The organism is Arthrobacter pigmenti (assembly GCF_011927905.1).
Classification (GTDB): Bacteria; Actinomycetota; Actinomycetes; order Actinomycetales; family Micrococcaceae; genus Arthrobacter_D; species Arthrobacter_D pigmenti.
This window is the reverse complement of the sequence record NZ_JAATJL010000001.1, coordinates 3,089,163-3,144,433: the sequence shown is the minus strand read 5'-3', so window position 1 is coordinate 3,144,433 and position 55,271 is coordinate 3,089,163. Positions and strand designations below refer to the sequence as shown.

The following is a 55,271-nucleotide window of genomic DNA, read 5'->3' as shown; positions in this document are numbered from 1 at the left end:
TGCTAAGGTCAGCCAGTGCGCCGCGGCCAGCGTACTCCTGCAGGTACTTTTCGTCCATGGTGATGACATCCGGGGCGTCGCGGCCTGCTGTGGTTGTCGCGAGTTTGTCCCAGTAGCCGCCGAAGTCCGAGTATTCACCCTCGATGGTGATGCCCTCGTTTCCGGCCTCGAACAGATCGATAATTTCCTGATTGGCCACGTGGCGGGGGTCTGAGCCCCACCAGGAGAAGCGCAGGCTTCCGTCGCCTGCCTCCGCGCTGCCGCCATTGCCGCAGGCGCCGAGCGAGAGGGTGAGTACGACGGCGGCCGTGGCGGCCGTGAGGGTACGGGTTGGGCGGGAGGATCTTTTCATCTCATGTTGTCCTGTCTTCCGGATCAATGGTGTCTGGTCAGCCCGCGCTGATCATGCCTTCGATTTCTGCTGTCAGCTGCTCGGCGGCCTCTTCCGGCGTGAGGTTGTCGAAGAGGACTTCCCCGACGTAGCGCACGATCGTTTCCTGGACCGTTCCCGCGCCGATGGGCGAGGGCTTGGGGGAGTCGGAGACCTCGGGTTCGATCTCTTCGAGGAAGGAGACGACGGTCTGCTGGGATTCATCGAGCAGCGGTTCAATCGCGGCTGCCATGTCCGGGTTGGCCGGCACGCCGCGGTCCACGAGCATCTTCTCCGCCGCGGCCGGGTCATTGGCGAGGAAGTCCACGAAGTCGGCTGCGGCGGCCTGGTCATCCGATTGGCTGGAGATGGACCAGTACATGGAGGCCTTGTAGTACATGCCGTTGTCCTCGGCGTTGCCGCTGGGGGAGGGCACCCGGAGGATGCGGATGTCGTCTCCGGTGGCGGTGCGCAGGGCGCCGAGCTGGTTGGACCAGTACCAACCCATGGCCGTCTTCTTCGTGGGGAAGTTCTCCGCCTCGAAGGTGCCGGCCGCGGCCTCGGTGAACTGTGCCGCGCTGATGCCGCCGCCGGTGTCGCGGACGTGGAGCAGGTGCTCGAACCAGGAGAGAAGGTTCTCCTGTGAGTAGCCCACCGTGCCCGGCTCATCCTCACTGTAGAGTTCCTCGCCGTTCTGGCGGAGCCAAATGCGCAGGTCACCATCGAGCGCACCGTAATCAGTGCCCGCGACCTCGCCCAGGTTTTCGCTGATCGTGGCCGAGATCTCGTAGTAGTCATCCCAGGTCCAGGTGCTGTCATCCGGGATTTCAACGCCGGCTTCGGCGAAGAGGTCAGCGTTGACCATAACGGAGTAGGCGTTCTGGCCGGTGCTCAACCCGTACACACCGTCCTCGTAGCGGCCGAGGTCCAGTGCGGATTCGGGGAACTTGGACAGGTCCAGGTTCTCGAGTTCCGTAAGGTCGGTCAGTGCGCCGCGGCCGGCGTATTCCATGATGTATTTCTCGTCCATGGTGATGACGTCGGGCGCGTCCCGGCCCGCCGTCGTCGTCGCTAGTCTGTCCCAGTAGCCCGAGAAGTCGGCGAATTCGCCGGAGATGGTGACGCCCTCGTTGTTGGTTTCGTAGATGTCGATGATTTTCTGGGTGGCCTCGTGCCGTGGGTCCGATCCCCACCAGGAGAAGCGGAGATTGCCGTCGCCGGCGGACTGGCTGCCGCCGTTACCGCAGGCGCCCAGTGCCAGGCCGAGCACGACGGCGAGGGAAGCGGCGGTAACAGGGCGTGAGAATTTCGTCATTGAATTTCCTTGTCATTGAGCTGTCGTTTGTGCGGTGCTTATTTGATGCCGGTGGTGGCGATGCCCTTGACCAGGTATTTCTGGCCGAACAGGAACACCAGGAAGACGGGTAGGAGGGAAACGATGGACATGGCGAACATCGAACCCCAGGAGGAGGTGGCGGTGCTGTCCACGAAGGAGCGCAGGGCAACGGGCACCGTGTACATTTCGGGGTCAGTCAGGTAGATCAGCTGGCTGAAGAAGTCGTTCCAGGTCCAGATGAAGGTGAAGATGGTGGTGGTTGCCAGCGCGGGCATCATCAGCGGAAGGATGATGCGGGTGAAAATCCGCACGTGCCCGCAGCCGTCAATGCGCGCAGCTTCGTCCAGTTCCTTCGGCAGTCCGCGGATGAACTGGACCATGAGGAAGACGAAGAACGCGTCCGTGGCCAGCAGTTTGGGGAGCACCAGCGGGATGAAGGTGTTCACCCAACCCATCTCGGAGAAGATGATGTATTGCGGCACGATGATCACGTGGATGGGCAGCATGATTGTCATCAGCATGATGGCGAACAGCAGGTTGCGACGGCGGAACTTCAGCCGGGCGAAAGCGTAGGCTGCCATCGAGCAGGAGACCAGGTTGCCGATGATCGAGCCGATCACCACGATCATCGAGTTGATCATGTAGTGCCCGAACGGTGATTGGAGGGCGTTCCAGCCTTCCGTGTAGTTGCTGATCTCGAAGGTGTCGAGCCAGAGGCCCGCCTCGCGGAAGATCACATCGTTGGGCCGAAGCGAGCTCACCAGCATCCACAGCAGCGGGTAGAGCATGATGATGCCGAAGACGGTGAGGAGCAGGTGCTTGAGCAGGCGGCGTCCGGTGCTTCCGCTCAGTTCCTCGGTGTTTTTCTTCCGGCTGGCCGGTGGTTCAGTTCGCTTGGGCTCAGTTGCGGGCGTGGTGCTTGTCTGGGGCGCGATATTAGTCGTCATAGAACACCCACCATTTCGAGGCGATGAAGTTGATGAAGGTGAAGGCCGCGATGATGAGCAGCAGCAGCCAGGCCATTGCTGAGGCGTAGCCCATGTTGAAGTTGCCGAAGCCCTGTTGGTAGAGGTACAGCGTGAAGAACATGGTCGAATCGGCGGGGCCGCCGGTGCCTCCTGAGACCACGAAGGCCTGGGTGAAGGACTGGAAGGCTCCGATGATCTGCAGGACGAGGTTGAAGAAGATGATCGGGGTGAGTAGCGGGGCGGTGATGGTGGTGAACTGCCGCACTTTTGAGGCGCCGTCCATGGCCGCGGCCTCGTAGTACATGGTCGGAATCTGGCGAAGGCCCGCCAGGAAGATCACCATCGGAGCGCCGAAGGTCCACACGTTGAGCACCATCAGGGTGCCCAGGGCGGTGGAGGGATCGGCAATCCATCCCATGCCTTCGATTCCGACGAGTGCCAGGAGCTGGTTGATCAGCCCGTCCGTGCCGAAGATCTGGCGCCACAGCACCGCGATGGCAACGGAGCCACCGAGCAGGGACGGCAGGTAGTAGATCGAACGGTAGAAGCTGAGGCCCCGCATTCCGCGGTCCAGGATCAGCGCGAGCGCCAGTGCCGCGATGAGCTGGAGGGGAACGGAGACGAAGACGTAGAGGAACGTCACCCCGAGGGAGTTCTGCAGCCGGGTGTCCTCGAACATCCGGAGGTAGTTCTCCAGCCCGGTCCATTCCGGTGGCTGAAGCAGGTTGTAGTCGGTGAAGGAGAGGTAGAGGGACGCCGCCATCGGGCCGATGGTGATGACCGCCAGGCCAACCAGCCAGGGTGCGAGGAACAGGTAGGAGACCCGCTCCTCCTTCTTCTCGGCGGCGGTCAACTTCCGCTTCTTTGCGCGCGGCTCCTTTTTCAGCCGCGACATCTCAGTCAAAGCTGACATTGCCGGTCCTTCCCGCACGTTGGCGGGCGCGTTGCGACGCCGCCGTTCGTGCGTCGTTCGGAAGCTTCATGGTGAACCTTCTGTCGGTTGTTGGGTTCTTCCGGTGATCTCGAGAAAACGCTTTCTCGAGGATTTCACTCGACCCTAGTGTGTGACGCGGCGCACGTCAAGGAAACGTTTTCTCAAGTGCTTTCGTGGTGTCACATAGCCGCACGTTTCGTGCCTTATCGCATGAGGGAAGTGCTGAGAAAATCCACCGATTCCCTCAGCATCTCAGCGGAGACTGCGTGGCCGCCGTCGTGCCAGGTTCCTGTGTACCGGCCCGGTGCATCGCGCCTGAGCTTGGTGTCGGCGTCGTGCATGCCTGTGTGGGTGAAAAGGTGATCCTGGCGCGCGTACTGCATGAGGTAGTGGCAACCGGGATTGATGCCGGCGAGATCCGGCCAGTTGAATGTCCTGCCGAGGCCGGGTGTTGCAAGCAGCCAGGAGTGGGAATCCATATGGGCGGGAAAGAGGCCCTCGAAAGTGGTCATCATGCAGGAGACGACGGCGGCGCGTACCTCGGGTGCAAGGGCGCTTAGTACCAGTGCCCTGCCGCCTCCGCCGGAGAAGCCGCCGACGGCGATCCTTGCGCTATCCACCTCAGGGAATGTGGTTAGCAGTTTGAGTGCCACGAGATCCTCGAAGGCGACAACGCCTGCGTAACTGGTCCCGAGCAGGCCGGCGGTCTTGGCTACGACGTTCTCGTGCAGCGCTGCGGCAGCGTTGTACTCCATGGCTTCGGTCGGGTGGATGCCCTCTGCACGCCACAGTGCGCGGCGCGCGGCCATGCCCTCGGCTACGCGCCCCGACGGTTCGTCCAGGTTGAAGCGTCTGCTTCCCCAGGTGAAGGAGTCGTGGACGAGGACGGCGAAGCCCGCCTTCGCCAACTCGTTTGCGATGGCCTGCCCCGAATACAGGTCCTGCTGCAGTGCTCTCACTTCGGGACTGTTGCCAAGGCCGGCGTCGATCAGCCGCTCGGCGCCGAGCCACTTGTTGCCGCCGTGGCAGTGCAGCCACAGCACTCCGGGGAGTTTTCCGGGTTTTCCGGGGTTTCCGGGCCTTCCCTCCGGGGTCAGGAGGTAGGCCTGCGTGGGCGGTCCGTACGGGAGTTGCCAGCTGAGCTGCCGTATCCGGACCTCGTCCACCACGGTTTCGGGTCCGCTCTGAACTCGAGTTTCGGGGGCCGGGCCCGGTACACCGAGCGCATCGATGAGTTGGGCGCTCGCCTTGCTGTGTGCTTCCAACCGACCCATGCGGCGGATTGCGTCGGGCCAGTCTTCGTATCCGGCGATCGGGCTTGGGAGCGAAGTCATGCCCGAGAGACTACCGTTTGCTTTGTGCTGGTTGCCTGGACGTGAACCGGGCCGTCGCCGGGACGGGTCAGCAAGCCGGCCGTCCCGGTGAACGGGCCTGTTCAGCGCGCCAGTCGTCCCAATGAACGGGCCTGTTCAGCGCGCCAGTCGTCCCGGTGAACGGGCCTGTTCAGCGCGCCGGTCGTCCCGGTGAACGGGCCTGTTCAGCGCGCCAGTCGTCCCAATGAACGGGCCGTTTCACTGGAATGTCTGAACATCCCAGTGAAACCTGTGTTTCGGTGGGAGGATCGGCGAGGATGTGAATCATCGGTGTAGCGCAATGAAGGAGTCGATACGATGACCAAGTACCTGATCTCGTTTCCGAGTGCCGCAATGGTTGTTCCCGACGAGGAAATGCGGGCAGTTTCGGATGCTTCGCACGCGGTTGTGCAGGAGGCCAAGGATGCCGGTGTGTGGGTGTTCGGCGGTGGAATCGATGAGAGCGTTCCGCCGGTCATGGTCGACGGCGATGGAACAGTGACTGAGGGCACCTATGCGCAGACGAAGCAGCTCGAAGGCGGTTACGCGGTGCTGGAAGTGCCCTCTCGCGAGGAGGCACTGGAGTGGGCTGCCAGGTTCGCGACGGCTTGCCGGTGTGCGCAGGAGGTGCGCGAGTTCGGGTACGACCCGGCGAGCTGACAAGGGGTGGAGCTCCTGTGCTCCGTCGGCGAGGAGAATGCGGTTTTCGCGTAGAATTGACGGTCTGCTCGACGCCGCATTGCTGCTAGGCAGACCCGACAAAGCCAAGTGCATGACTCGCGGCACGTGCTGCCGACGCCACGAGCGGGCCAAGCCGGTCGACATCCCCAAAAGTTACCCGCTGCGTCGGGAACCCGAGTCCAAGTACCGCCACAAGAATCCCGGAGACGTTGAACACGGGCGCGGCAATTGAGCCGACGTCGCTGTGCCGTTCGCCGAACGCCGCGAAATATCCCTGCTCTCTCGTTTGTTTTACCTGATGATCGAGCGTAGCCAGACTGTCCGGGGTGTCAGGGGTGAACTTCGAGAGTGGACTGCCTTCAAGGGTCGGGCGGGCTTCAGGATCGTAGGCGAGGAAAATTTTGCCGGGTGCGCCGGCATGGATCGGCATCACCATACCGACCGTGAACGGACGCATGACAACATGCCTGGTCTCCGCCACCGAAACGATCGTCCGGAAGGAGCCGTCGCGCACGTACAGGCACGCCGTTTCGCCTGTCTCATCACGCAGGTTCTGCAGGATCGGTTTGGTGAGTTGGACGATGTCCATTCCAGTGGTTCCCGTCGAAGCCCATCGAACCAGTCGGATGCCGATTCGGTACCGGTCGCCGTCGCGGTCCAGGTATCCCTCGTGAACCATGCTCTGCACCAATCGCTGGCAGGTACTTGAGGGCAGCCCCGTCTGCCGGGCGAGTTGCTGAAGGGTCGGCTCAGGCGACTCGGGTGTGAAGCAGTCGAGGATCTGACTGATCTTCTGCAACACCAGGATTGGTGCCGCGCCACGGGAACTTTCTGTTGCCACGGATAGGCCTTTCGAGCGGAGATTGACGCGTCCATCGTAGTAGCGGAGCGAGGAAGACTTTGACATATCGTGATGGAACCCACATTATGGGATAACAACCCACCAGACGGGTTTGCAGTCTGGGCTTACAAAACACAACGTCGTGAAGGACGCATATGAACACCGCTGCCGCATGCTGCGAAACAGAACCGGTCCAGGCGCCGGCCAACACCTCCCGGGTCGGGCTTATCGTCCCGAGCTCGAACACCACCATGGAAACCGAACTGCCGGAACTGTTCCGCCGCCAGTCGGAGGCCACCGGGCACCGTTACACCTTCCACTCGGCACGCGCCGGCATGAAGAAAGTGAACCGGGAAGAGCTTGCCGCCATGGTGGGCAAGGCCGCTGATTGCGCCGCTTCCGTTTCGGACGCCGACGTCGACGTCATCGCGTACGCATGCCTCGTCGCCGTGATGGCGCAGGGCACGAACGCCCACGTCGGATCGGAGGAAACAATCTCCAGGGCTGCCTCTGATAACGGCCACCCGGCCGAGGTGACCAGCAGTGCTGGCGCACTGGTGCGGACCCTCCAGGAAATCGGCGCGCGCCGGATCGCGATGATTACTCCATACGTTCCCGCGCTCACTCAGACGGTGTGCGAATACATCGAAGGCGCCGGCATCGAGGTGGTCGATTCGGTTTCCCTGTCTGTTGACAACAACCTTGCGGTGGGCCGGCTGGACCCGCAGCAGCTCCCCGGGATCGCCCAGAAACTCAATCGGGAAGGCGTCGACGCCGTCATTCTGTCTGCGTGTGTGCAGATGCCGTCGCTCGCCGCGGTTCAGACTGTCGAAGATCAGCTTGGGGTTCCGGTCATCACGGCCGCCGTCGCCACGACGTATGAGATCCTCAAAGCTCTAGGCCACACACCGGCAATTTCGGGTGCCGGACGTCTGCTCGCCGGTGACCTTGTTCCGGCGAAGAAGTAGGACAGCATCATGTCACTTGCCCTCATCGCCTTCCTCGTTCTTATCGCCGCCTTTGCGTGGGGATCGTTCACCCGCGTCAACGCCGGTCTGATTGCGCTCGTCGCCGCATTCATCGTCGGCCCGCTGGTCGCCGGGCTCGACATCAAGGAAGTGATCGGCGCCTTTCCCGCCGGGCTCTTCTTCATCCTCGTCGGTGCAACGCTGCTCTTCGCGATCGTTCGCGTGACCGGCACCATCGACCTCATGGCCTACTGGTGCGAGCGGCTTGCCGGAGACCGCAAGATTCTCGTGCCGATCCTGATGTTCCTGCTCACCGCCGCATTGGCGGCCGCCGGGGCCTTCACTCCGGCAGCCATCGCGATTGTGGCGCCTGTCGCGCTCGCGCTGGGCATGCGCTTTGGCATCAGCCCCCTCGCCATGGGCCTCGTCATTGTTCAGGGCGCCAACGCCGGAGCTTTTTCTCCGGTGAACCCGTTCGGTGTACTGGGGAACCAGATGCTGGACAGCGCTGGAGCCTCGGGCGATTCCGGGAAGCTCTTCCTCTACTGTTTCCTTTTCAACGCCTTGCTCGCCGTCATCGCCTATGTGCTCATTCAGGCCATCATGAAGCGCCGCGCCGCCAAGCGCGGCGAGAGCAACAGCAGCGCCGCATCCGTGAACGACGACGGCGGCGCGCCCGCCGGCGGCGGATCACCTGCCGGCGCTGGCACGCTCACGGCCACCCGCCTGGAGACCCGCACGATCACCAAGGTGCCGGTTACGCCGATGCGAATCCTCACCCTGGTTGCCCTGGTTTCGCTCCTGGTGCTGACAACCATGTTCGGCATTGACGTCGGCGTCGCATCGTTGATCATTTCGCTTGTTCTTATCGCCGTGAACCCGGGCGTGCAGAAGCCGGCCTTGGAGAACATGCCGTGGAGCGCGATCATCCTGGTCACCGGGATCGTCACCTATGTAGGAATGCTGGAAGCGATGGGTGCCCTCGATGAGCTCCAGGCAGGCATCGAAAGCCTGGGCAACGGTTCCATTGCCGCGCTGGTAACCAGCTACGTTGTCGGCATGGTTTCGGCCTTCGCGTCGACCACCGGAACGCTTGGCGTCATCAGCCCGGTGATCACGCCGATTGCCATGGACCCCATGCTGACGCCGATCGGCGTTATCACCGCCGTCGCCATCAGTTCCTCCGTGGTGGACGTCAGCCCGATGTCCACGAGTGGTGCGCTGCTGATGGCCAGCGCTCAGCCGAAGGACGAGCGGATGTTCTTCCGTGCGCTGCTGCTCTGGGCAATCGCGATGATCGCGGTCGTGCCGTTGCTGGTGTGGTTCATTTTCGTCCAGCTCGGCATCGGCTGATCCGATTCCACCCGCTCGGGAAGAAGGCCGGGGAACCTCCGCGATAATTGTTCAGTCGCGGAAGTGCCCCGGCCATTCCTCTGCCCGGATTCGGGAGATCCGGCGGATCTGGCCGGCCGTGCCCCACTCGTCCCGACCGAGACGCGAAAGCGGCTGGAGCTTTTCGATTAAGGGATGATTGTCCTCAAGGGCATCCTCGTCGACCGCGGCGTGCAACACCTCGCCTAGGACAATAAAGCAATCACCAACTGGGATTATCCGGTTCAGCAGACATTCAACAGAGACCGGCGATTCCTTCACGCGCGGGACCGCAATCGTGAGACTGGGCTCACGGGTGAGGTTCACGGCGTCGAACTCGCTTACTCTCCGGCCAAAAGCGGTGCCGGTGGCGTTCACCTTCTCGAACAATCGCTCAGTTGCGAGATTGACCGTGAACTCACCGGTTTCACGGATGTTGTTTAGGGTGTCCTTGCAACCGACCGACGTGAACTGTAGGACCGGCGGTTTCACCGAAGCAACTGTGTAGAAGGAATGGGGAGCAAGGTTGTCGACGCCCTCAGCGGAGCGTGAAGCGACCCATGCAATGGGGCGTGGAACCACTGTTGCAGTCAGTAGCCGATAGAACTGGGTGTCGGAGAAATTATGCCGGGAAAAGTTCTTGCGCATGCTTCGAGCCTATGCGCTTGCCCGGGACCGACGCTCGGCCAGGACACCGATCGCCTCAAGCGCCATTCCTGCTGTCATAGCGTATCCCGCGTTGTGCCATGCCCCGGTGTAACTGCCGGGTTCGCTGCAGTCTTCCGAGGAGAAGCACGCACGTGTTGACACCGGATGGGTCAGGTGCGGCTCGCAAGAAGTTCGTCGAGCCGCTCGTAGCCTTCACTCATTCCGCCTTCCATTCCGGATTGCGCCATACCGTCGCGTGCTTCCTGGCTGGGATAGACCGAGTGCCCGATGACCTTCGATCGCCCGCCGCCCAAATCCTCGAACGTCATGAATTCGATGCTGACGACGTCGGGATAGCCGTCGAACTCGAAGGTCTGGATTGCGAACTCGTTTTCCCGAACGGTGTGGAACACACCGCTGAAGCCGTACGCGGCGCCGTCCGGCCCGGTATGGATGTAGCGGTAGCTGCCGCCGGTGCGGAAGTCGTAGTGGTCGATTTCCATCTGGAGCCCGCGCGGCCCGAGCCACTGTGAAATCATCGCGGGGTCCTTGTGTGCCTCGAAGACGGCCTCGATCGGGTAATCAAACTCCCGCTCGTAGTCGATGAAGGGAGCGCCTTCCGGCACGGTGAGTTTCAGTGCGTTGCTCATGATTGATCCTTGCGTGAGAGGCCCTCGCGGGCTGTGCTTGTTTTGGTTGCGAGTAGGTTGTCGAGTGCGCGGAACTGGCTCTCACGGACAAGCCTGTACTGGTCAATCCACGCGGTCAGCGCCTCCAGTCGCGCAGGGTTCAGGTGTACGGGACGGCGCTGAGCATCGCGCGAACGCGTGACCAGACCCGCCTGTTCCAAAACCCCAATGTGCCTGGAGATCGCCTGTTTGGTGATGCTGAATGGTTCGGCCAGCTCGTTGACGGTTGCAGGACCCCGGCTGAGGTGGGCGATGATGCGTCGACGGGCAGGGTCGGCCAGTGCCAGGAAGGCCCGGTCGAGGAGCTCGTCGTCGTTCATCGTCAACCTAATCCTTTATAAACGAGTTGGTTGATTAAGAAGATAGACCTGATTCGCTGATGGTGTCAAGCGTTTTTTGGCAGGACCGTATCGCTCATCTGGGCACCGCTGGAACTGGGCACCGCTAGAACTCGGCACACTAGAAAGGCGGCGGTGGCTCGGGCACGGCGGTATAAGTCTCGCCGCCGAATGAGGTGACATCCGGTACGCCTTGATTGTCCTGCCTCGCGGACCAGATGCCTTCGGTTTTCAACATGTGATGGAGCTTGCACCGGGGTAGGAGGTTACCCAACTCCGTTTTCCCGCCGTGTGCCCACGGAGTGGTGTGATCAAGCTCGGATGACCAGGATGAGCGGTTGCATCCGGGGTGAATGCAGGTCGGATTATTGATCCGGACCCAGTCCTGCAGATGTTTGGGCGGCCGGTATCTGTCCCTTCCAACACTGAGTACGGCGCCGGTTTCCGGATGCACGAGGATCCTGGTGAAACTCGGTGCATGCGCGGCCAGGTTGCGTGCCGTCTCCGGACTGATCGGCCCGTAACCGTCCAGCAATCCGTTCACGCAGCCGACGAGATCAGGTGCACCATCAGGACCAGTACCGCCGTCAACCTTGGTACCACCGAAAACAATGTCCTTGGGACGCGCCTCCGCGCTGGCGCCCTCTGACCTGTCACCGGTTGAACCGCCACTGGTTGAACAGTTGTCGTATGACTGCGCGTCGTTGAGGGGGACGTCGTCTGAAATGTGTCCAGCGCGCGTCTCCTGCCAGTCGGCTCGTTTCTTGCCGAGCAGCGTCATCAGCGGGACGGTAACGAACACGTTCGCGCCTATTCCGCGGAAGCCGGTGCCGTTCTTCGGATCGCCTGTGCACGTGTGGGTGAGCACGTCGGTGAAGACGTCAGCTCGTAGTTGGGACAGGGTTCGGGGCTCCTCGGAGCCCTGAAGGGAGCGTGCTGCGGAGTCGACCCGATTGAAAATTCCAAGCGCTTGCTCCGCGGGCAGGTACGCGCCCAGCCATGCCATCCCATCCTGTTCATGGGCGATGGTTACGGTTCGGTCCTTTACCGCCCGTGACCGGCGCTCGGCGATCGATTCCGGGTGCAGTTCCTCGCGCAGCCGCCGGCATGCGCGGGTCAGCTTGGGGCGCGTCATGGCCCCGGCGGTTTGCAGGACACTCGCTTCAAACGTGGTTACTGCCTCATCGGGAATGGACCCGGATTCCTCCACAATGACCTGCGCCTGGACTGCACTGATTTTGCCTTGGTCGAGTTCCTGCCACGTACCCGGAAGTATCTCGCTCAACCGCAACGCCTCCCCGAGCATCCTGTGCGCTGTCCGTCCAGGCACCCGCAGCAATGGCGCTATCTCCTGCGCCGCAACGGTGAAGACGAACCGCTGATCAGCGTCCCCGGTCCGGAGCTCATGACCTCGCACGGAATGGAACACCCGTGCAATCAACGCGGCCTTACGTGCGGCGGCCCACGATTCCAAACGGTCTGCGGCCCGAAGCCGTTCCAACGTGTCCGACAGGCTCTCGGGCTGATCGGACGGGGCTACGTCATGTAACCTGCCCACCAGCCCAAACACTGAAGCGTTTTCGGCTGAAGCCTGTGCTGGCTCGCGGGACAAGGCATCCGGTTCCTCGGTTCCTTCGGGATCCAAGACATACGCAAGCGGAACCTCGGACCAGCGCAATGACGCCTCGGCGTAGGCATCCTCAAGGGTCATCCCGCTTCCGTTGTTCATAGAAAGAGTCAATCACTCGCCTACGACATTTTCGGATCGCCCTCATCGGCCGCGGAAAGCCGGGTGACTACGGCTTCGTCTTACTGCCTCAATAGTGCATCGAGTGTCAGGGGCGCCGAGCCCGTCAGGTCACGTACCGCCGTCGTCGTCCTCGCCAGTTGGCCGGATGCGATCGCGGTGTAGGTGCTCACCCACGCGTCGAGCTGCCACTGGGGTACACCGTAATGGGCGCGCGAGGCGTAGGCCTCCTCGACCGTCTCTTCCTGGTAACGGACTTCGCGCCCGGTAATCTTCGTGATGGTCGCGGCCGCTTCTTCGAGCGAGAGGGCCGCCGGGCCGGTGAGATCATATGTCTTCCCACCGTGCGCGTCGGGGTCTTGAAGTACGACGACGGCGGCGCGCGCCACGTCGGTCCGTGCCACGGCAGCGACCCGGCCGTTGCCCGCGGGACCGCGGATGACGCCGTCGTCGTCGGCGAAGAGCGGGAAGAAATCCAGGTAGAGGTTGTCACGCAGGAATGTGAAGTCCATGCCGGAGCGGCGGATGTGCTCCTCGGTGGCCCAGTGGTCGCGGCCGAGGGTGAAGATTGAATCTTTCGCGGCGGCGAGGAAAGAGGTGTAAACGATGTGCTGGACGCCGGCCTCTGCGGCGGCGTCAATGAAGGTGCGGTGCTGGTGGACGCGGTCTTCGGCTTCCGAGGCGGAGACCATGAAGAGGATCTCGCTTCCGCGTAGTGCATCGATCGCGGACTGCTTGTCGGTATAACTGCCTGTCGCGATGCGGGCGGCTGACAACTGGGGCGCCCGTGCCGGGTCGCGTACGAAGAGCTTCTGTTCGAAGCCCGCCGCCGACAGACGGCGCGCCACTTCTCCGCCAACATGGCCCGTTGCACCCGTGATTGCCAATTGGAGAGTCATGCAGGGTGGAGCGCTGTAATCGTTGGTGCTATTCCCCGAACGCGCAATACTTCTTGAATGCGCGGAGTCGGGCCGGTGGCTGACCACCGGCCCGACATCATGCGCTCTGGTTAGGAGAAGAGCTCGAAGTCTTCGAAGAGCTCTTCCAGCTCGTCGAAGAGGTTCTCGAGTTCATCGAGGAGGTCGTCGAGGTCTTCGTTGCTGCTCTCATCGTCGCCTTCGGTTGCGGCGTCGACTGCTCCGGTGACGTTCGCGTCGGCTGCCAGTCCCAGTCCGAGGTCTGAGGTGAGGTTGCTGTCGGTGTTGTTGTCGTCACCCTCAACGACCCCTTCTACAGCTGCGTCGAGGTTGGCGTCAGCTGCGACATCGAGTCCGAGGTCGGAACCGAGGCTGCCTTCTGAGGAGTTGTCGTCGCCTTCGAGAGTGCCTTCGAGGGCGGCGTCGAGGGCTGCGTCGAGGTTGGCGTCAGCTGCGACATCGAGTCCGAGGTCGGAACCGAGGCTGCCTTCTGAGGAGTTGTCGTCGCCTTCGAGAGTGCCTTCGAGGGCGGCGTCGATGTTGGCGTCGGCTGCCAGTCCCAGGCCGAGGTCTGAGGTGAGGTTGCTGTCGGTGTTGTTGTCGTCGCCTTCAACGGTGCCTTCGACAGCGCCTTCGAGGGCGGCGTCGACGTTGGCGTCAGCTGCGACACCGAGACCGAGGTCTGAGGTGAGGTTGCTGTCGGTGTTGTTGTCGTCGCCTTCAACGGTGCCTTCGACAGCGCCTTCGAGGGCGGCGTCGACGTTCGCGTCAGCTGCCAGTCCCAGGCCGAGATCCGAGGTCAGGCTGCCTTCTGAGGAAGAGTCCTCACCTTCAACGGTGCTTTCGACGGCGGCGTCGACGTTCGCGTCAGCTGCCAGTCCTAGACCGAGGTCTGAGGTGAGGTTGCTGTCGGAGGAGTTGTCGTCGCCTTCAACAGCGCCTTCGACGACGGCGTTGACGTTCGCGTCGGCTGCCAGTCCCAGTCCGAGGTCTGAGGTGAGGTTGCTGTCGGTGTTGTTGTCGTCGCCTTCAACAGCGCCTTCGACGACGGCGTTGACGTTCGCGTCGGCTGCCAGTCCCAGGCCGAGGTCTGAGGTGAGGTTGCTGTCGGTGTTGTTGTCGTCACCCTCAACGACCCCTTCTACAGCTGCGTCGACGTTTGCGTCAGTTGCGACATCGAGTCCGAGGTCGGAACCGAGGCTGCCTTCTGAGGAGTTGTCGTCGCCTTCAACGGTGCCTTCGACAGCGGCGTCGACGTTCGCGTCAGCTGCGACACCGAGTCCGAGATCCGAAGTGAGGCTGCCCTCCGAGGAAGAACCCTCACCCTCGAGAGCGCTTTCGACAACGCTCTCGACCGTGGCACCGACCTCGAGGTTGATGCCCGTATCGGCCAGGAGGCCCTGGTCGCTGTCGAGGTCCAAAGCTGATGCGGCGCCCGCTCCGAAGAGCAGAATCCCGCCGGCAAAAAGGGTGCTGCAAAGCCCCTTGCGTACAAACGAGTTCATGGTTATTTCCCTTACTGAATTGATGTGCCGAATGCCGGAAATGGCATCGGAAAAACCGTCTGCTGCACAACAAAGGCGCAGCGGAGGCCACATCAATCAGGTGAGAAGCCGTGCTCCGAGGCTAGGGAATGGGGAAGATCTTCATCGTCGGCGGCATTGGATGCACTGCCTGCGATGGAAGCTGAGAAGTAGCCGTTCGGAAGGTCTGCGGGTGCGTTGCCGCCGGAATCTGCTGCCGTGCGCAACGAGGATCCCGACGACGACGAAGAACCGGCAGGCGCCGCCGAGGGCGTCGAGCTCGGATCGCCTATCGGGAACCTGGGACGGTCATTCACCGATGCCTGGATCGCCGCAACACCATCCGCGACGTCAGCGGCAACCGTGCTGCTCGCTGCATGAACGCTTGGTGCCGGAATGAAAGTTTCAGAGAGAACCGACTCGGCGCCCGAGGCAAGAGTTGAGGGCTCATCAACTGGTGATTGGTCAGCCGGCACAACCTCAGCCGGCACAACCTCAACCAGCACAACCTCCACTGGTGCAACGGGAGCGGGCGTTACGGGCTCAACCGGAACAACGACTTCAGGCGCCGGCGCAACAGGAGCAGGTGCAACAGGCGCCGGCGCAACAGGGGCGGGGATCACTGGAGCCGGTTGCTGGACCACCGGGGGAACAACGGGACCAACAACCGGCAGCTCAGTGACAGCGTCGACAACCGGCTCGGTGACCGATCCGACAACCGGAATGTCTTCCACAACGTCGACCACGGGTGCGGTAACACGGCCAACTACGCGTGTGAGCGGCTCCGCGACGTCAGCTACAACGTCAGTAACGGGTGCCGTAATGGATTCCACGGGCTCGACGACGGCGTCAGTCACCTCGGTGACTTCGCCCAGGGTCTCTTCAACCGGCTCAAGCAGAACCGGCTCAAGCAGGCCATCGACTAGGCCGGAGCTGGACTCGGACGAAGATTCGGACTCCAACAAGGAGTCCGACAACAACGAGCCAGCCGCAGAGTCCGGCGATGTAAGGGGTCCGAGGAGGCCGCCGTCGTCGGCGTTTGCCGCCACTGCTCCGAATAGGAGCCAACCGAAAGCGACCGTCAAAGAAGCAAAAAGGACACGGAAAGCAGCGCGCAGCGAACGTTTACCGTGCTGCATCGCTCACCCCCTGCTACAAAGGCGGCGCAAAGATTACTGGCGCCGCGGAGACCGTGTCACGAGCAATTCGGACACCTACCCGGCGTGGATGGGTGGTATTTCAAATTCATCCCAACTTCTCTCGCGAGTCGCGTGCGCGATGCATCGCCGTCGTTCTTCGTTTCTACCGTTGAATCGTGTCCAGGCTGTTTGTCGCGATCGGGGATTCCTTCACCGAGGGGGTGGGGGATTGGGACGCCCGCTACCCTAACGGCGTGCGCGGTTGGGCGGACCGCGTTGCGAAGCAGCTGAGCAAACAGGACCCGGGCTGGCGATACGCCAACCTCGCTATCCGGAGCAAACGGCTTCAGCAGATTATCGATGAGCAGCTGCAAAGGGCGCTTGATCTGCACCCGACCGTCGTGAGCGTCTATGCCGGCGGCAACGACATCCTCGAACTGCGTGCCAGCCTGACTCCGCTCATGGAGCGCTATGAGGAGATGGTTTCGCGTATCGCGGCTGCCGGGGCGAGGCCGCTCCTGTTCACGGGGTTCGATGTTCGCCTGCACCCGGTGCTCGAGCCGATGCGCCGCCGGAACTGGACCTACAACGAGCACGTCCGCCGCATCGCCGAAGACTACGGCGCGCTTCTGGTGGACTATTGGTGCTTCGACGAATACCACGACCCCCGGTTCTGGGGTACCGACCGCCTCCACATGTCACCCGCCGGACACAAGAACATGGCCGCCCACGTACTGCGGGTACTCGGCGTCGACCACAGCCTCACCGCCAAGCCGCTGCATCCCCGGCTTCCGGTCACGGCGCGCGAGTGGCTGCACCAGGAATCTGTCTGGCTCCGCGAATGGGTCATCCCGATGTTCGGCCGGCGCCTCCGCAACGTAACCCTCGGCGACCACCTCGAGCCCCGCTGGCCCACACCCATCCGCCCGGCTGACGGGCTGAAGCGCCTGGCTGCTGAGCGCGACTCCCTCGCCAGGCAGGACTAGTACGACGACGACGGCGTCGTCCCGCTGGGAGGCAACGGCTCCGTTGCCTTACCGCAGATGGGGCTGAATCGACCCTACGGATCATGCGTGAAGGCGACGGAACGGTTGGTTAGGTGCATGCAGGACGAAGGCAGGGAGCCCGCTACTTCAGCGGATCGTGCCCCCAGTTCATCAGCGAGTAACGCCATTTCGAGTGCTCAATGTCGGAGGACGGCTTCTGCGCCAGGTGCCGGTGCACATACCCAACCACTTTCCGCATGTGGTCGACGTCCGAGTCCGTGAGATCGGTCTTTTTCTTGTGCAGTAGCTCGATGATCCGCCGGCCGGAGGCGTGACCAACGGATTCCCCGCCGTCGTCCTTCTGGCCCACCTCCCTGGATTCATCCGTATCCAACCACTTCTCGAGCTGGGAAGCGGTCATGTTGACCGCTTCCTTCCACTCCGGCCAAACCTCGTCCAGGTTGCTCCCACTCGTCAACGTTCCTCCTCACTGGGAACCCGCCCGTAGACTGGGTTCATCATGATGCGTTTCATCAACAGGTACCGCACGCCCATTGTCTGGCTTCTCGTCGTCGCCCTCGTAGTCAGTATTGGCGCGGGCTTCTTCGCCACCATCTTCTAGTCACCACAGCCGCCCCGTGCCGGGCCTCTGTACCCGGAGCCAACGGAATCCGTAGGGTTCGAGCTCCAGTTCCAGATCCTCACCGGGCGAGATCGGGCGCCTGCTGTCCTGCAGCAAATCGGTGAGTAGACCGCCCTCGGCGGGGACGTCGTCGTCGTCCATTTTTAACGTCACGGTTGCAGGTTCCGCCGCGAAATTGTGCAGCAGGAACACCGAGTTTCCCTCCCACACGGACCGGTGCGCCAGGACGGCAGGGTTCGGCTGGTCGATGACCTGGAATTCGCCCCAGCCGAGCTCCGGACACTCGCGATAGCGGCGGATCAGCGTTCCCATAAAACCAAGGAGCGACGCCGGATCCCGCCGTGCCGCCGCAACGTTCACTTTGTCGGGGCCACACGCGCCGCTGACCAGCGGGGCGACCAGTTTGTCCGGCGGCGCAGAGGAGAAACCGGCGGAGTCTTCGTCGGTCCACTGCATCGGCGTGCGCACCGCGAGCCGGCCTTCGATGTCGAGATTCTCGCCCATCCCGATTTCCTCGCCGTAGAACAGCACCGGCGTCCCGGGGAGCGAGAACAGCAGCGAGTAGACCATCTTGATGCGCTGCAGATCCCCGCCCATCATCGGCGGGACACGGCGCTTGAGGCCACGGCCGAAGACCTGCATCCGCTCTTCCGGCCCGAATGCCGCGAACACTTCCTTCCGCTCGGAGTCGCTGAGCTTGTCCAGGGTGAGTTCGTCATGATTGCGGACGAACGTCGCCCACTGGTTGTCCGGGTCGATCGGTGGCCGCGCCTCCAGGGTGGAGGCGAGCGGCCGTGCATCCCCGCGGGCGAGCGAGAGGTACAGCTGCTGCATGGCGATGAAGTCGAACTGCATGTTCAGTTCATCCGCAGCGTCCCCGAAGAACTCCAGCTGCTTCTCATATGGCAGGTTCACTTCGCCGAGAAGGACGGCGTCGCCGGACCGCCTCGAAAGGAAGCGGCGCAACGACTGGAGGTAGTCGTGTGGATCTCCGCTTTCACCCTCGGGCGTCCCCATGGTCTCCAGGAAGAAGGGCACTGCGTCCACCCGGAAACCTGAAAGTCCGAGCTCCATCCAGAAGCCCATCATCTTCGCGATCTCGTCGCGAACCGCTGGATTGGAGATGTTGAGGTCCGGCTGATGCGAGTAGAAGCGGTGCAGGTACCACTCCCCGGTTTTCTCGTCCTTGTTCCAGATCGAGTTCTCCTTGTCGGGGAAGACAACCTCCTTGGACGTATCGGGCGGTTCCTCCGAGCGCCAGACGTAGAAGTCGCGGTACGGATTGTCCTTGGAGGAGCGCGCCTGCTGGAACCAGGGGTGCTGGTCCGAGGTGTGGTTCACCACGATGTCCGCAATCACCCGCATGCCCCGGTCCTTCGCGGTGCGGATGAACTCCACCAGGTCCCCAAGGGTACCGAGCCGGCCGTCGACACCGTAGAAGTCCATGACGTCATACCCGTCGTCCTTCTGCGGTGAGGGATAGAACGGCATGAGCCAGACGCAGGTCACACCGAGCTCGGCCAGGTAGTCCATGCGCTGGGCGGCGCCGGAGAAGTCGCCCACGCCGTCGCCGTCGGAATCGCAGAAGGTCTCAATGTCCAGGCAGTAGATGACCGCGTTCTTCCACCAGAGGTCAGCTGTGTCGGTGATGCGCATCAGCGGACCTCAGGTAGTACGTGCTCGGCGAACGCTTCGATGAACGGTTTCTGCTCTGTGCCGACGAAGTGGAGGTACAACTCGTCGAAGCCGAGGTCGATGTACTCCCGCAGTTGCTGTGCGTGCTGCGACAGGTCCGAAGATATCTGGACAGTTGCCCGCAGTTTCTCCTCATCCGTGTCGCAGCTGGCCTCCTCGAAGTCCGACGGGCGGGCGAGGTCCCAGGTGGTCGGCGGCGCGAGGCAGTTGGATCCCCATTGCGTCTGAGCTATGTCCAGGGCCTCCTCCTCGCTTGCTGCCCACGAAAGGTGGACCTGGAGGATGAGCTTTCCCTCGCCGCCGTTCTCGCGGTAGGCCTGGATCATCTCGGTGAGCTTCTCGTGCGGCTGGTTGACGGTCACCAGTCCGTCGGCCCAGCGGGCGCTGCGCGCCGCTGTTTCCACGCTCACCGCGGGAGCGATGAGCGGCGGCCTGACCTCCGGTGCGTCCCATAGCCGTGCCTGGTGCACGGTGACCAGGCCATCGTGGGTGACTTCCTCGCCGTCGTGCATTCGCCGGATGATGTCCGCGCATTCCTCAATGCGCTGCTGCCGCTCCGCCTTCTCCGGCCACGGATCGCCGGTGATGTGCTCGTTGAGGTTTTCGCCGCTGCCCAGGGCTGCCCAGAACCTTCCGGGGAACATACTCGCCAGGGTGCCGCTCGCCTGGGCGATGATCGCCGGGTGGTAACGCTGGCCGGGGGCGGTCACGACGCCGAAGCGAAGGTTCGTGGTTGCCAGCGCGGCTCCCAGCCAGGACCAGGCGAACCCGGAATGGCCCTGCGTTGCGGACCATGGTTCGAAGTGGTCCGAGCACATCGCGGCGTCGAACCCGGCCTGCTCAGCCAGCTGCACGTCGGCCAGTAGTTGGCCCGGCGGAAGCTGTTCGTGCGATGCGTGGAAACCAATGGTCGTGGTCATGGGCGAGCCTTTCCATTCGGCCTGGCTAAGGCCCTTGAGGCCCCGGCCCGTCCGTTCTAGTGTGATAAGCAGGCTTAGCAATAGCACAGAGCCTAGCTGTACAGCAGATTGCCCTCAAGGGTAAACAACAAGCAGCAGGAGGAACGCATGAGCGATCAGTACACCTTCCAGAATCCCGTGACGCGATTCCCGGAAATCTCCCCACCGAAGCAGGACCAGCCCGAACCTGGCCTTGACCGTGATCTGACCCCGCAGAGCGACCGCGGTGAGCAGTCCTACCGAGGCACCGGTCGGCTTGTTGGCCGGAAGGCGCTCATCACCGGCGCCGATTCCGGCATTGGTGCGGCCGTGGCGATCGGCTTCGCACGCGAGGGAGCCGACGTCGCGCTTTCCTACCTTCCCGAGGAAGAGGCTGATGCAGACGAGATTGTCCAGCTGATCGAGGAGTGCGGCCGCAAAGCGGTCAAGGTGCCAGGCGACATCAAGGACGCCCAGTTCTGCAAGGACCTCGTGAAGCAGGCGGTGGATGGGCTTGGCGGGCTCGACATCCTCGTGAACAACGCCGGCAAGCAGATAGCCGTGGAGAAGCTCGAGGAACTTGATGACGAGCAACTGGACCACACGTTCAAGACGAATATCTACTCGTTCTTCCGGATCACCCGTGAGGCACTTCAACATCTCCCGGCGGGTTCGAGCATCATCAACACGACGTCGATCCAGGCTTACCAGCCCTCGCCGACCCTGCTGGACTACGCAAGCACCAAGGCCGCGATCAACAACTTCACCAAGGGCCTCGCTCAGCAGTTGGCACCGCGCGGAATCCGGGTGAACGCCGTCGCTCCGGGTCCGTTCTGGACGCCGCTGCAGGTCTCTGACGGACAGCCGAAGGATGCGCTGCCTGAGTTCGGCAAGGACACGCCGCTGGGCCGTGCCGGCCAGCCAACCGAACTGGCGCCGGCTTACGTGTTCCTCGCGTCATCGGAATCGAGCTACGTGGTGGGGGAGACGCTCAACGTCAACGGCGGCAGCCCGACGCCTTAACTGCCCTATCCATCGAGCGGGCGCCAGCGACGTCCCTAGCGCGGAAAACGTGTCCCAGCGCCCGCTCAATGGTGGCAGGGAAGTATTCGCCCGGCGGTAATTCCCGGGCGGGACCGCCTCAGTCGGGGAAACGGACGGTCCCGCTCGGGGGGCTCCGGCAAAGCCGGCGCCAGCGGGTTGGATCGGTGGTCTCGGGCCGTCCTTCCTGCTGCTTCCACAATCGCTGAGGGACCTTCGAAATAACTTGGAACCCATCCGGCAAAAAAATAAGCTGGCTTATTACTTCCCATTTGACGGGTGCTGAAGTTAGCGTCGAAAGACAACGGTTCCATGCTCCCCAGCCCGTACAGATGAGTTGGCTTATCCAGGGTTGGAACCATGATTTGCGGAGGTTTTTCCGTGTTCTTTCACAAACAGGAACTGCAATTCAAATCCACTCCCGATAAGCCGGATGCCGTCTACGCCAGGAAGCTCCAGGAAGTCCTCGGCGGCCAGTATGGCGAAATCACTGTTGCCATGCAGTACAGCTTCCAGGCATGGAACACCCACATTCCCGGCAAGTATCGGGACCTCCTCTTCGGAATCGGTTCCGAAGAGTTCGGCCACGTCGAGATGCTCGCGACCATGATTGCGCAGCTGCTCGAGAAGGCCCCTCTCGGGATTACCGACGACGCCGTCCAGTCCGACCCGGCGATTGCCGCCGTCGTCGGTGGTACTGACATGCAGCAGGCCATCGTGGCCGGCGCAGGCGTACGGCCGGTGGACAGCATGGGCAACCCGTGGTCCGGCAGTTACGTCACCGCAAGCGGTAACCTGCTGGCCGACTTCACGGCCAACGCGAACGCGGAAATGCAGGGCCGCCTCCAGGTGGCACGGCTTTACCACATGACCGATGACCACGGGATCCGGGACATGCTCTCCTTCCTGCTCGCACGGGACACCATGCACCAGAACCAGTGGCTGGCCGCGGCGCGCGAGCTGCAGGAGGAAGGCTCGGAGAACCTGCCGGTGCCGAGTAACTTCCCGCTCAAGAAGGAGGAACGGAGCGTGGCCTACCAGTACCAGAACTTCTCCGACGGCAAGGCTGCATCCGAAGGTTCCTGGGCCTCCGGGCCAACCCCCGACGGGCTCGGCGAGTTCAGCTACCACGAGGGTCCCACCACGAGTGCCCCGATGCCGCCGCCTACCGTTCCCGATCCGCGGTTCTACGGAACCACGGAGCTTCCGAACGCTGCCGAGCAGAAGCAGGGCGCCAAGAAGGACAAAAAGAAGAAGTAAACGCATCGTCACAATCAGCCCGCTGCATCTCTCTGCGGCGGGCTGGTTGCTGCATTGGTGGTCAGTAGTGCCGGATGATTCTGTGCAGGATTGGAGCCATTGTGCGGCGTGTCGGGCGCGGCGCGCCGATGTTCGGGCCGAGTCTCAACCCAAACCTGCATCGAATCGTCCGGAGCGCGTTCCAGCCACGGTCGGCTCAATACACAGTAGGCTTAGTATCGGAGCAGAATAAGGACGACGACGTCGGCCAGGGTAGGAAGGCACAGCCATGAAAAGTCCGGAAGTACGCGGGTCGGTCAGCGAGGCGCTGTTGCAGCTCCTTCCAACGGCGCCGCGGGGTGATTCCACGGAAGTGCTGCGCAGCGCGGTCCGCCAGGCGCTCGAATCCACGCCCGGCATCCTGTCCGATGACGATCTGCAACTGACCCTCTTCTGCCTGTACGAACTCCACTACAGCGGCATCGACAGCGCTGATCCCGAATGGGAGTGGGATCCGGCGCTCATCGGTATCTGCCGCGACGTTGAACGCGACTTCGAGACCGCCCTCCGCGCCGCCGTCGAACTTCCAGCTCTGGAGTCGCTGGAGCCCCTGGAGCCGCGGGACAGCGACGGCGTTGCCTCGGTCCTCTTCGACCTCACCGCTGCCGATACCGGGCCAAGCGTCTCGCGGTTCCTCGCGAAGAGAGCCACGCTTGAGCAAGCTCACGAGTGGCTCATCCACAAGTCCATCTACCAGCTGAAGGAAGCCGATCCCCATACCTGGGCGATTCCGCGGCTGCGCGGGCGCGCGAAGGCCGCGATGGTCGAGATCCAGGCAGACGAGTACGGCGGCGGCCGCCCCGACCGCATGCACTCGGCGCTGTTCGCCCGCACCATGCGGGGCGTCGGGCTTGAGGACGAGTACGGCTACTACCTCGACGCCGTCCCCGCCCTCACCCTCGCGAACAACAACATGATGTCGCTGTTCGGCCTGAACCGGCGCCTCCGGGGTGCGATTGTCGGCCACCTCGCGGCGTATGAGATGACCTCGTCGCAACCCAACCGCCTCTACGGCAATGGCTTCCGCCGCCTGGGCTTCGATGAGGACGTCACCTGGTACTTCGACGAGCACGTCGAGGCCGACGCCGTGCACGAGCAGATCGCCGGACGTGACCTCGCCGGCGGACTCGTGGAAGCCGAACCGGAACTGCTCGAGGACGTCTACTTCGGAGCCGCTGCCGCCCTCGCGGTGGACGGCATGCTGGGAACGCAGATCCTGGGCGCCTGGGAGAAGGGCGAGTCCTCCCTGCGGATGCAGCAAACCGCCGCGGCATGACCGAACCGGCGGCCTACCTGCTCCCCCTCCGCTGGACGGAGGACTCCGGCCTGGACAACCTCGCCGCCTACCTGAGGGTGATGGTTCTCGAGACGGAGGTCGTGGTGGTGGACGGTTCGCCCTGGGAACTCTTCACCCGTCACGCGGCAGCCTTCCCACCAGGGGTGCATCATCTGCGGCCCGCGGTCCAGTGCCGCAACGGAAAGGTTGCCGGCGTGCTGACGGGACTCGAGCACACTTCCCGCGAGCGCGTGGTGATAGCCGACGACGACGTCCGCTACGACGCCGCCACCTTCCGCAAGGTGGTTGCCCTGCTGGACAGTGCCGACGTCGTACGCCCGCAGAACTACTTCCTCGCCTTGCCGTGGCATGCCCGCTGGGACACGGCCCGCTCGCTGCTGAACCGGGCGCTCGGCTCCGACTATCCCGGCACGCTGGCCGTGCGGCGGTCCACGATGATGGCTACCGGTGGCTATGACGGCGACGTTCTCTTCGAGAACTTCGAGTTGCTGCGGACCGTGCGCGCGGTGGGTGGTATCGAGGTCCGGGCGGACGACGTATTCGTCGGACGGCTCCCCTGTTCCCCGCGCCACTTCCTGCGCCAACGCGTCCGCCAGGCCTACGACGATCTCGCGCAACCGCCCCGGCTGCTACTCGAGCTGAGCTTCCTTCCGCTGCTCGCGCTGGCTGCCCGCCGTCGTCGTGCCCTGCTTGCGTACGCGGCGCTCGCCGCAGTGGCACTGGCGGAATACGGACGACGACGGCGGGGTGGCCGGGCGGTCTACCCGGTGACCTCCGCGCTATGGGTACCTGCGTGGGTACTCGAACGAGCGGTCACTGTCTAGCTGGCGCTCGGCCTGTGGTTGACCGGCGGGGTTCCGTACGCCGGATCGAAGCTTGCGACGGCCGGGCATTCGCTGCGGGTGCTCAGGCGAAAACATGCGGGAGTCCGGCTCTCTGGCGGCAAGGAGGTCCCTTGTCCCGCCCAGAGCGCTCCGATACGGTCGAAAAGGATCCACCAACCTACCGCGCTGGTTCCAGCCAGCGAACACCACTGAGTCACTGCATTACTGACGAACTGGAGGCGATTGCATGAGCAGCAAGGACCGGATAGCCGAGCCGTGGGGGACACGCACTCCGTACGGGTCAGGGGAAAGCTGGCCCGTACGGGTGGATATGCACCTGGAGGAGGGCCTCAAACCGGCGGACGTGGACCGGTGGGTGCAGACCGCATCCATTCTGCATTCGAACGGGGACGCGCTGGACATCGCGGTGAAGGGTGACCGCATCGCGGGCGTACGCGGAAGGGCCGAAGACCGCGTGAACCATGGCCGGTTGGGGCCGAAGGATCTCTATGGCTGGCAGGCGAACTCGTCCCCTGACCGGCTGACGAAACCGCTCATCCGTAAACGCGGGAAGCTCGTGGAGACGGACTGGGATACCGCGATGGAGCGCATCGTCGGACGCACGAAGGACCTCCTCGATGAGCAGGGTTCGAGCGCCATCGGTTTCTACACGACCGGGCAGCTGTTCGCAGAGGAGTACTACACCCTCGGCGTTCTGGCGCACGGCGGTCTCGGCACCAACCACGTGGACGGCAACACCCGGCTGTGCACGGCGACCGCCGCGGCAGCCCTCAAGGAGTCCTTCGCCAGCGACGGGCAGCCCGGTTCCTACACGGATATCGACCACGCAGACGTCATCGCCCTCTACGGCCACAACATGGCAGAAACGCAGACCGTCCTCTGGACACGCGTCCTGGACCGCCTCGCCGGCCCCAATCCCCCGCAGATCATCTGCGTTGACCCCCGGCTGACCCCTGTGGCGAAGGCGGCAACCGTTCACCTGGCACCGCGACCGGGAACCAACGTCGCGCTGATGAACGGGCTGCTGCACGAAATCATCGAGAACGGCTGGGTTGATCCGGAGTACATCGAAGCGCACACCGTCGGCTACAGCGAACTTCAGAAGCGGGTCAAGGAATATCCGCCCGAGGTGGTCGAAACTATCTGCGACGTGCCGGCTGAACAGCTCCGGGAGGCAGCCCGGATCATCGGCAACGCGGAGCGACTGCTCTCCACCGTGCTGCAGGGCTTCTACCAGTCGAACCAGGCAACAGCAGCGGCCGTTCAGGTCAACAACGTCAACATCATCCGAGGCATGCTGGGCAAACCCGGCTGCGGAATCCTGCAGATGAATGGCCAACCGACCGCGCAGAACACGCGCGAATGCGGTGGCGACGGCGACTTCCCGGGCTTCCGCAACTGGTCCAATGACGCGCACGTCGAGGACCTCGCGCAGGTGTGGAACGTGGACCCGATGGAGATCCCGCACTACTCGCCGCCCACCCACCTGATGCAGATGATGCGGTATGTGGAGGACGGGTCCATCCGCATGTTGTGGGTCAGCGGCACCAACCCGGCCGTGTCGCTGCCGGAGTTGCAGCGCGTCCGGTCAATCCTCGAGCAGGACCGGTTGTTCCTGGTGGTCCAGGACATCTTCCTGTCCGAGACCGCGCAACTGGCCGACGTCGTACTTCCCGCCGCAACCTGGGGCGAAAAGACCGGCACGTTCACCAACGTGGACCGCACCGTCCACCTGTCGGAAAAGGCGGTGGATCCGCCCGGCGACGCGAAGCCGGACCTCGATATCTTCCTGGACTACGCCCGCCGCCTGGACCTTCGGGACAAGGACGGCCAGCCGCTGATCAAGTGGAATGACCCCGAATCGGCGTTCGAGGCGTGGAAGGAATGTTCGAAGGGCCGCCCGTGTGATTACTCAGGCATGACTTACGAAATGCTCCGCGGCGGCTCCGGAATTCAGTGGCCCTGCAACGAGGAGAACCCTGCGGGAACCGAGCGCATCTACGTCGGTGGCCAGTTCTGGAGCTCACCGGAGTACTGCGAAAGCTACGGCCGGGACCTGGTGACGGGCGCTCCACTGGAACCGGACGAGTACAAGGCCATGAACCCGTCCGGCAAGGCGGTGATCAAAGCGGCCGGTTACCTGCCGCCGCACGAGATCCCGAGCCAGGACTTCCCGCTGCAGCTCATCACGGGCCGCACGCTGTACCACTTCCATACCCGTACCAAGACCGGCAGGGCGCCGCAGCTTCAGGACGCCGCACCGGAAGTCTGGGTGGAGATGTCAGAGGCGGACGCGGAGGCGTACGGCATCAAGGAGGGCGACCTCGCTAGGGTGGCCACACCTCGCGGCGCCGTCGAGGCACACGTACGTATCAGCGGCATCCGTGACGGCGTACTTTTCCTGCCATTCCACTACGGATACTGGGACACGAAGGGAGGGCACAAACCGGACAAGGCCGGGAGGGCAGCAAACGAGCTGACCATCACGGACTGGGACCCGGCGTCGAAACAGCCCATCTTCAAGACTGCGGCGGCCAGCATCAAGCGGCTCAAGTCCGGTAAGGGACCATCCGCGGCACCGACGACGACGGCGTCCGCCCCCATTCGTCCGATCGGCAGGGAAACCAAGGGCTCGCACAATGCCGAGGTACAGGAAAGCCTGAACGGCGGGGAAGCAGGAGGACAACGATGAAGCTGGGCCTGGTACTTCACGAATTGCACCGATCGGAGAACGACCTCGGGATCGAGCTGCTGCAGGTCTCCGAACGGAACAAGGCGGACCACGAGATCTACCACCTCGGACGGGACCTCGCGAAGTGGTCGCAGAATCATGTCCGGGAGATCGCGGAGATCGGGAAGCAATACGGACAGAACCTCGATCCTGAACCCAAACACGAGCTGAATCTTGCCGAGAAGCTCCGCGAGAAGGGCAGTGATCTCATTGGGCGGCGCGGCACACCGGCGTTGCTGATGCTCCGGGATCTTCGCGAGATCTATATGAAAGCTTCAGGGGTTTCTGCGGACTGGGAGATGCTGGCGCAGGCGGCGCAGGGGATCAAGCACACCGACCTGCTCGAGGTGACCAAGCGGTGCCACCCGCAGACGCTGCGGCAGATGCGGTGGGCCAACGCGATGCTGAAGGTCAACTCAACCCAGGCCCTGATCACTTAGGAACCTTCGTGCAGATCTGGCGCCTTCCCGCCGTTGAAGTCCACCAGATCTGCACGAAATTTCCACGCGTCGCTAGCGGGTGTTGTCGACCGCCTCGTAATCTGCGCGGTCGATCTTGCGGTGGTACCGCATACCGGCCAGACCGCCAAGGACAGCTCCTGCCAGCGCGGCAAGCAAAGCGACGACGACGGCGATAATCCCTGCCGTTGTCAGGGTGCCTTCGTTGACGGGCAGGCGGGGGAAGCTGTTCAGGTTGGCGAGGACGTCGAATTGCGCACCGAAGATGATGCCGAGGACGGCAACGATGATTGCCATGATGATCGCCCACAGCCAGACTGCGATGCCCTGCTTTGCGCCGTTGAAGCGCGCCATCCGGCCGGCCACGTAACCGCCCGCGTAGTAGGCGAGCAGCAGGATCACGAGCAGAATGATGGCGCTGGTGATGCCTACCGTCTGCGGATCCTGTGCAGCCTGATCGGTTGCTTCGTTGATGTTGGTGTTCGTCGAGAGCCCAAATGCGGCGCCCGCTGCGGCGACAAGCGCGGTAAGGATGACCGCCATGCCGGTTGCGGTCAGCCACCCGAAGAACGCGGCGCCGAACTTCATTCCGCCGAACGTCTCCTTTTCACGCTGGTGGAGTGCGTCCCGTTGCGCACCGGCAGGCACCGGTGTGACATCCCGGTCGCGGTCGCGGTCCCGGTCATCGCGGTCGGGATCGAGACGCCGGTCCCTTGCGTGGTGACTGTCGGCGTCTTTGGAGTGCGAAACCGGTACCGCTGCGGTGTGCTGGCGGGTGGCGTCGTCGTCGTTCCTGTTGACGTTCATTGCACGGGTTTCCGTGCCGTCCGGGTTGCGGTCGCGATCGTTCGAGTCGCGGGCATCCGGCCGGTTCGCTTCACGTGGAGCGCCGGCGTCCGGCGCGGCTGATTCATCGACGTGTTTCGGATGATTATCCCGATCGTTGTTTCCTGTTGCTGGCGTGCTCATTGGTGCCTCCCTGATGTCAGGCCCGAAGGCGACTTCATAAGTAACCTTAGTATTCACCTGTGTAGGTCACAAGGGCGTTCAACTCGCGGTGGCAGACTGGGGGGCATGGATTGGGAGATTGTCGTCACCGTGCTGAGTGGGCTTGCGATCGGCGTTGGAGTTGCGGGAGTGGTGATTCCAATTCTGCCCGGAAGCATCCTGATAATCGCGGCGCTGTTGGGTTGGGCGTTGACGGTGCAAAGCGCTGCAGGCTGGGTGGCGCTCGGCGTCGGGGGAGTCAGTGCACTGGTGGGATTACTCGCCGGGACCGTCCTGACCGGGAGGAAGTTGCGTCAGCGCAGGATTCCGGGACGGTCCATCACTGTGGGCCTGATTCTGGGCGTGATCGGGATGTTCGTTATTCCCGTGGTGGGGCTGGTGGTGGGCTTCGTCGTCGGCCTGGTCCTGAGTGAGTCGGCGCGGCTGCGGGACTTTCGCGCGGCGGTCACCTCAAGTGGCGAGGCCCTGAAGGCCATGGGTGTGGGCATCCTGGTGGAACTTGTGCTCGCATGCATAGCGGGCAGCGCGTGGATTATTGCTGTGTGGATGCATTTCGCCACGCGCTGACCCGCTACAGGGAAGCCGCTAGCGCCGCTTCCTGCCGTACGACTTTCCGCGCGAGTACTTGGTGTTGGTCTGGCCGTTCCGACGCTTGCCGAGAACCTTCGACGCGATTACCGGTGCCAGTGCCCAAAGGATTTTCTTCAGCATGATGTCCGCCTTTCATTGAGGTATTCCACCTCTATAGTAAGCACGCTGATTATCATCCTGGCGACTCAGACGGTGACGAATTCCTTCAGGGCCTCGAGTTGGGCGAGCCGGCACTCGGGTTTCAGGTACATCATGTGACCGGCTTCGTGGTAGTGGTGCGAGATTCGTGCACGCGCTTGCTCGTCGAGTTTCATGTGCGCGAAGACGTACTCTGCGGCGAAGTGAGGGGTGGCTCCGTCCTGGTAACCGTAGTCAACGTGGACGCGGAGGGCCGGGTTGTGGACCATGAGCCGTTCCAGCACCTCGCTTACGTCAACCGGTGCTCCCTCGAACGTGCGGTAGCTCCATGGGTGAACCCGGGCGGTCAGGATCTCGTACGGGAGATCATTCTCGTAACCGAGCTCCGCCCGAAGGTAGTGGTTGATCGCGGCGGCGAAGGGGCCGGTGATGGCGCGCATACTCGGGTCATCATTTGACGACGACGACTGCAGGTTCGCCGGCGGTGAAGTGAATCGGCCATCGATCCGGCCGACCACCAGGCCGTCCGCGCGAAGCAGTTCCGCCGCGAATTCGTGGTAGGCCCAGCGCAGGTTGGTGCGGCGGATGAATGCCTCGTCGAGCGTAGTGAGGGCACTCAGGCGGGTGACGACGTCGTCGTACTCTGGCTCGGTGAGTCGCGCTCCCTGGCTGAGCGCATACCCGAAGTCCCGGGCCGCGAACTCCTCGGCTTCGCGGACGACGTCGGCCAGCTCCCTCCCCGGGTGGCGCCCGTGATAGTGGGCGATGGCTGCGTAAGTGGGCACGTGGAGTGCGTATGGTGTGTCGCTGCCGGGAAAGAAGCGGAGCGTGGACATGTTGAGAACCGTGGAGATGAGGCCGAGGCCGTTGACGGCCATGCCGTAGGCGTCGAAGAGCCGGCCGGCAACCGCGACGGCGCGAAGGGTTCCGTAGGACTCGCCGACGAGGTACTTGGGGGAGAGCCAGCGGTTGTTGCGCGTGGTCCAGAGACGGATCACTTCGGCAACGAGGTCGCGGTCCTCGATGAAGGCGTGGAATTCGTCGGGTTTTTCGCCTTCGATGACGCGGGAGAAGCCGGTGCTGACCGGATCGATCAGCACGAGGTCGCTGTGTTCGAGGAGGGATTCGGGGTTATCGACCAGGCCAAAGGGCGGGGGAGTCATGGAGCCGACGTCGCCGGAGTTGACCAGGCGCGGACCGAGGAGGCCGAGGTGCAGCCACACCGAGGATGATCCGGGCCCACCGTTGAAGGCGAACGTTACCGGGCGGTTCTGGTCCCCGTCGTCCTTGGTATAGGCGACCACGAAGATCTCCGCCTTGGGCTTGAATCCTTCGGACTTGCCGTCCTTGATTTCCTCGCGACGCAGCACCAGCCGCCCCGTGGTGGTGGTGTAGGCGAGGCCGGATGGTGCCGTGTGCTGCCGGGTGACGAAGTCGTCGCTGACTTCCTTGACGGCGTCGGGCTCTGTCTTCTCGGTGGTGGTGTCTTCGGTTGCGAATTTGTCAGCCATGGTTCGAGCGTACCTGTGGTTGTGGCAGGCAACTACCCTTGTCCGGATACTGAGTCGGCCGGTTCCCTGTCCGCAGCCCATTCCTGGTGTTGTTCGGGGCGGGCGAAGAACAGTGCGGCGAGGAGGCCGATCAGCACTATGGCGGCGGGCAACAGCAGCGCCTGGCCCATCGCCGCGGAGTATCCTGCGGCATTGTCGGCGTTCTCAGTGGCGGCGTTGGCGGCCAGCCGTGCCTGCATCATGGCGGCAATACCGGCGCTGCCAATGACGGCGCCGACCTGGCGGGTGGTGTTGTAAACCCCTGATCCTGCGCCGGCGAGCGACGGCGCGAGGTTGCGCGTGGCGGTGAGCGAGACGGGCGCCCAGATGCCGGCGCTGGACAGGCCGACGAGCGCGATCGGCAGGAGGAGGAGCCAGATAGGAGTGTCCGGGGCGAGAATGAGCCCCAGCCAGAAGAGCGCTGTTGCCATGCCGGCGAACCCGAAGATAGCCATGTACTTCGGGTTGCCCCGCTGGACGAGCTTGCCGATGAATGGCGCCAGCGCGCCCGAAATCACGGCCATCGGCGTCAGTAGGAGCGCCGCTTCCGTGGGTGAGAGGCCGCGGACGTTCTGCGTGTACAGCATGAGCGGCAGGCTGATGGTGGTGATGGTGAAGCCCATGGCGGAGATCGCGGTATTGGCGAGGGAGAAGTTCCGGTCCCTGAACAGCCTGAGCGGAACGAGCGGTTCCTTGCGGTTGTAACGCTGCCAGACAATGAATGCGGTGAACAGTACCGCCCCGGTGATGATCAGCGACCACACGGAGATGGGGCCCGCGATGGTGCCCCAGTTGTAGCTCTCGGCCTCCTGGAGTCCGAACACCAGGCAGAACATGCCAGCCGCGCTGAGAACCACACCGAGCAAGTCAAAGGTGTGGCTGGTTGTGCTCAGCTTCGGCACCAGGCGATAGGCAAGAAAGAAGCCGACGACGCCGACAGGCACGTTCACGAAGAAGATCCACTCCCAGCCGAGGGAGTCCACGAGCAGGCCGCCGAGGACCGGTCCGACGAGGGTTGCGATGCCCGCCACGGAGCCCCACAGTCCCATGGCTGAGCCGCGACGATCCGGCGGGAAAATGCGGGTGATGACGGACATGGTTTGTGGTGTCATGAGGGCGGCGCCGAGGCCCTGGAGGACGCGCGCGAGGATGAGCAGTTCAATGGTTCCGGCGAACCCGCAGAGCGCACTGGAGAGTGTGAAGACGGTCAGGCCTGCGAGGTACATGCGCCGCGGGCCAAAGCGATCCCCGAGGCGACCGGTGATGAGCAGCGGGACAGCGTAGGCCAGCAGGTAGGCGCTGGTGACCCAGATCGCGTTGTCTATATCCGCATTGAGCCCCTCCATGATGGCCGGCGTAGCGACGGACACAATGGTGGAGTCAACCAGGATCATGAAGAACCCGATGACGAGGGACCAGAGTGCCGGCCACGCGCGGATTTCTGGGGCGGCGGATTGCATGGTTCGAGCGTACAACCGGGCTCTGACATTTGCTTCCCGGAGGTGGGGCTGAGGTATCTTTGACTCTGCGGGGCTTTAGCTCAGTTGGTAGAGCGTTTCGTTCGCAATGAAAAGGTCAGGGGTTCGATTCCCCTAAGCTCCACTTCTGTCTCCATCGGTGCCGGAGTGCCTCATCGCAGACCGTTCATCTACTAAGTCCTTTCCAGAAACGCTGGCTCCCAGCAAACGACGCGGTGTCGATCCAACTACGTTTGCGCGAAGTCAACGAATTCGTTGGTTCCATGCGGCGACTTCGTGATCGCAGAGTGTCGGTGCCGCGTGGGAGGATTGGTTGCTGTGACGGACCACTCAGTTTTCCCTTCGCCAGCGGACGCCTGTGGCACCTCGGACAGCTACGGCCCCTTCGCCTACCTCAGCACGCCTAACGCGCAGTTGTACCGGCGCGTGATGCGCGCGCTGATGTCAGAGAAGGAACGGTTCACGGTGCATGTGCGTCCGGAACAGATCTGGATGGCACTGGAGAACGACGGCGAAGAACAGGTCGAGGAGAGCACAGTTGCTGAGGCGCTGGAGCGATTGTCTCAGCCCAGCTGGGCAAATGTTCTCGCCTTTCCCGACTCAAGCAGGGTCACGGCGCTGGAGGATTTCTACCGACGCCGGATGCTTTACCAGCTGTCACGACAGGGCGAGGCCGCTGAGCGGGCGCTCGCCCAGTACGACGCCGCGCTGGGTACCCGGGGCGCCCTCCAGTCGGTGGCACTGGAAGACATTGCTGTGCTGCTCACCAACCTCCGCGACACCGTCGCCGCCCACGCAGCGGGCGGGGAGGTAGATACGGCGCTGACCCACCAGACTCTCCGCAGCCTTCGCGAGCGTTTCGTCGAGCTGGCGGAGAATGCTGTGGCGTTCATGGGTTCGATGCAGCGCACTATAGACCTTCACGATGCGGACGTGGAGGCTTTTCTGGCGTATAAGGAGGAGCTCATCGCGTACCTGGAGCGGTTCATCAACGATCTGCTCACACGCGGCGCCTCGATCGTTGAACTGCTCGGGAGCATCCCGGAGGACGGGGTGCGGTTCCTCGCTGCCACCGCTGCCGAACGTGAGGCCATCGATGCAGCCCCGGCGGAAGCCGACTCGGCGCGCGCCACGGCGCAGGAGACCTGGTTGCGGCAATGGTCGGGTCTGAGCGACTGGTTCGTAAGCACACCGGCAAGGGAAAGCGAAGCCAGGCTTCTGCGGGCTCGGGCGCGAGCGGCCATCCCAGCACTGCTCGCGGTGGTGCGGGCGCTGCACGAGAAGGCGGGCGGCCGCACTGACCGGACTCAGGATTTCCTCACCCTTGCGAGGTGGTTCTCTGAACTTCCCACCGACGCGGATCGTCACCGGTTGTGGCGCTCTGCCTTCGCCCTGGCACCGGTGCGCCATCTCAGCGTCACCGCAGCCACCGAGGACGCCTGGGCAGCGGCGGAGCTGGCAAATACGACGCCCTGGGCGGACGCGCCGCCACTGGAGATCAGCCCCCAGCTGCGCCGAGCCGGATCATATGAGCGCAGAGGCAAATCGGCCCGGGTGGTGGACCGGACTGAGGCGAAGCGGATGTTGCTTGAGAGCGCCCGGCACGAGTTGGAACAGACCGCGGCGGCACGTCGCCGGATCCTTACAGACGGGCCAAAACCCCTCTCTGCCTTCGGGGAACTGGATCCGACAGCCTTCCGGTTGTTCCTCGGGCTGCTCGGTGACGCGCTGGCTGCCATGGGTCCGCAGGCTTCCACCGCACAGGTACACACCTCAGACGGCGAGCTCACCGTTACCCTCACCCGGATAGCTGGAGCGGGGACCATGGTGATTACCACGCCGGACGGCGATCTGTCCGGACCCGATCATCTGGTCGACATCGCTTCTGCCGTCGACGTCCGTGAAGCACACGCTGAGGTTGAGCCGCCGGTGGAGGCGTTCGTATGAGCCGAGTCGATCTGGCTCCCAGTATCTCGGGCGCATTGGAGGTCCGGGAGGCTGAAGGGCGCACACGGGTGCTGCGGGCCCTGCTGGTTCGCCCGGTGCTGCGGGCACAAGTCGACGGTGAGCTGTTCCGGCTGGCCCGGCGGCATGCCGACACACTCCGGGGATGGTTCGACCGGGAGACTGGGTGGCGCCTGGTCGTCGAGTCACAGACGGTGCGCCTGCTGACCTCCTACGTCCCCCAGGGCCCCACGGCGATCGCCGTCGCCGAGCGGCATCCGGCCCGCGGTCGAAGGGGCGACCCACCATTTACCCGGCGCCGTTACGTCCTGCTCTGTCTGGCGCTGGCTGTGCTGGAGCGGTCCGATCCGCAGATCTCGCTTGGCCGGCTGGCGGAGGATGTCGTGCTCGCCGCCCGACAGCCGGACCTAAACGGTGTGGTGTTCACTCTGGGCGGGCGGGAGGAACGTTCCGACCTCGTGGCCGCGATTCGGCTGCTCCTGGGCCACGGGGTGCTGGTCCGGGTGGCAGGTGACGAGGAATCGTACGTCTCGGCGGGCGGGGACGCGTTGTACGACGTGGACCGGCGGGTACTGGCCACGATGCTCTCGACCTCCCACGGACCGGGGCTGGTCGGCGTTGCGTTAGGCCCTGCCCCGGCGATCGACCAGATCGAGGAAGCGCTGCACGAGCCGCCCACGGCATACACCGATGAGGAGTCCACTAGGCAGCTGCGCCACGCCGTCTCGCGGCGTCTGTTGTGCGACCCTGTGGTTTACTACGACGAGCTTCCCGACGACCAGCGCAGCTATCTCGTCGGCCAGCGGGTCCAGCTGACCCGGCGGCTGGCCGAGGCCACCGGGCTGGTGCCCGAACTGCGGGCCGAAGGTGTCGCCCTTGTGGACCCCGACGACCAGCTCACCGATGTGCGCATGCCGGAGCAGGGCACGGACGGGCACGCCACGCTTCTACTGGCCGAACAGCTCGCTGCAGCCGGCACCACCGAGGTCGCAACCTTGCGGCAGCGGGTGAAACGGCTCGCGAAGGACCACGCTGCCTTCTGGCGCAAGACCACCCAGGAGCCGGGCGCGGAGAATGCGATCGTAGCCGACGCACTCGACCGTCTTGTCGGCCTGGGCTTGGTGCGGGTCGTCGGCGACGGACCCGACGCCGTCGTCCACCCGCTGCCGGCGCTGCGACGGTTCGACGTCACCGCTCCGACCATCACGAACAGGAGAGCCCGATGAGTAGCCTCAACGGAGTTGACGAGCAAGCTCGCGCGCACGGCGCCCAGGCACAGGGCACAGAGTCCGACGGCGCGCTCCCTCGCCCCACCAACGAGCGCTGGCAGCCCCTGCGCCTTGGTCTGGTGGACCTTTTCTACTACGACGACGAGCAGTTCTGGTTCCACGACGGGCGACTGCTCCTGCGGGGCAACAACGGCACAGGGAAGTCGAAGGTGCTGGCCCTGACGCTGCCCTTCCTGTTGGACGGCTCGATCGCGCCGCGGCGCGTGGAGCCGGACGCCGACCCCAAGAAGCGCATGGAGTGGAACCTGCTGCTGGGTGGTGCCCATCAAAGCCCGGAGCGGACGGGATACTCGTGGGTCGAATTCGGGCGCGTGGATACCGACGGCACGGAGCACTTCACCACGCTGGGTATCGGCCTCAAGGCGGCCGCGGGCCGGGGCATCGTCAAGACCTGGTACTTCACCAGCACACGACGGATCGGTGATATCCGCCTGTTGGACGGCAACCGTGCGGTGTTGAGCCAGGAACGTCTGCGTGAGGAGCTGACCTCCACCGGATCCGGTCAGGTCTACCCCACTCAGGAGGCGTATCGGAGGGCCGTGGACGAGGCGATGTTCCGGCTGGGCGAGGAACGGTATACCGCTCTGATTGATTTGCTGATCCAGCTGCGCCAGCCGCAGTTGTCCAAGAAGCCGGACGAGAAGGCGCTTTCCACGGCGCTGACTGAGGCGCTCGCACCACTGGACCAGGCCGTCGTCGCCGATGTCGCCGAGTCCTTCCGGTCGCTGGAGGACGAGCGTGCCGGAATCGCCGAGGCGAAGGAGACGCTCGGCGCGACACAGGTCTTTCTGCGGCACTACGGGGTCTATGCTCAAGTCGCGTCCCGACGCCACACCACGGCGGTCCGATTGGCCAACTCGGCGTACGAGCACGCCGGTCGCGACCTGCGCGAGGCCGAAGAGAGGCTGACTGCCGCCGGGGACGAGGTCGAACGGCTCGCCGACCTCCAGGAGGAGACCGAGGAACAGCAGAGCACGCTGCAGGGGCAGGAGCAGGCGCTGCAGACGAGTCCGGAAATGCGCGACGCCGACCGCCTCGATCAGGCATCACGCGAAGCCACCGAGACAGAGCGCCGGGCCACTGACGCCGGGAACGAAGCGGAACGAGCGGCCGCCGCGGCGGTCAAGGACACAGAAGCTGCGACCGCCGCTGCCCGCCGGTATGAGGAGGCGGCCGCCAGATCCGGGCGTCACGAGTCGAGCGCCGCCCGCCTGGCGGAAGCGGCGGGACTTCGGGCAGAGCACCCGAGAATCACCAGCGACCCGGACGAGGCCGAGCGGGCACTGAACCGCCGGCGCGCGCAAGTAAAGCATGTCCGCCGCCTGCTGGATGCGGCACAGGAGGCCAAGGCGCGGGCCGACCGGGAGCGGCAGGCGCTCGATGGCGCGCAGAGCGAGTCGGCGGGCCGGGCGGAGGACCTGCAGGCCGCCCACGACACCGTCGAGACTGCCGTCGCGGCCCATCGCGACGGCATAAGGGAGCACCTGGCGTCGCTGACAGCTATCGTGCTGGATCGTGAAGCGGATGAGCTCACCGACCTGGCCGAGGACTGGGGACGCAGCATGTCCGGCGAGTCACCCGTACGCTCTGCGCTGGAGGCCGCGGCCACGACGGCGCTCGACCGGCTTACTCTAGAGCGGGCCGGGATCGAGCACGAGGCCGCACGGCTGGAGGCAGAGCTGGCATCGCTCCGCACGGAGATCGCCGATCTGGAGGCAGGCCGCGATCCGGTGCCGCCACCGGCACCTGGGCGGGACCAACTGGGCCGGGAAGGTCGCGACGGCGCGCCGCTGTGGTGGCTGACGGACTTCGCCGATGCCCTGCCGGACGCCGAACGGGCCGGCGTCGAGGCGGCCCTGCAGTCGGCCGGGCTGCTGGACGCCTGGATCTTCCCGGACGGCACCGTGACGACCGGTAAGGACGTCGTGCTCAGCGCCACGGGACCGCAGGTGAGCGACTCACTGGTGGCGGTGCTGGTGCCGTCGGCCGGACACGACGGTCCGGTCGAAGCGCATGTGGTGCGGTCCATCCTTGGCCGCATCGGGTGGGGCGAGGCTTCGGGTGCAGCAGTGTGGCTGGACGGCGGGGGACGCTGGGGGGCCGGCCCCGCACGTGGGTCCTGGTCCAAGGAGAGGGCAGAGTTCCTCGGTGCCAGCGCGCGGGAGGCCCACCGCCGTGAGGTGCTGGCCCGGCTTGGCACGCGGGCCGAGGGCTTCGAGAACGAGCTCACGACGGCGCAGGCACGGGGAGCGGCCGCCGATCGAATGGCCGAACAGGTGCGCAACGAGCGCGCCGGCTATCCGCTTCGGCTCGAGCGCGAGCTGGGAACTGTGCATGATCGCGTTGCCGCGGGGCAGCAGGAACTGGAGCGCGCACAGGGCAAAGCCGCTGCGGCGCTCCAGAGCTGGGAGAATGCCGCAGACGCAGCGAGTGACGCCGTCGAGGAGCTGACCGATCAGGGCGCGCAGCTTGGCGTAGGCACTACGGTCGGTGATACCGACGATGCCCTGGCCGCCGTCACGTCCTACGAGGTCGCTCTGGTGGAGACCAGACAGGCGGTCCGCGCCGTCGACGATGCAGCTGCTGCCCGCGAGCAGGCGGCCGAGCGTGCAGCTGAGGCGGTCGAGCTCCGGCAGCGGCGTGAGTCCGAGCACCGCGAGGTGAGAACGCAGGCAGCCGGTCTACGGGCGAAGTACGAGGCGCTGCACGCCACCGTGGGTGCCTCGGTAGCCGAACTCCAGGACCGGCTGCGTGAAACTACCGATGCGCTGGTGGCAGTCGCGAAGGATCTTAAGGCGATCGCCAGGGACCAGCTGGCCGCGGCGACGAGCCACGGGAGCCTGGAGGAGAGCGTCCGCGACCTGGGAAGACGGCGCGAAGAGGCCGCGACGGCACGTGAGGAGCGGATCAATGCACTGCGTGAGTTCGCCGGGACCGGGCTACTGCGGGTCGCGATGCCGGATCTTGTGGTCCCAGCCGAAGACGCACCGGAGGAGTGGAACCTCACCGCGGTCCTGAGTCTGTCCCGTGGTGCCGAGCAGCAGCTGAACGACGTCGACGAGTCCGCCGACGCATGGGGCCGCGCCCAGCAGCGGGTGTCAACTGCGTCCACGGAGCTGACGACGCAGATGAGCCGGCACGGGCACACCGCTTTCGTGGAGCAGCGAGGCGACGTGATGGTGGTGCGGGTGCGTTATGTTCACGACGAGGTCGACGTCGACCGGCTGGCGGACCGGCTTGCGGAAGACGTCGCGGCCCGCGAGCGCCTGCTCAGTGCCCGTGAGCGCGAGATCCTCGAGAACCACCTCGTCAACGAGGTGGCCGGTCACCTGCATGAGTTGCTGCACACCGCCGAAGAGCAGATCGACCGGATGAACCGCGAGTTGGCCGAGCGTAAGACCTCTACCGGGATGCAGTTGCGTGTCAGGTGGCGCGAGCGCGGCGACGGTCCGGCTGGTCTGGCAGCAGCCAGGGGCCTGATGATCCGCTCCGATGCCACCTGGACGCCCGAGGACCGTTCCGCGATCGGGGACTTCCTGCAGGCGCAGATCGCGGAGGTCCGCCAGATTGATCCGACCGGTGGCTGGCAGGAGCACCTGGAGCAGGCCCTCGACTACCGGCAGTGGCACACCTTTGTGGTCGAGCGATGGCAGAACGGGCAGTGGAGGTCGGCGTCCGGGCCTGCGTCCGGCGGCGAGCGTGCCCTGGCGGTGTCGGTGCCGCTCTTCGCAGCCGCCTCGGCACACTACAACTCGGCCGGCCCGCACGCACCGCGCCTCATTCTGCTTGACGAGGCCTTCGCCGGCGTGGATGACGACTCCCGGGCGAAGTCGCTGGGGCTGCTGGCGACCTTCGACCTCGATGTCGTGATGACCAGCGAACGTGAGTGGGGCTGCTACCCGCAGGTGCCGGGACTCTCGATTGCCCAACTGTCCCGCGTGGAAGGAGTCGACGCCGTGGGTGTTACGCGGTGGCAGTGGGACGGTCGACGTCGGCAGCGGGTCGCGGAGGTCGGCACAGGAGCACGAGCTGGCGGTGATTCCCCGGTCTCCTCGGATGATGCAAGCTTGTTCGGATGACCGGGCAGCAATCGGTTGGGCCGCTGGCGGTGGGAGGAGACAGGGCGGCACTGGACCGGCTGCTGGGCGTTCCCGGAATGGCGTGGTTCGTCGCGAGGGTCCGAGGGCGAATCCTGGCAGCCGGGGACGAGCCGCTGAGCGGCGTCGTCCAGTTGAACGAACCGACGGCCGAGCAGCGAGCCAGCGCCATGAGACTGGTGGGACGGCCGAAGCGGGCCGGGTCGACGCTGCGGGTGGACCTCGCCGTCGTCGAGGAGATCCTGCGCCGCGGACCATGGCCGGCGGGGCTCGCTGACGCTGTCGAGACCCTGAGCGGGCCCGTCGCGGACCGCGGGGCCGAGCGGGCACAGGAAGCCGCTGCATGGGACGCGGCTCGAGATGGCCTCGCCCCGGCGGCTGCCCGGTTTCCTCGACTTATTGACTGGTGGAACACCTGGTGCGCAACCGGTGTACTGAAGCGAGCCGCACGGGCGGAGGCGGCTCGAGAATCCGTGGCCATGTCACCCGCTGTTGGCGAGAACTTAGTGAGCAAGTTGGCCGCTGTGCTCGAGATGCTGCCTGCGTCCGGGGAGCCAATCACTCTCCTGGCTCGGCGGGCGGTAGGCGACGCACATGCTTTGGATATGTCCCGCCCGCTTGGACGGCTCGCCGCTACCGTGGCCAAGGCAGCGTTCATACCTCACCGGGCGACCGCCGAGAATGAGTTGTCGCACCGCGATGCATGGGCTGCTGCCGGAGTAGTGCTGTCGAACCTTGCCTCAACCGTCCTGTGCCTGGGCGTCCCGGGAGTACCTGCGAAGGCCGCGAAGACTGTCGGTCCTACGCCCCAGATGGCGACGGCAACGGCGTTGGAAGCAATGCGGGCAGCCCGTATGCCCGTGATCCTGACGCTCGACCAGGTGCGCTCCGGCGGTGTGCGTGCGGTCCCGCGCGGCAGCGCCATCCACATTTGCGAGAACCCGACCGTCGTTGAGGTTGTGGCCGAGCGCTGGGCAGGAGTTACGCCTGTTGACGGCACATCCGGCGCGGGTGATCCAGTGCTTGTGTGTACCTACGGTCAACCGAGCAGGGCGGTAATTGAACTGTTGCGGAGACTCGCCAGCGACGGCGCAGAGTGTCGGTATCACGGTGACTTCGACTGGGCAGGGCTAAGGATTGCGCGGTATCTGCGCGAACAGGTGGCATGGGTGCCGTGGCGCTACTCGGCCGCCGACTATCGCGAGGCCACGGAAACCGGGATGCCTTCGCGACGTTTGACAGGAACATCAGCCGAGTCTCCATGGGATCCGGAGCTCGCTACCGCGATGACCGAGTATGGCTTAGCCGTGGAGGAGGAGGCCGTGACGGATCTGCTGGTAACGGATGTGCTGGCGCCCCGGACCGGTCACCGTACCGATGTGTTTGAGGCCAAGTAGATGCTCACGGGTGCATGAAGCGACGCGCCCCTTCTCGCTCATAGCAGTGTCGCGTTGCTCGGCACGTTGTCGAAGCGCCGTCCGGCCGGATTCGGCCTCATGAGTGTGAAGACAAGTAGCACAATCGCGCCGATCAGCGGGAACAGCCCGATGAAGATCATCCAACCGCTCATGTTGATGTCATGCAATCGGCGAACCAGGATGGAAATCGTCGGAATGAAAATGATAGCCGCCCAAATCCAGGCAAGAGCGGCGCCGAGATCGCTGGGGTCGTCAAACCCGCCCATCCCTGAGTTGCGCATGCTAAGTCGGACTATTTCGTCAACGCCATCAATCACCAGCCCAACAAGCCCTGTAAAAAGTACACTCCACCAGTATTCGCTGCGACTCGCTCGTCCCGAGAAGGTAGCGTACTTCCTCCAGTAGCGTCGCACAGCAGTAAAAAACCGTGCGCCGTAGTGTGGCAGCCAAAGCGGCGGTTCCACGTTCCATTGAGCGGATGTTGAATACTGCTCGTATGACATGTTTCCCCCGAAGCTGCTGAGCGTTCAATCCCTCCGCGCGCGTTTTGCTAACGCGCGGAGAGTTGGTCTCTCGTCCGTGCTGACATACGCAGAAGGCAGTAACATGATCAATATATCGAATAATGCTCAGAATAGACCATATGTTGGGTATATCGATCATTCCGTCCAATACGTCGTATGATCGATATATGGAACATGACGCGACCCCCTTCTACCGCGCCGTCGACGCCGCGTCGCTGGGCAGATCGATTGGCGAGGCTCGGAAGGAAGTCGGCCTGACGCAGCAGGAACTGGCAGTCCGGCTCGGCGTTGGAAGGGGAACCGTTGTTCGGTTGGAGAGCGGTGAAGCGGTTTCCGTCATCGTGGCAATGAAAGCGATCCGCGTTCTCGGGCGCGACGTTGCATTAGTACCCCGATTCTCAAGGCTGCAGGTCAAGCAGTGAACTCACGGCAGGGTATGGAAGTTTTCCTGCATGGTCGGCATATCGGAATGCTTACCGGTACTTCACTGAGGCTCGCCTTCCAATACGATGCAGACGTTGTCGCCGAATACGGTTCCGGCGCTACGTTGCTGTCGTTGTCCTTGCCCCTGTCGCGAAAGAAACTCACTGGGCCGTCGGTCTACAACTACTTCGACGGACTCCTTCCCGAGGGTCAGGTAAGGTCGCAGCTCGCGATGGACAACGGTGTTTCCGCGCCGGACGCCCTCGGGTTGCTTCGAGTATTGGGAGCAGACTGCGCCGGCGCAGTGCAGGTACTGCCTGCTGGCGTGAACCCTCAGCAGGCGGGTAACGGCAAGTCGCTCACACACGGCGAGGTCGCGAATATCGTTGAGGCGCTACCAACATGGGACTTGCCGGAGGACTTCATGATCACCGCCTCCCTCGGCGGAGTCCAATCGAAGGTTCTCCTAAGCCGGATCGATGGTGGCTGGTCCTGGCCCGGCAGTGGCGCGGTTTCGACCCACATCATCAAACCGGACCCGCTGGACTCCCCGGTGCCTCACCTCCTCGCCTCCGAGGATTGGGCGCTGAAGGTTGCGTCCGCCGCAGGGCTGCCCGCTGCGGAAAGTTGGCTTGAAACGTTCGGCTCCCGCAGGGCAATCGTCGTGAAGCGGTTCGACCGCACAGCCGCCGGTGGTCGGGTGCACCAGGAGGATTTCACGCAGGCGTTAGGGCTTTCCAGCGCCAACAAGTACGAAGGAACGACGGCCTCGCCATCGCGTTTGACCAAGCTCACCTCTTTAGCGGCACCCCACACCCGCGACGAGGAAGAATTCCTCCGCCAACTGCTGCGCGCCGTCACCTTCAACGCGCTCATCGGGAACGGGGACGCGCATTCGAAGAATTACGCCGTGCTCATCCTGGATGGCGGGGAGGTCCGCCTGGCGCCACTGTACGACGCCGCACCGACCCTGCTGTTGCACTCCGCTTCGGTCAACGCCGGTCATACTCTTGGCGGCCAGATCAGACTGCCATACCTAACCTTTGAGCACCTGGTCAACGAGGGCGTTGCATGGGGTCTGCAGGGTTCCGAAGCCCGCCTCACCGCAACTCAAGCCCTGGAATCAGCAGCCGAAGCCGCCGCAGCAACGCCGAGCGTTGAGGAGATCAGCTTCCTGCGCGAACTCGTGCCGGCACGGGCACAAGACCTCCTCAACGGACGCACCGCCCGGCGTAGCCTCGCCTAAGTGGAACCCATCAGCTGCTCGGAAGACCCGGCCGTCCCTGAGCGCTCCGCCACCAGCGATCCAAGCAACTGCAACGTCTCATACCCGGCACTACCCGGTTCAGCCGTATACATCAGGACCCGGTGCCCGGAGCTGTCCGGCGAGGCCAGCACCTCGAAATCCAGTTCGAGGGACCCGACCTCAGGGTGGCGCAGAAACTTCCTACCGGACACGCAGTTCACCACCGGATGCCCAGACCATAGCCCAGAAAACTCGCGGCTCTTCACGGTCAGCTCGCCGACAAGTTCGGTGAGATCGGGATCATCCACCGCCGCACCGGCAATCAGACGCAGGGAAGAGACCGCCCGGGCAGCCTCGTCATCCCACCGGACATAGAACTCCCGTGTGTGCTCGTCAAGGAACAGCATGTGGGTCAGATTCGGCCTCGCTGACGGGTGGTTCGGCGCATCGAAATCGAGATGACCGGCCACCAGCCGGTGCCCCAAAGGTTCCAGGCGAGAACTTCACTTCGACGCCCAAGCACGACGGCGGGAGTCGTCGACATGGACCGGATCAGTCGGGCTATGCCCGGGCGAACGGAATCCGGCTTGCGGGGCGCCCGGCGTGTGCGCTTCACCGGACATGCAAGATTCTTCAGGTGAACGCGTTCGTCGTCGTTCAGGTTCAGTGCACGGCCCAACGCTTCGATAACCGAGTCCGAGGCGTTGGTACTGAGCCCCTGTTCAAGCCGCGCGTAATACGTACTGCTGACGCCGGCAAGCAGGGCAATCTCCTCACGCCTCAACCCCGGCACGCGGCGCAAACCAAAACTGCGAAGGCCGACGTCGTCCGGCTGGAGCGCAGCCCTGCGCACCCTAAGGAACTCCCCAAGTTCACCCACATTGCTCATCTCCCCATCCTGCCCGGGGCAGCGGACATTGTCCTGTCCCTGACAGTGCTACCCACAGCAGGGTGTGGTTGCTTCACCCGGATCCACGCACGCTGGAAGCACAACAGTCCAGTACCAAAGGAACCCATGCCCAGTCAACAAGTCACCGGACAGCTCGCTGTCGAAAGTGCTAATCAAAGCATGACGGGCAGGCAGCGACTCACCCTCGCCGTCCTGCTCACAGCGAGCTTCACCCTCGCCGTGGATTTCTCCATCCTCAACGTCGCGCTGCCAACCATAGGCTCCGACGTCGGGTTCAGCCTTGCGAATCTGCAGTGGATTGCCACCGCTTTTGCCCTTTGCGCCGCCGGTTTCACCCTCCTCTTCGGGCGCATCGCGGACCTAGTCGGCAGGCGGCGCATGTTTCTCATCGGCATGGCGCTCCTCGGTGCGGGTTCACTCCTCGGCGGGCTGGCTGCAGACCCCGCAATTCTGCTCACCGCCCGGGTTGCGCAAGGAATCGCGACGGCGACTGTTGTACCCGCTGCCCTGTCACTGCTGCTGGGGTCCTTCATGGAGGGCCCGCTCAGGGATAAAGCGCTGGGACTCAACGGTGCTCTCATGGCCGCAGGCTTCACCACCGGCGCGATCCTCGGCGGTCTCCTTACTGATTTGCTGAGCTGGCGGTGGGCATTCCTCATCAACGTGCCTGTCGCCGTCGTCGTGCTGGTGCTTGCTCCGGTTGTCCTGAGAGAAAGCAAACCGTCCGGGAAAACCAGGCTCGATGTTCCCGGCGCGATCACCGTAACGCTCGGCCTGCTTGCCCTCATCTACGGGCTGACCCACGCCGCCGAAACCTCCTGGACACACCCAGTGACACTCGGCGCCCTCGCGGTGGCCGGAATTTTCCTCGTTGTATTCACTGCCATCGAGCATCGGGCGCAGTTCCCGCTGGTGCCGCTGGGGATCCTCAAAAGGCCCGCTATTGCGTGGGGCAACCTTGCGGGGATTCTGGCCTTCCTTACAGAGACGTCCCTGGTCTTCCTGCTGACGCTCTACCTCCAGCAGGTTCTCGGCTACACCCCGCTTGCGGCTGGGCTGTCGTTTGCCGTTCTTGGCGCCGGTACGGTTCTCGGAGGCATGATCGGGCCGAAAGTCATCGGAAGGATCGGCACCAAGAGGGCGATCGTCTACGGTTTCACCGTCCAGGCACTCGCGACCGCGGCGCTCGTAATGCTTGGTACCGGCGGAACGTCGGTCATCCTGCTACTGGGAGCCACTTTCGTGGGCGGTGTTGCCAACCTAGTGGTGATCGTCGGCTTCATGGTCACCGCAACCTCGGGTCTTCCCGACGGGGAGCAGGGCCTGGCCACGGGGCTCGCCACCATGAGCCAGCAGGTTGGAATCACCATGGGCATCCCCGTCATGAGTGCCGTCTTCGCCGCGCAGCTCCATGCGCTGGAGACGACGACGCCAGCGGCCGTGCTCAGCGGGGTCACCACAGCCATCTGGGTGAACGCCGGGCTCTGCGCCGCGACCGCCGTCGTTCTTGCGCTCTTCCTGAAAGCGCCGAGGGCCGAGAGGTGAACTGGCAGGATGCTTAGCTAGGGTGCTGCCATGACGCGTTACGTGATCGACGCACCCACCCTCCTGCACCTCATCGCGACTAACCAACAAGTCAACGATCAGCACCAAGTGGTGGCTCCGAACCTCATCCGGTCACAGGCCCTCGCGCTTCTGTTCGGGGCTGTACAACGCGGTGAGCTGAGCGAGGCCGAGGCTCTGCAGCAGCACGAACGGCTGACAGAAACGAAGATGCGCCTGCTGGGCGACCGGGTCTCCCGCAGCACCGCGTGGATGATCGCGCGTGAACAGCACTGGGAATCAACGCACGACGCCGAGTATGTCGCCGTTGCCAAACTGCAGGCCGATGCGCTGATTTCCGTGGACCTTGCGATGCAGGCGAGGGCGGAAGGCATCGTGACAGTCGAACCCTTCGAGGCGCTGTTCCGCGCCTAACGCTCAGCGCACCCCCTCATGGCCGCGATCTCAAGGATCACCGTGCACCAGGTGCCGGGCACCCTGCGCCCGGCGCGCGGTGCCGGGCGCGACGGGTGGCGCACCGCTGGCACGGCCGACGATCGAGGTGGATGTGGACAACCGTACCCGCAAGACCTCAACAGTCACCCTCTAGCAAAAGACCATCAAGGAAAATACCCTTCAGGAATACAGACCCTGCCGGTAACCAACCGGCAGCACACCCAGAAAAGGAGAACACCATGGGACTCGATGACAAGATCAAGAATGCAGCTGAGAAGGTCGCCGGCAAGGTCAAGGAAGGCCACGGCGACGCCACCGGCAACGAGGATCTGAAGGCCGAAGGCCAGCGGGACCAGTCGAAGGCAAACCTGAAGAACGCCGGCGAAAACGTCAAGGATGCCTTCAAGAAGTAGCCTTGCTCACTCAGCCCTGGAGCCCCGGTCCAAGGACCGGGGCTCCAGGGCGTGGTCCGAATGTAGTCTGGACCGCAGCAAGCACGATCGATCAGGGGTATCAGCATGAAAAGAATCGCTTCAGTAATCGGCTTGCCTGCAGAGCATGCGGCGGAATACGAGGCCCTGCATGCCGCAGTATGGCCGAATGTCCTTGCCCGGATCGCCGAGAGCAACATCCGGAACTACTCCATCTACCGCTACGGCGAGCTGCTCTTCTCCTACTTCGAGTACGTCGGAACCGATTACGACGCCGACATGGCCCGTATGGCCGAAGACCCCGCCACCCAGCGGTGGTGGGCCGTTTGCGGTCCGCTTCAGCGTCCCGTCGCAGAGCGCGGGGAGGGGCAGTGGTGGCACGAGCTGCCTGAGGTTTTCCATACTGGCTGATGCCATCTCGGGTAGCAGCCATCCACTGGCCCCTGGACTACGAATCCCTTGATCTGACCAACAGCGGAAGAAGTAGTCATGGCGGATACAAGGCTCTGGTCATCGGAGCGGTTGTTGACCACCGCCGCCCGTCTGGTCGAGAACGCCTGGAATGAGCGGCTTATGGGTATCGGCATCACCCACGCCGGGTTCATCACACTGCGCGCTCTTCAGACGCTTGGGACGGCATCGCAAACGCAGTTGGCGGACCAGCTGCACGTCACCGCACAGACAGTGGGCCGAACACTGGTCCGTCTGCAGCAGCAGGGGCTGGTTTCACGGGAAGGCAGCCCCAGCGATCGGAGAATCTTCCTGGTCCGTCTCACCGATCTCGGCAACGCCAGGCTGAAGGCGGCCGAACAGGACGAGCGCGATTTCATGCTGGACCTGGACGGCGCTGGCCCGGGCCTGAGGAACCTTCTGATCGACCTCATCGAGGACTTGCTCCCCGGAAAGCCGGTGTCCGTCGGCGCAGGAGAAAAAACTATCGGCGTCGAAGAGGAGCTCCGACGCCGATAGTCCCAATCCGGGCCGGTTACGGGGTGTTCGTGCCGCCCTGGACGTTGGACTTGGCGTCCTGTGCCCGGTCCTTCATATCGGACGCGGCGTGTGTGCCCTCGTCCTTCACCGTATTGGCGGACTGGGTTGCGGTCTCCTTGACGGAGTCCGCCGCACGCTGCGCGGGCTCCTTCATGTCCTCCGCCACCTGCTTTGCGGCGTCGGAAACTTCGGAGACCAGCGGCTGTGCCTTTTCCTTGACAGCCTGTGCCGCTTCCTTCTCCTTTTCACTGGCGGGGATGAGCGACGCCGCGAGCAGTCCCGCGCCGAAGGCGATCAGCCCCGCTGCGAGGGGGTTGCCCTGCGTCTTGGACGCCACGCGCTGCGGAGCGTCATGCATTGAGTCCCCGGCGTGGTGTGCCCGGTCCTTCGCTGAGTGCGAGGCATCGTGCGCCGAACCCATCACGCTGTTCTTCACGCTGCCGACAGCGTTCTTGACCTTGTCGGTCTGCCGGTGCGCGATGTTCGACGGGCTTACCTTGTCGGCAACGGCGTCCACATCGGTGCCGAGTTCCCTGCGGGTGCGTTCGATGTCTGCACGGATTTCGTCAGGTGTCTGGTTCATGGCGTGTGCTCTCCCGGTTTCAACGTAGGCGGAATTTCCTTGGCTGTCTCAGCGGTCTGCGGCAGGCCCTTGATTGACTTCATTTCCTTCTTCCCGGTCAAAGCCAGTACTGCGGCGATGATGCCCCAGAGGACTGCGACAACCACCGAGGCCCAACCGAGCCCCATGAGTTCGGCCAGCCCCCACATGAGGGCCAGGGAGAGGAACAGAAGCACGAAGTGTCCGGCAACAGCGGCGCCGCCGAACATTCCCGCACCCTTGCCGGCCCTGGTGCCCGATTCACGCAGCTCGGCCTTGGCAAGCTCGAGTTCCTGGCGCATCAGGGTGGACAGGTCCCGCGTTACTTCGCTGAGCAGGTTGCCCAGCGAATTGTCCTGCCCGCGGTCCGTGTCAAGGTTCGGGGTCGGTTGCGCGGTGTGCGATCCGTGCACGTGTGGCTCAGTCATTACGGATAGTCCCTTCGCGGTTCGGTCGGTGGCACGCCCGGCTGGGGCTCGGTGAACGGCGTGGCGGGGGCTGCCGGAGGTGCCGTTGGCGGCACAGTGGGCGAATTCCCGACGCCGGTGTCATAGTCCGGTGCGCCGGTCCCGTACTCGTCCGGTACAGGCGGATAGGTAGCGGTGTGCTGGCCGCCGGCCGTACCGGTGGTCCCCGCTCCCTGCGTCCCTCCACCTGCAGCGGCGCTTCCGCCCGTGTCGTTTCCACCCTGGAGGCCGCGCGCGAGGCGGCCGGCGAGTAGGCCGGCGCCGGCTGCGATCAGCAGGAAGGTGCCCGGCCGGCGTCGTGCGAAACCGGTGACCTCATCGAGGAGGGAGCCGGGATCGCGTCCGTCGAGCCAGGACGCGGCATTGCCGGTCCGCTGTGCGGCCTGCTGTACCAGCTGCTGCGCCGTACCGCCTTCGGAATTATCTGCCATGGAGCGGAGTTCATCGCTCAGTGACCGCAGTCCTTCGGAGACCCGCTGCTGCTGGGTGCCCGCCTGGCTCTTGAGGTCCGAGCCGAGCTCGCCGAGCAGGTTCCTGGCCTGGGCGCCGGCCTCATGGGCTACGTTCTTGGCTTCTGATCCGGCGGTGGATGCAACGTTCTTCGCGGAATCGACGCCCTCACGCCCCACATCCTTGGCTTCGTGCTTCGCAGCCGACGTTGTGGACTGTCCAGCCGAATCTCCGGGCGACTGCTCCGTGGACTGCGCGGGCGGCGGGTAGCCGTCCTCGCCGGTGCGTGAGGCAACCAGTGGGTCTTCTGACCAATTTTGTGTGCTCATAATGACTCCTTCTATTGTGTGGAGGACTCGCAGGAAAGTAAGTCATCGCAGGTCCACGATAAGCATGCTTACTATATGATCACAAGACTGCAACGGAAATTGTTTCAACAGGGATTCTGCGGCCATCGCGCTGATGGCCAGCAGCCTTAGTATCGTGGGTGCGGGCCAACGTGCCGCTGCTCAGTGAAGGAGCCACTATGGGGAACCGAAACGGGAATGATGACGAAAGCATCGTCGTATGCCCGGACGGACCGCTTCTGGTGCGCGGTGATATCGCGATCGTGACTCCCGCGGGTGAGCCGGTGCCCCGCCGTCGTAAGACCGTAGCTCTTTGCCGGTGCGGTGCGTCTGCCATCAAGCCGTACTGCGATGGAACGCACAAGCTCATCAACTTCCGCAGCGACCCTGACCTGGAAACAGACGCTTAAACAAGCAGTGGGCCCTCCCATCTGGGAAGGCCCACCGTCTTGTTCGGGGGTCAGCAGCCGCCGTTACGGTCCAGATAACCGTCCAGACGCGAAATGAACGCCGCCATCTGTTCGCGGGTGATCGGCGCCAGCGGCCGGTACTCCGCCCTACCGCCGACTACCCAACCGTGGGAAACGTCTGCCGTCGCCATCCACGAGATTTCGCGGCTGAAGAAGGTGGACGAGTTCACGTCGACGAAGCTGGACGCCCCCGGCCGGTAGTTGGCGGCGGCCGGCACGGCGCATACCTGGGCGGCGTAGCGGTGCAGGAATGCAGCCATCTGATCACGCATGATGGGCGACGTCGGGCGGAAGTACCCGTCCGACCAGCCGTTGGCCACGTCCATGTTCTTCATCCAGGCGATCTCGCCGGCAAAGACGTGGTTCGCCGGGACATCCCTGAACGGTGCCGTGCGCGGCTTCGGGGCCACCTTGACGCCCGGATTCGCCATCCGGTAGAGGAACGCTGCCATCTGCTCGCGGGTCATGGTGCTCAGCGGACGGTAGGTGCCGTCAGGCCAGCCATTGGTGAGCTTGTTCGCGGCAAGCCACTCGATCTCGTTGCGAAGCGTAGAGACGCGCAGATCCTTGAACGGGAGACCGGCATCGATGGTAACCACCGCGCGATCGTTGGCGACCGAGTTGATCGTGACTGTTGTGCCGGCGTGCGTGGTGAATACCTGGCCGGCCTGCCAGGCAGTATTGCTGGCGTAGTAGCCCGGGTACGGACGGGTGGACGGCATGAGGGCGATCGAAGACGCCGATGTCGCACCACCGTTCTGAACGATCTTCACACCACGGTTGCCGCCGACGGCCAGGTTGGTATCGAAGCCGACGGGAGTTCGGAGTTCCAGGTAGTAAGTCTCCCTGCTGCGCGGATCCGTGAACTTAACTGCGCGGTTCGCCGCTGTTCCTGCCCAGGGACGCAGGGTGTACGTTTTGCGCCCCGCAGCGATGCCCGCGTTCAGGATCTCATCGCCCCGACCGAACCCGCCGTAGTCCCAGAAGCTGGAGCTGATCGCCGGCGTGTCGAACCAGCGGGAAAGCCCCATGAGGTCAGACGTGTCGCCGTAGGCGCGGATGCCGCAACCGTAACCGAAGACCGGGGTATCGGATGCGCCATTGGTGCATTCAAGCGAATCTGCATGCATCAGGCCCAGCACATGTCCAAACTCGTGCGCCATCACATTGGTGGTGAAGTTGGTGATCTGTGGCATCAGGATGCGACCGCTGGTCCCGTTGCTGCTCCAGCCGTAGCCCAAGATCCCGCCCTGAAGCCCGGAAGGAATGAACACAACCAGAGCCTTATAGGGACTGTAGCTCCAGCGCAGCTCGGCGGTGACCTTATTCATGATGTCCGAATAGCTCCAGGTGGAGCGTGCGGCGGACTTGTGATTGATGACCTTTGAACCCACGGACATGGTGATGCGCCCGTTGGACATCGACTTCCAATAGCCATTCGCATGATCGACGGCCCGCTTGGCTGTGTCGTACGGAACCTGCGCTCCGCTGTCGGCCAGATCGACGGTTACCAGCGTGACATCGATGTTGCCCCGGCGCGAGAGCGTCCCGCCTGCCCCCAGTGGAGACATCGCCGAGCCCTGCGGCGAAGCCCCACGCTGCCCGGAGTCTGATGGGATTGTTCCTTCGAAGGTGTGATCGGAGAGCTTGAGGTTGTCCGGCAGCCCGAGCGCCGATTCACTCTCGATCTGGAGTTGTGACATCCCGCCGTGGTCATGCTCGTGTGTGAGCGCTGGTGGTGTCTCGGCTGTTTCTGCCGATGCCTGGGAAACGCCGACTGTGAGGCTGCCCGCCAGGAGCAGTACGCCGGTGAGCGTCGCGGTGGAACGCTGAAGTAGAGCCATGTTGATCCTTGGTGGTACGAGTGAGATGGGACCCAAGGCGCCGCCCTTCTCCCCGAAGAAGCGGCGCCCGGGGCGCTGAAAGCTTCAGCCCTTTAAGGTCCCGCACCAAGTATATGTTTATGAATTGACGGAAAAACGCCGGAGATATGCGAAGGATTATCTCAGTAGGCTCAGTTTTTCCGCAGCTTCAACGCAAGACGTTCGAATACCCATTCGAAGTCGTCGGAATTATCGCCAATCGAATTGTTGATTTCTCCAGGCAATTTTCTGGAATTCAGGAGGCTTGCCGCTGCATACGCGGTGAGGGCCCGGACGGCTTGCGCTGACCATCAAGCGGAACGACGACGCCGTCGTGCACCTCTGCGGGCCGGTTCAGTACCAGCTGGGCCAGGGCCAGCAGAAAGACCGGGATCGATAGAAGTACAAAGGCGAAGAGCGCATACATGGCAATGATTGCGTGGATGGGGGAATGGAACAGGCTCGCAATGAACGCGGCGCTGCCGAACCAGGTCCACAGCCAGAAGAGCGCAACTGCATACAGAACGGTCCGGGCACGCCGGTATTTCAACGGATAATGCACCCGCCGACGCCTCATTTTAATTTGACCCCCAGGTCTCACGGAACCCGCACCCGCGAGTCACCCTCCTGATACTAATCCCTGAGGAGGATTTTTGTCCTGCCTGCCGCATTCGACACGTGGCAGGCAGGAATCAGCTTCCAACTCAGAGGAAACGGACGTGATCCGGGGTGAGGTCCTCAACTTCGGTGACGCCGAGCAGCTGCATGGTCCGCGCAATTTCCTTGCCCAGGATCGCGATGGTGCGGTCCACGCCTGCGCGTCCACCTGCCATGAGCCCGTACAGGTACGCGCGTCCGATCAGCGTGAAGTCGGCGCCAAGTGCGAGCGCTGCGACAATGTCTCCGCCGCTCATGATGCCGGTGTCCAGCATGATCGAGGTTTTGCCCTTGAGCTCTGCTGCGACCTCGGGCAGCAGGCGCAGGGGGATCGGCGCGCGGTCCAACTGGCGCCCGCCGTGGTTGGACAGCACAATGCCGTCAGCGCCGTGGTCCACAACCTTCTTGGCATCATCGAGGGTCTGGATGCCCTTGACCACGAGGTTGCCCTTCCATGCCTTCCGCAGCCAGTCGAGGTCCTCGAAGGTGAGCGTGGGGTCGAACATCGAGTTGATCAGGTCGGCAACCGTGCCCGAGTACCGGTTGAGTGATGCGAATGCGAGCGGCTCATGTGTCAGGAAGTTGAACCACCAGGCCGGTCGGTACGAGGCATCGATCACCGTCTTCAGGCTCAGTGCCGGCGGGATGGTCATGCCGTTGCGCACGTCCCGCAGGCGGGAGCCGGCGACGGCGGTGTCCACCGTTACCATCAGCGTGTCATTGCCGGCTGCCGCGGCCCGGTTGATCAACTCCATGGAGCGTTCGCGGTCTGTCCACAGGTACAGCTGGAACCAGTTGCGTCCGTCCGGGGCGGCCTCGGCAACGTCTTCGATCGAGGCGGTTCCCATAGTGGAAAGGGTGTAGGGAATCCCGGCGGCCTCCGCGGCCTGCGACCCGGCATATTCACCCTCGGACTGCATCATGCGGGTGAATCCGGTGGGTGCTATGCCGAACGGTAGGGCGGACTCCTTGCCGAGCACCGTGACAGAGGTGTCAACCTTCTCCACGTTGCGCAGGATGCCCGGGCGGAACTCGATGTCCAGGAACGCCTCGCGGGCGCGACGGAGAGTGATCTCGGCTTCTGCGGCACCGTCGGTGTAGTCGAAGGGGGCGGTGGGGGTGCGGCGTTTGGCGATGGCCCGCAGGTCCCCGATGGTGTTTGCCCGGTTCAGCCGTGCGCTCTGGCTGAAGTCCGGCTTCTTGAACTGCATGAGCGGAGCCAGATCGGCAACTTTGGGGATCCGGCGCTTGAGCGCCGCGGGGGAGTACGACATGGGAAACCTTCTGTCGGGAAGTGTGGTCCGACCACACTATCGACCTGTGGCCTGACCACGCAAGCTAAACTTGCGGAATGCGCACCCATCAGCTCGTTCAGTCGTGGCTTGAGAAGGAGTTGGGCGCCGGCCGGTTGGCGGTCGGCGACCGGCTTCCGGGGGAGCGGACGGTCGCGGAGCAGCTCGGGATCTCGAGGGCCTCCGCCCGCGAGGGGATCCGGGTCCTGGAGGCCATGGGCATAGTCCGTGCCGGCGTCGGCTCCGGGCCTGGAGCAGGCACCGTCATCACGGCGAACCCCGGTGCAGCGCTCGGTTCTGCGCTGCGACTGCATATGGCAACCTCGCACCTGCCGGTGGAGGATATCGTGCAGACGCGGCTGCTCCTGGAAACCTGGGCAGCCGCACATGCGGATGGTTCCTCGGCGGCAATGGCTGAGGCGGTGAATTTGCTGGACTCCATGGACGCTGCCGCTCTGGACCAGAAAGAGTTCCTGCGGTTGGACGCGCTGTTCCATGTTGCGCTGGCCGAAGCCGCCGGAAACGTGCTGATTGGCGCAATGATGTCCTCGCTGCGCGGTTCGATCGAGGGCTACACGCTACGGCTCACCCGCAATCTTCCGGATTGGGAAGCCACGTCCGCCCGGTTGCGTGCGGAGCACCGCAGTATTCACGAGGCAATAAGGAACGACGACGGCGCCTGCGCAGCGAGCCTGATAGCCCGCCACATCGAGGGCTTCTACGAGGAGGCGGGGTTGTAGGACTCCGGCTGCTCCACTGCCCGCAGGTTCCCCCGGGCGTTCGCCGCGCGCTGCGGTTGGGCCAGTTCCTCGATTGCAGCACGAAGGTGTGACCGCAATTCCGGGGAGAGCAGTGCCTCATCGGAAACCAGCGTCCGCTCGATGTCCCGCCCCTTTTCAAGGGTTTCGCGGCCCTTGTCAGTGATCCGCACCGTCTGGCTACGACGGTCATCGTCTCCCCGCGTGCGTTCGATGTGGCCTCTGGTCTCAAGCCGGTTAAGGGTTTTGCCGATGGTTTGCGCCTGCACGTGCACCAGTTCGGCAAGCTGGGCCTGCCTGAGTGGTCCGTGTCCGGCAAGCACGGCAAGTGCCGTGAAGCCGGCGTGCGTGACATCCAGCTCAGCGAGCCTCTGATTCCATGATTGCTCCACCAGCCGCGCCGCTGTGGTGAGCAGCCTGCCCGTCGACCAGGCTGAAAGATCCGGCATGCGCTCTTCACCCTCCTGTCGAACCGTTTATCTGTCTAATCATCAGCTTACTTACGAATAAGCTGGAATCAACCGTGCAGGCTCAAAAGAGTGATGTCAAGACCTCA

The 55,271-nt window shown here is 63.8% G+C and carries 56 protein-coding genes and 1 tRNA gene (2 of these 57 cut by a window edge); 25 read left to right on the top strand and 32 right to left on the bottom strand.

Annotated features, from left to right (window positions below):
* From BJ994_RS14720 to BJ994_RS14700, 5 genes are all read right to left on the bottom strand, one after another.
* Positions 1-352, bottom strand: partial view of an ABC transporter substrate-binding protein gene (locus BJ994_RS14720; RefSeq protein WP_167995184.1) — the 5' portion only. It extends 953 nt beyond the left edge of the window; only the first 352 of its 1,305 coding nucleotides appear in the window; the start codon lies at positions 350-352; its stop codon lies off the left edge, out of view.
* Positions 353-389: 37 nt separating this feature from the next.
* Positions 390-1,685, bottom strand: coding sequence for an ABC transporter substrate-binding protein (locus tag BJ994_RS14715; protein ID WP_167995183.1), 1,296 nt, complete (start codon positions 1,683-1,685; stop codon positions 390-392).
* Positions 1,686-1,723: 38 nt separating this feature from the next.
* The gene (locus BJ994_RS14710) at positions 1,724-2,653 is read right to left on the bottom strand and encodes a carbohydrate ABC transporter permease (RefSeq protein ID WP_167995182.1); all 930 of its coding nucleotides are present in this window, start codon (positions 2,651-2,653) and stop codon (positions 1,724-1,726) included.
* Entirely contained in the window at positions 2,643-3,587 is a 945-nt protein-coding gene (locus BJ994_RS14705; protein WP_167995181.1) for a carbohydrate ABC transporter permease, read from the bottom strand. The genes BJ994_RS14710 and BJ994_RS14705 overlap by 11 nt, the downstream gene beginning before the upstream one ends.
* Positions 3,588-3,811: 224 nt before the next feature.
* A complete protein-coding gene (locus BJ994_RS14700; RefSeq protein ID WP_167995180.1) occupies positions 3,812-4,942 on the bottom strand; it encodes an acetylxylan esterase in 1,131 nt (376 codons plus the stop codon).
* A gap of 336 nt (positions 4,943-5,278) precedes the next feature.
* On the opposite strand from BJ994_RS14700, the gene BJ994_RS14695 reads away from it, so the two are divergent.
* Positions 5,279-5,620: a YciI family protein gene (locus BJ994_RS14695; protein ID WP_167995179.1), complete on the top strand. Its 342-nt coding sequence runs from the start codon at positions 5,279-5,281 to the stop codon at positions 5,618-5,620.
* Between the two features lie 85 nt (positions 5,621-5,705).
* Here the strand turns inward: BJ994_RS14695 and BJ994_RS14690 are convergent, their stop codons facing one another.
* Entirely contained in the window at positions 5,706-6,482 is a 777-nt protein-coding gene (locus BJ994_RS14690; protein WP_342450390.1) for an IclR family transcriptional regulator, read from the bottom strand.
* 155 nt (positions 6,483-6,637) lie between these two features.
* On the opposite strand from BJ994_RS14690, the gene BJ994_RS14685 reads away from it, so the two are divergent.
* Positions 6,638-7,450 carry a maleate cis-trans isomerase family protein gene (locus BJ994_RS14685; protein WP_167995177.1) on the top strand — a complete coding sequence of 271 codons (813 nt, stop codon included), beginning with the start codon at positions 6,638-6,640 and terminating at the stop codon, positions 7,448-7,450.
* Between the two features lie 9 nt (positions 7,451-7,459).
* Positions 7,460-8,803 (top strand): SLC13 family permease, encoded by a 1,344-nt coding sequence (locus BJ994_RS14680; RefSeq protein ID WP_167995176.1) that lies wholly within the window; start codon positions 7,460-7,462, stop codon positions 8,801-8,803.
* A 51-nt stretch (positions 8,804-8,854) separates the two neighbouring features.
* Here BJ994_RS14680 and BJ994_RS14675 read toward each other — a convergent pair whose 3' ends face one another.
* The 7 genes from BJ994_RS14675 to BJ994_RS14645 form a co-directional block, all read right to left on the bottom strand.
* Entirely contained in the window at positions 8,855-9,469 is a 615-nt protein-coding gene (locus BJ994_RS14675) for a flavin reductase family protein (RefSeq protein ID WP_167995175.1), read from the bottom strand.
* 170 nt (positions 9,470-9,639) lie between these two features.
* Positions 9,640-10,119 (bottom strand): SRPBCC family protein, encoded by a 480-nt coding sequence (locus BJ994_RS14670; protein WP_167995174.1) that lies wholly within the window; start codon positions 10,117-10,119, stop codon positions 9,640-9,642.
* On the bottom strand, positions 10,116-10,478 hold the full coding sequence (locus BJ994_RS14665) for an ArsR/SmtB family transcription factor (RefSeq protein ID WP_167995173.1): 363 nt from the start codon (positions 10,476-10,478) through the stop codon (positions 10,116-10,118). Before BJ994_RS14665 ends, BJ994_RS14670 begins: the two co-directional genes overlap by 4 nt.
* Positions 10,479-10,617: 139 nt before the next feature.
* Positions 10,618-12,225, bottom strand: a complete 1,608-nt coding sequence (locus tag BJ994_RS14660) for an HNH endonuclease signature motif containing protein (RefSeq protein ID WP_167995172.1) — start codon at positions 12,223-12,225, stop codon at positions 10,618-10,620.
* Between the two features lie 80 nt (positions 12,226-12,305).
* A complete protein-coding gene (locus tag BJ994_RS14655) occupies positions 12,306-13,142 on the bottom strand; it encodes an SDR family oxidoreductase (RefSeq protein ID WP_167995171.1) in 837 nt (278 codons plus the stop codon).
* A gap of 110 nt (positions 13,143-13,252) precedes the next feature.
* Positions 13,253-14,665 carry a hypothetical protein gene (locus tag BJ994_RS14650; protein WP_167995170.1) on the bottom strand — a complete coding sequence of 471 codons (1,413 nt, stop codon included), beginning with the start codon at positions 14,663-14,665 and terminating at the stop codon, positions 13,253-13,255.
* Between the two features lie 92 nt (positions 14,666-14,757).
* The gene (locus tag BJ994_RS14645) at positions 14,758-15,822 is read right to left on the bottom strand and encodes a hypothetical protein (protein WP_209066903.1); all 1,065 of its coding nucleotides are present in this window, start codon (positions 15,820-15,822) and stop codon (positions 14,758-14,760) included.
* Between the two features lie 176 nt (positions 15,823-15,998).
* Here BJ994_RS14645 and BJ994_RS14640 point away from each other — a divergent pair, with 176 nt between their 5' ends.
* Positions 15,999-16,808, top strand: a complete 810-nt coding sequence (locus BJ994_RS14640; RefSeq protein WP_342450389.1) for an SGNH/GDSL hydrolase family protein — start codon at positions 15,999-16,001, stop codon at positions 16,806-16,808.
* A gap of 142 nt (positions 16,809-16,950) precedes the next feature.
* Here the strand turns inward: BJ994_RS14640 and BJ994_RS14635 are convergent, their stop codons facing one another.
* The 3 genes from BJ994_RS14635 to BJ994_RS14625 form a co-directional block, all read right to left on the bottom strand.
* A complete protein-coding gene (locus tag BJ994_RS14635) occupies positions 16,951-17,286 on the bottom strand; it encodes a DUF3140 domain-containing protein (RefSeq protein ID WP_280801315.1) in 336 nt (111 codons plus the stop codon).
* Positions 17,287-17,430: 144 nt separating this feature from the next.
* Positions 17,431-19,107 (bottom strand): alpha-amylase family protein, encoded by a 1,677-nt coding sequence (locus tag BJ994_RS14630; RefSeq protein WP_167995167.1) that lies wholly within the window; start codon positions 19,105-19,107, stop codon positions 17,431-17,433.
* Positions 19,107-20,066 (bottom strand): TIGR03885 family FMN-dependent LLM class oxidoreductase, encoded by a 960-nt coding sequence (locus tag BJ994_RS14625; RefSeq protein WP_167995166.1) that lies wholly within the window; start codon positions 20,064-20,066, stop codon positions 19,107-19,109. The genes BJ994_RS14630 and BJ994_RS14625 overlap by 1 nt, the downstream gene beginning before the upstream one ends.
* Before the next feature lie 147 nt (positions 20,067-20,213).
* Between BJ994_RS14625 and BJ994_RS14620 the strand changes: the two genes are divergently transcribed.
* The 6 genes from BJ994_RS14620 (at position 20,214) to BJ994_RS14595 (ending at position 27,737) form a co-directional block, all read left to right on the top strand.
* Positions 20,214-21,107, top strand: a complete 894-nt coding sequence (locus BJ994_RS14620) for an SDR family oxidoreductase (protein WP_167995165.1) — start codon at positions 20,214-20,216, stop codon at positions 21,105-21,107.
* Between the two features lie 399 nt (positions 21,108-21,506).
* Positions 21,507-22,385 (top strand): manganese catalase, encoded by an 879-nt coding sequence (locus BJ994_RS14615; RefSeq protein WP_167995164.1) that lies wholly within the window; start codon positions 21,507-21,509, stop codon positions 22,383-22,385.
* Positions 22,386-22,653: 268 nt separating this feature from the next.
* On the top strand, positions 22,654-23,700 hold the full coding sequence (locus BJ994_RS14610) for an iron-containing redox enzyme family protein (RefSeq protein WP_167995163.1): 1,047 nt from the start codon (positions 22,654-22,656) through the stop codon (positions 23,698-23,700).
* The gene (locus BJ994_RS14605) at positions 23,697-24,545 is read left to right on the top strand and encodes a glycosyltransferase family 2 protein (RefSeq protein WP_245192307.1); all 849 of its coding nucleotides are present in this window, start codon (positions 23,697-23,699) and stop codon (positions 24,543-24,545) included. Before BJ994_RS14610 ends, BJ994_RS14605 begins: the two co-directional genes overlap by 4 nt.
* Positions 24,546-24,792: 247 nt before the next feature.
* A complete protein-coding gene (locus BJ994_RS14600; RefSeq protein WP_167995162.1) occupies positions 24,793-27,258 on the top strand; it encodes a molybdopterin oxidoreductase family protein in 2,466 nt (821 codons plus the stop codon).
* Complete coding sequence (locus tag BJ994_RS14595) at positions 27,255-27,737, top strand: hypothetical protein (protein WP_167995161.1); 483 nt, start codon at positions 27,255-27,257, stop codon at positions 27,735-27,737. Before BJ994_RS14600 ends, BJ994_RS14595 begins: the two co-directional genes overlap by 4 nt.
* Before the next feature lie 72 nt (positions 27,738-27,809).
* Here BJ994_RS14595 and BJ994_RS14590 read toward each other — a convergent pair whose 3' ends face one another.
* The gene (locus BJ994_RS14590; protein ID WP_167995160.1) at positions 27,810-28,724 is read right to left on the bottom strand and encodes a hypothetical protein; all 915 of its coding nucleotides are present in this window, start codon (positions 28,722-28,724) and stop codon (positions 27,810-27,812) included.
* Positions 28,725-28,829: 105 nt separating this feature from the next.
* Between BJ994_RS14590 and BJ994_RS14585 the strand changes: the two genes are divergently transcribed.
* The gene (locus tag BJ994_RS14585) at positions 28,830-29,330 is read left to right on the top strand and encodes a DUF456 domain-containing protein (protein ID WP_167995159.1); all 501 of its coding nucleotides are present in this window, start codon (positions 28,830-28,832) and stop codon (positions 29,328-29,330) included.
* 18 nt (positions 29,331-29,348) lie between these two features.
* Here BJ994_RS14585 and BJ994_RS18355 read toward each other — a convergent pair whose 3' ends face one another.
* From BJ994_RS18355 to BJ994_RS14575, 3 genes are all read right to left on the bottom strand, one after another.
* Entirely contained in the window at positions 29,349-29,474 is a 126-nt protein-coding gene (locus BJ994_RS18355; protein WP_280801314.1) for a hypothetical protein, read from the bottom strand.
* 65 nt (positions 29,475-29,539) lie between these two features.
* Positions 29,540-31,003 (bottom strand): S10 family peptidase, encoded by a 1,464-nt coding sequence (locus tag BJ994_RS14580; RefSeq protein ID WP_167995158.1) that lies wholly within the window; start codon positions 31,001-31,003, stop codon positions 29,540-29,542.
* A gap of 32 nt (positions 31,004-31,035) precedes the next feature.
* Complete coding sequence (locus BJ994_RS14575; RefSeq protein ID WP_167995157.1) at positions 31,036-32,502, bottom strand: DHA2 family efflux MFS transporter permease subunit; 1,467 nt, start codon at positions 32,500-32,502, stop codon at positions 31,036-31,038.
* 69 nt (positions 32,503-32,571) lie between these two features.
* Here BJ994_RS14575 and BJ994_RS14570 point away from each other — a divergent pair.
* The 5 genes from BJ994_RS14570 to BJ994_RS14550 all read left to right on the top strand — a co-directional run bounded on the left by BJ994_RS14570 (position 32,572) and on the right by BJ994_RS14550 (position 41,268).
* Positions 32,572-32,644 (top strand) — tRNA-Ala (locus tag BJ994_RS14570).
* 194 nt (positions 32,645-32,838) lie between these two features.
* Entirely contained in the window at positions 32,839-34,467 is a 1,629-nt protein-coding gene (locus BJ994_RS14565; protein ID WP_167995156.1) for a TIGR02677 family protein, read from the top strand.
* The gene (locus tag BJ994_RS14560; RefSeq protein WP_167995155.1) at positions 34,464-35,711 is read left to right on the top strand and encodes a TIGR02678 family protein; all 1,248 of its coding nucleotides are present in this window, start codon (positions 34,464-34,466) and stop codon (positions 35,709-35,711) included. Before BJ994_RS14565 ends, BJ994_RS14560 begins: the two co-directional genes overlap by 4 nt.
* Positions 35,708-39,853: a TIGR02680 family protein gene (locus BJ994_RS14555; protein WP_167995154.1), complete on the top strand. Its 4,146-nt coding sequence runs from the start codon at positions 35,708-35,710 to the stop codon at positions 39,851-39,853. The genes BJ994_RS14560 and BJ994_RS14555 overlap by 4 nt, the downstream gene beginning before the upstream one ends.
* A complete protein-coding gene (locus BJ994_RS14550; RefSeq protein WP_167995153.1) occupies positions 39,850-41,268 on the top strand; it encodes a TIGR02679 family protein in 1,419 nt (472 codons plus the stop codon). The genes BJ994_RS14555 and BJ994_RS14550 overlap by 4 nt, the downstream gene beginning before the upstream one ends.
* Positions 41,269-41,306: 38 nt before the next feature.
* On the opposite strand, the gene BJ994_RS14545 is transcribed toward BJ994_RS14550, so the two are convergent.
* On the bottom strand, positions 41,307-41,792 hold the full coding sequence (locus BJ994_RS14545) for a DUF805 domain-containing protein (RefSeq protein ID WP_167995152.1): 486 nt from the start codon (positions 41,790-41,792) through the stop codon (positions 41,307-41,309).
* Positions 41,793-41,980: 188 nt separating this feature from the next.
* Between BJ994_RS14545 and BJ994_RS14540 the strand changes: the two genes are divergently transcribed.
* Together BJ994_RS14540 and BJ994_RS14535 are read left to right on the top strand one after the other, a co-directional pair.
* Positions 41,981-42,235 (top strand): helix-turn-helix transcriptional regulator, encoded by a 255-nt coding sequence (locus tag BJ994_RS14540; protein ID WP_209066899.1) that lies wholly within the window; start codon positions 41,981-41,983, stop codon positions 42,233-42,235.
* The gene (locus BJ994_RS14535; RefSeq protein WP_167995151.1) at positions 42,232-43,482 is read left to right on the top strand and encodes a HipA domain-containing protein; all 1,251 of its coding nucleotides are present in this window, start codon (positions 42,232-42,234) and stop codon (positions 43,480-43,482) included. Before BJ994_RS14540 ends, BJ994_RS14535 begins: the two co-directional genes overlap by 4 nt.
* Here the strand turns inward: BJ994_RS14535 and BJ994_RS18460 are convergent.
* Positions 43,479-43,952: an MmyB family transcriptional regulator gene (locus tag BJ994_RS18460; RefSeq protein WP_342450453.1), complete on the bottom strand. Its 474-nt coding sequence runs from the start codon at positions 43,950-43,952 to the stop codon at positions 43,479-43,481. The two genes, BJ994_RS14535 and BJ994_RS18460, sit on opposite strands and share 4 nt — an antisense overlap.
* Positions 43,895-44,371, bottom strand: coding sequence for a helix-turn-helix domain-containing protein (locus BJ994_RS18455; RefSeq protein WP_342450388.1), 477 nt, complete (start codon positions 44,369-44,371; stop codon positions 43,895-43,897). Before BJ994_RS18455 ends, BJ994_RS18460 begins: the two co-directional genes overlap by 58 nt.
* Positions 44,372-44,551: 180 nt before the next feature.
* Between BJ994_RS18455 and BJ994_RS14525 the strand changes: the two genes are divergently transcribed.
* A complete protein-coding gene (locus BJ994_RS14525) occupies positions 44,552-45,937 on the top strand; it encodes an MFS transporter (protein ID WP_167996043.1) in 1,386 nt (461 codons plus the stop codon).
* Between the two features lie 30 nt (positions 45,938-45,967).
* Positions 45,968-46,369 (top strand): type II toxin-antitoxin system VapC family toxin, encoded by a 402-nt coding sequence (locus BJ994_RS14520; RefSeq protein WP_167995150.1) that lies wholly within the window; start codon positions 45,968-45,970, stop codon positions 46,367-46,369.
* Positions 46,370-46,399: 30 nt separating this feature from the next.
* On the opposite strand, the gene BJ994_RS14515 is transcribed toward BJ994_RS14520, so the two are convergent.
* Complete coding sequence (locus tag BJ994_RS14515) at positions 46,400-46,537, bottom strand: hypothetical protein (RefSeq protein ID WP_167995149.1); 138 nt, start codon at positions 46,535-46,537, stop codon at positions 46,400-46,402.
* Positions 46,538-46,629: 92 nt separating this feature from the next.
* On the opposite strand from BJ994_RS14515, the gene BJ994_RS14510 reads away from it, so the two are divergent.
* The 3 genes from BJ994_RS14510 (at position 46,630) to BJ994_RS14500 (ending at position 47,790) form a co-directional block, all read left to right on the top strand.
* Complete coding sequence (locus BJ994_RS14510; protein ID WP_167995148.1) at positions 46,630-46,803, top strand: CsbD family protein; 174 nt, start codon at positions 46,630-46,632, stop codon at positions 46,801-46,803.
* Between the two features lie 105 nt (positions 46,804-46,908).
* Entirely contained in the window at positions 46,909-47,232 is a 324-nt protein-coding gene (locus BJ994_RS14505) for an L-rhamnose mutarotase (protein WP_167995147.1), read from the top strand.
* Positions 47,233-47,310: 78 nt separating this feature from the next.
* A complete protein-coding gene (locus tag BJ994_RS14500; RefSeq protein WP_167995146.1) occupies positions 47,311-47,790 on the top strand; it encodes a MarR family winged helix-turn-helix transcriptional regulator in 480 nt (159 codons plus the stop codon).
* A gap of 16 nt (positions 47,791-47,806) precedes the next feature.
* On the opposite strand, the gene BJ994_RS14495 is transcribed toward BJ994_RS14500, so the two are convergent.
* The 3 genes from BJ994_RS14495 to BJ994_RS14485 are packed head-to-tail and all read right to left on the bottom strand — an operon-like array spanning position 47,807 to position 49,658.
* Positions 47,807-48,394: a DUF3618 domain-containing protein gene (locus tag BJ994_RS14495; protein ID WP_167995145.1), complete on the bottom strand. Its 588-nt coding sequence runs from the start codon at positions 48,392-48,394 to the stop codon at positions 47,807-47,809.
* Positions 48,391-48,840 carry a phage holin family protein gene (locus BJ994_RS14490; RefSeq protein ID WP_167995144.1) on the bottom strand — a complete coding sequence of 150 codons (450 nt, stop codon included), beginning with the start codon at positions 48,838-48,840 and terminating at the stop codon, positions 48,391-48,393. Before BJ994_RS14490 ends, BJ994_RS14495 begins: the two co-directional genes overlap by 4 nt.
* The gene (locus tag BJ994_RS14485) at positions 48,840-49,658 is read right to left on the bottom strand and encodes a hypothetical protein (protein ID WP_167995143.1); all 819 of its coding nucleotides are present in this window, start codon (positions 49,656-49,658) and stop codon (positions 48,840-48,842) included. Before BJ994_RS14485 ends, BJ994_RS14490 begins: the two co-directional genes overlap by 1 nt.
* Positions 49,659-49,855: 197 nt before the next feature.
* Here BJ994_RS14485 and BJ994_RS14480 point away from each other — a divergent pair, with 197 nt between their 5' ends.
* Positions 49,856-50,086 carry a CDGSH iron-sulfur domain-containing protein gene (locus tag BJ994_RS14480; protein WP_167995142.1) on the top strand — a complete coding sequence of 77 codons (231 nt, stop codon included), beginning with the start codon at positions 49,856-49,858 and terminating at the stop codon, positions 50,084-50,086.
* A gap of 50 nt (positions 50,087-50,136) precedes the next feature.
* Here BJ994_RS14480 and BJ994_RS14475 read toward each other — a convergent pair whose 3' ends face one another.
* The 3 genes from BJ994_RS14475 to BJ994_RS14465 all read right to left on the bottom strand — a co-directional run bounded on the left by BJ994_RS14475 (position 50,137) and on the right by BJ994_RS14465 (position 53,939).
* Positions 50,137-51,990: an S-layer homology domain-containing protein gene (locus BJ994_RS14475; RefSeq protein ID WP_167995141.1), complete on the bottom strand. Its 1,854-nt coding sequence runs from the start codon at positions 51,988-51,990 to the stop codon at positions 50,137-50,139.
* A 274-nt stretch (positions 51,991-52,264) separates the two neighbouring features.
* Positions 52,265-52,570, bottom strand: coding sequence for a hypothetical protein (locus tag BJ994_RS14470; protein ID WP_167995140.1), 306 nt, complete (start codon positions 52,568-52,570; stop codon positions 52,265-52,267).
* 142 nt (positions 52,571-52,712) lie between these two features.
* Positions 52,713-53,939, bottom strand: a complete 1,227-nt coding sequence (locus BJ994_RS14465; protein ID WP_167995139.1) for an alpha-hydroxy acid oxidase — start codon at positions 53,937-53,939, stop codon at positions 52,713-52,715.
* A 77-nt stretch (positions 53,940-54,016) separates the two neighbouring features.
* On the opposite strand from BJ994_RS14465, the gene BJ994_RS14460 reads away from it, so the two are divergent.
* Positions 54,017-54,697, top strand: a complete 681-nt coding sequence (locus BJ994_RS14460; RefSeq protein ID WP_167995138.1) for a FadR/GntR family transcriptional regulator — start codon at positions 54,017-54,019, stop codon at positions 54,695-54,697.
* Here the strand turns inward: BJ994_RS14460 and BJ994_RS14455 are convergent.
* On the bottom strand, positions 54,676-55,164 hold the full coding sequence (locus tag BJ994_RS14455; RefSeq protein WP_167995137.1) for a MarR family winged helix-turn-helix transcriptional regulator: 489 nt from the start codon (positions 55,162-55,164) through the stop codon (positions 54,676-54,678). The two genes, BJ994_RS14460 and BJ994_RS14455, sit on opposite strands and share 22 nt — an antisense overlap.
* Positions 55,165-55,268: 104 nt before the next feature.
* Positions 55,269-55,271 carry the 3' portion of a glycerate kinase gene (locus BJ994_RS14450; RefSeq protein ID WP_167995136.1) on the bottom strand. The gene runs 1,119 nt beyond the window's last position, so only the last 3 of its 1,122 coding nucleotides appear in the window; its start codon lies off the right edge, out of view; the stop codon is at positions 55,269-55,271.

What these genes read in the sequence shown, in the direction of transcription:
- BJ994_RS14715 (WP_167995183.1), bottom strand. Translation starts at nt 1,685, where the DNA reads ATGACGAAATTCTCACGCCCTGTTACCGCCGCTTCCCTCGCCGTCGTG.
- BJ994_RS14710 (WP_167995182.1), bottom strand. Translation starts at nt 2,653, where the DNA reads ATGACGACTAATATCGCGCCCCAGACAAGCACCACGCCCGCAACTGAG.
- BJ994_RS14705 (WP_167995181.1), bottom strand. Translation starts at nt 3,587, where the DNA reads ATGTCAGCTTTGACTGAGATGTCGCGGCTGAAAAAGGAGCCGCGCGCA.
- BJ994_RS14700 (WP_167995180.1), bottom strand. Translation starts at nt 4,942, where the DNA reads ATGACTTCGCTCCCAAGCCCGATCGCCGGATACGAAGACTGGCCCGAC.
- BJ994_RS14695 (WP_167995179.1), top strand. Translation starts at nt 5,279, where the DNA reads ATGACCAAGTACCTGATCTCGTTTCCGAGTGCCGCAATGGTTGTTCCC.
- BJ994_RS14685 (WP_167995177.1), top strand. Translation starts at nt 6,638, where the DNA reads ATGAACACCGCTGCCGCATGCTGCGAAACAGAACCGGTCCAGGCGCCG.
- BJ994_RS14680 (WP_167995176.1), top strand. Translation starts at nt 7,460, where the DNA reads ATGTCACTTGCCCTCATCGCCTTCCTCGTTCTTATCGCCGCCTTTGCG.
- BJ994_RS14675 (WP_167995175.1), bottom strand. Translation starts at nt 9,469, where the DNA reads ATGCGCAAGAACTTTTCCCGGCATAATTTCTCCGACACCCAGTTCTAT.
- BJ994_RS14670 (WP_167995174.1), bottom strand. Translation starts at nt 10,119, where the DNA reads ATGAGCAACGCACTGAAACTCACCGTGCCGGAAGGCGCTCCCTTCATC.
- BJ994_RS14665 (WP_167995173.1), bottom strand. Translation starts at nt 10,478, where the DNA reads ATGAACGACGACGAGCTCCTCGACCGGGCCTTCCTGGCACTGGCCGAC.
- BJ994_RS14660 (WP_167995172.1), bottom strand. Translation starts at nt 12,225, where the DNA reads ATGAACAACGGAAGCGGGATGACCCTTGAGGATGCCTACGCCGAGGCG.
- BJ994_RS14655 (WP_167995171.1), bottom strand. Translation starts at nt 13,142, where the DNA reads ATGACTCTCCAATTGGCAATCACGGGTGCAACGGGCCATGTTGGCGGA.
- BJ994_RS14650 (WP_167995170.1), bottom strand. Translation starts at nt 14,665, where the DNA reads ATGAACTCGTTTGTACGCAAGGGGCTTTGCAGCACCCTTTTTGCCGGC.
- BJ994_RS14645 (WP_209066903.1), bottom strand. Translation starts at nt 15,822, where the DNA reads ATGCAGCACGGTAAACGTTCGCTGCGCGCTGCTTTCCGTGTCCTTTTT.
- BJ994_RS14630 (WP_167995167.1), bottom strand. Translation starts at nt 19,107, where the DNA reads ATGCGCATCACCGACACAGCTGACCTCTGGTGGAAGAACGCGGTCATC.
- BJ994_RS14625 (WP_167995166.1), bottom strand. Translation starts at nt 20,066, where the DNA reads ATGACCACGACCATTGGTTTCCACGCATCGCACGAACAGCTTCCGCCG.
- BJ994_RS14620 (WP_167995165.1), top strand. Translation starts at nt 20,214, where the DNA reads ATGAGCGATCAGTACACCTTCCAGAATCCCGTGACGCGATTCCCGGAA.
- BJ994_RS14610 (WP_167995163.1), top strand. Translation starts at nt 22,654, where the DNA reads ATGAAAAGTCCGGAAGTACGCGGGTCGGTCAGCGAGGCGCTGTTGCAG.
- BJ994_RS14605 (WP_245192307.1), top strand. Translation starts at nt 23,697, where the DNA reads ATGACCGAACCGGCGGCCTACCTGCTCCCCCTCCGCTGGACGGAGGAC.
- BJ994_RS14600 (WP_167995162.1), top strand. Translation starts at nt 24,793, where the DNA reads ATGAGCAGCAAGGACCGGATAGCCGAGCCGTGGGGGACACGCACTCCG.
- BJ994_RS14595 (WP_167995161.1), top strand. Translation starts at nt 27,255, where the DNA reads ATGAAGCTGGGCCTGGTACTTCACGAATTGCACCGATCGGAGAACGAC.
- BJ994_RS14590 (WP_167995160.1), bottom strand. Translation starts at nt 28,724, where the DNA reads ATGAGCACGCCAGCAACAGGAAACAACGATCGGGATAATCATCCGAAA.
- BJ994_RS14585 (WP_167995159.1), top strand. Translation starts at nt 28,830, where the DNA reads ATGGATTGGGAGATTGTCGTCACCGTGCTGAGTGGGCTTGCGATCGGC.
- BJ994_RS18355 (WP_280801314.1), bottom strand. Translation starts at nt 29,474, where the DNA reads ATGCTGAAGAAAATCCTTTGGGCACTGGCACCGGTAATCGCGTCGAAG.
- BJ994_RS14580 (WP_167995158.1), bottom strand. Translation starts at nt 31,003, where the DNA reads ATGGCTGACAAATTCGCAACCGAAGACACCACCACCGAGAAGACAGAG.
- BJ994_RS14575 (WP_167995157.1), bottom strand. Translation starts at nt 32,502, where the DNA reads ATGCAATCCGCCGCCCCAGAAATCCGCGCGTGGCCGGCACTCTGGTCC.
- BJ994_RS14560 (WP_167995155.1), top strand. Translation starts at nt 34,464, where the DNA reads ATGAGCCGAGTCGATCTGGCTCCCAGTATCTCGGGCGCATTGGAGGTC.
- BJ994_RS14555 (WP_167995154.1), top strand. Translation starts at nt 35,708, where the DNA reads ATGAGTAGCCTCAACGGAGTTGACGAGCAAGCTCGCGCGCACGGCGCC.
- BJ994_RS14550 (WP_167995153.1), top strand. Translation starts at nt 39,850, where the DNA reads ATGACCGGGCAGCAATCGGTTGGGCCGCTGGCGGTGGGAGGAGACAGG.
- BJ994_RS14545 (WP_167995152.1), bottom strand. Translation starts at nt 41,792, where the DNA reads ATGTCATACGAGCAGTATTCAACATCCGCTCAATGGAACGTGGAACCG.
- BJ994_RS14540 (WP_209066899.1), top strand. Translation starts at nt 41,981, where the DNA reads ATGGAACATGACGCGACCCCCTTCTACCGCGCCGTCGACGCCGCGTCG.
- BJ994_RS18455 (WP_342450388.1), bottom strand. Translation starts at nt 44,371, where the DNA reads ATGAGCAATGTGGGTGAACTTGGGGAGTTCCTTAGGGTGCGCAGGGCT.
- BJ994_RS14525 (WP_167996043.1), top strand. Translation starts at nt 44,552, where the DNA reads ATGACGGGCAGGCAGCGACTCACCCTCGCCGTCCTGCTCACAGCGAGC.
- BJ994_RS14520 (WP_167995150.1), top strand. Translation starts at nt 45,968, where the DNA reads ATGACGCGTTACGTGATCGACGCACCCACCCTCCTGCACCTCATCGCG.
- BJ994_RS14510 (WP_167995148.1), top strand. Translation starts at nt 46,630, where the DNA reads ATGGGACTCGATGACAAGATCAAGAATGCAGCTGAGAAGGTCGCCGGC.
- BJ994_RS14505 (WP_167995147.1), top strand. Translation starts at nt 46,909, where the DNA reads ATGAAAAGAATCGCTTCAGTAATCGGCTTGCCTGCAGAGCATGCGGCG.
- BJ994_RS14500 (WP_167995146.1), top strand. Translation starts at nt 47,311, where the DNA reads ATGGCGGATACAAGGCTCTGGTCATCGGAGCGGTTGTTGACCACCGCC.
- BJ994_RS14495 (WP_167995145.1), bottom strand. Translation starts at nt 48,394, where the DNA reads ATGAACCAGACACCTGACGAAATCCGTGCAGACATCGAACGCACCCGC.
- BJ994_RS14490 (WP_167995144.1), bottom strand. Translation starts at nt 48,840, where the DNA reads ATGACTGAGCCACACGTGCACGGATCGCACACCGCGCAACCGACCCCG.
- BJ994_RS14485 (WP_167995143.1), bottom strand. Translation starts at nt 49,658, where the DNA reads ATGAGCACACAAAATTGGTCAGAAGACCCACTGGTTGCCTCACGCACC.
- BJ994_RS14480 (WP_167995142.1), top strand. Translation starts at nt 49,856, where the DNA reads ATGGGGAACCGAAACGGGAATGATGACGAAAGCATCGTCGTATGCCCG.
- BJ994_RS14475 (WP_167995141.1), bottom strand. Translation starts at nt 51,990, where the DNA reads ATGGCTCTACTTCAGCGTTCCACCGCGACGCTCACCGGCGTACTGCTC.
- BJ994_RS14465 (WP_167995139.1), bottom strand. Translation starts at nt 53,939, where the DNA reads ATGTCGTACTCCCCCGCGGCGCTCAAGCGCCGGATCCCCAAAGTTGCC.
- BJ994_RS14460 (WP_167995138.1), top strand. Translation starts at nt 54,017, where the DNA reads ATGCGCACCCATCAGCTCGTTCAGTCGTGGCTTGAGAAGGAGTTGGGC.
- BJ994_RS14455 (WP_167995137.1), bottom strand. Translation starts at nt 55,164, where the DNA reads ATGCCGGATCTTTCAGCCTGGTCGACGGGCAGGCTGCTCACCACAGCG.